This is a genomic window from Pedobacter sp. 10L46_2 (genome assembly GCF_056395165.1).
The window spans coordinates 1-40,626 of sequence record NZ_JBFTIZ010000101.1 but is presented as its reverse complement, the minus strand read 5'-3'; the positions used below and the strand labels follow the sequence as shown (position 1 = coordinate 40,626).

The following is a 40,626-nucleotide window of genomic DNA, read 5'->3' as shown; positions in this document are numbered from 1 at the left end:
CTTTTGTGTATTCTGAAAAAGCGGGTATGATATATTTTAACTGCCGGCAGTTGCCTGCAATTTTCAGTATTTTCTTGTATAAGAAGGTATTCCCAATTAAGATAGCTTTGATACCTGAATCATTAATGATATACTCTACCTCATGCTCGGATAGGGTAGGATATATAGATGTATTAATGGCTCCGATTTGTTGTATTCCCTGGTCATAGTAAACATACTCAGGAGAGTTCTCTATCATTAGACCCATTCTGTCACCTTTTTTTATCCCTTTGTTTAAAAAGAATGTTGAAACCGCATCCGCATTATCGAGCGTCTCTTTGAAAGATATTTCCTCCCACTCCGTAGTCTTTTTATCTATAAGGAAGGTCTCTTCTGGTTTATGAATGTTTTCAACTACATTTCGCAGTAAACTGGGAACTGTAGCCGACTCGTTGAATGATACCATATTATATGATTGGTTAGCTTGTTATAGCATAATAAAAAAGGGCGCTAAAAGCGCCCTCTACAAATATAGTGAAATGTATGTTAAACAGAAAAACTCTCTCCACAACCGCAGGAACGGCTGGCATTTGGGTTGTTGAAATTAAAGCCTTTTCCATTTAAACCATCAGAAAAATCAAGTTCAGTGCCTGCCAGGTATAAAAAAGATTTCATATCCAGAGCTATTTTAATTCCTCTGTCTTCAAAAAACTGATCTCCCTTTTGTTCTTCGTTATCAAAATCTAGGTTATAGGATAAACCTGAACAGCCACCACCTTTAACTGAAACGCGTAAGAAATAGCTGCTATCCATATGCGCATCTTGCATAAGGTGATCAATTTTGCTCTTTGCTTTATCTGTTATCGTGATCATGTCTTAATAGTATTAATTCTAATAATGGTATTCAAAATGTATACCAAATTACACTCATTTTAGTTAAACATTGTAGCTTATATGGCTACATCTGTAATATTTACCTAGTGATGAGATTTAGCCAATTCAAATGGCGCCATACCGTTTTTAACACGATAATCGTTAATTGCTGATTTAATAGCATCCTCTGCCAATACTGAACAGTGAATTTTTACCGGAGGTAAAGCCAGTTCTTCCACAATATCCATATTGTCAATAGTTAATGCTTCATCAACTGTTTTTCCTTTTAACCATTCGGTTGCAAGTGAAGACGATGCAATTGCAGACCCACATCCAAATGTTTTGAATTTAGCATCTGTAATTACGTTGTTTTCATCAACCTCAATTTGCAAACGCATTACGTCGCCGCACTCAGGTGCACCAACTAGGCCTGTGCCAACTGATTTACTATCTTTATCTAAAGTACCAACATTTCTAGGGTTGGTATAATGTTCCATTACTTTTTCTGAATATGCCATTTTATTTTACTTTAAATCTCTGTTAATAGAGATGATTTATATTTTTATTAATTAAGGGGCTATTATTAATGTTCAGCCCACTCAATTTTACTTAAGTCTATACCTTCTTTGAACATTTCCCAAAGTGGAGAAAGGTCTCTAAGGTGATTAACTGCTTTTTTAGTGTTTTCGATTGCGTAATCAATTTCTTCTTCAGTTGTAAAACGACCTAAACCGAAACGGATAGAAGAGTGTGCAAGATCATCAGATAGTCCAAGGCTCTTTAAAACGTATGAAGGTTCTAAAGAAGCTGAAGTACATGCTGAACCTGATGATACAGCAAGATCTTTCATTGCCATCATTAAGCCTTCCCCTTCAACATATTTAAATGAAATATTTGCAACATGCGGTAAACGGTGGTTTACATTTCCATTTACATAGCTTTCTTCGAGTTGAGTAAGCGCAGTTTCAAGTTTATCTCTTAAACCAGACAAGCGTTTTGCTTCACTATCCATCTCTAAACGGCAAAGTTCACAAGCTTTACCTAAGCCAACAATACCAGGTACGTTTAATGTTCCAGAACGCATACCGCGTTCGTGACCACCACCGTCCATTTGTGCTGTTACCTTAACTCTTGGGTTTTTGCGACGTACATAAAGCACACCTACACCTTTAGGACCGTACATTTTATGGGTGTAGCATCTGTCATGAATAAAGCACCGTGTTTATGAGCAATTGCCGATATTTCTTTGATTGGTTGAACAACACCTATCTCATTGTTTCCATACATAATGGTTACAAGAATAGTTTGATCGGTCATTGCTGCTTCAAGTTCCTGAAGATCGATAAGACCGTCTTCTTTAACTTTAAGATAAGTAACTCTTGCACCTGCTTTTTCCAGATGTTTACAAGTATCTAAAACAGCTTTGTGTTCTGTTGTTGCAGTAATGATATGATTACCTTTATCCTGATACATCTCGAAAACACCTTTTATACCCAGATTGTCTGCTTCTGTAGCACCCGAAGTAAAAATGATTTCTTTTTCTGTACAGCCAATTAATTTGGCTACTTGTTCACGAGAGTAATCAACAGCTTCTTCAGCAACCCATCCAAAGGCGTGATTACGGCTGGCAGCGTTACCAAACTTGTTTGTAAAATAAGGTAGCATTGCTTCTAAAACCCTAGGATCTAGAGGGGTAGTGGCATTATTATCTAAGTAAATAGGAAGTTCCATCGTTTTTGTTTATTCTTATTAATAGACAAAGATACGAAAAAAGATTACCAACAATTATAATTAATACCTATGACGGTATAGTTAAAACTTGCATTTTTACATTTGTTTAACGTATTAATTCATTTATGAAGAAGATTGAGCATATTGGCATCGCAGTAAAAGATCTTGATTTTTCCTGTGGTTTGTACGAAAGGCTATTGGGAACTTCTTGTTATAAGAAGGAAGAAGTAGCCTCCGAAAGTGTGAATACAGCCTTCTTTAAAACAGGAGAAAGTAAGATTGAGTTGCTTGCGGCTACTTCTGAAAATAGCCCAATTGCCAGATTTCTTGACAAGAAGGGAGAGGGGATACATCATATTGCATTTGAAGTAGATAACATTGTGTTGGAGATGGAAAGATTAAAATTAGAAGGCTTTGTATTGCTTAACGAGCAACCAAAGCCAGGAGCTGATAATAAACTGGTATGTTTTGTACATCCAAAGGGTATCAATGGGGTTTTGGTTGAATTATGTCAGGAAGTGAAATGATGGATGAGTTAACTTCCCTAAGTAATATTATTAATAAGGATTTTGATATTGATAACCTGGCCACTGAAGCTTTAATGCGAGAACGGCTGATTGAGGCATTTGCATACTTGTTGGATAATGATATCTCTAAAATGATGAATATTTCCACACTTATTTGTTTCTAAAAAATAAAATCACGATATTTGCATCCTTAAAAATAAGCGACACATAAGTATATAACAATATGAAAAAAGATCTGCATCCATCAAACTATAGATTTGTAGTATTTAAAGATATGTCTAACGAGTACTCTTTTTTAACAAAATCTTGTGTAGATACTAAAGAGACTGTTCAATGGGAAGATGGTAATGAATATCCTCTATATAAATTGGAGATTTCTCATACTTCTCACCCTTTTTATACTGGTAAGATGAAATTGGTTGATACTGCTGGTCGTATCGATAAATTCAAAACTCGTTACGCTAAGAAGTAATTATACCAAAATAAAAAATTATTTTAAAGTCCCGGTGCTGTTGCTTCGGGACTTTTTTTATTTTTGTCGCTTATGATAATCAATTTATTTGATGATAGTGCGTGGAAGTCTCTGCGACCGCTATCTTTCACACGGCCAGTTGCAGATCTCCGTATCGGGATTTTAACTATTGCCCAAAAATGGGAAAAGTACTTAAATGCCGAATCTGGATTTTTAACAATAGCTTACCTTGCAGTAAAATATCCTTTATTATCTGGTGCCGAATTATTTATCAATGGATCTATATGTCCGGATGAAGGCTTGTTAAATGCGATATCTAATCTGAAACATGGCGAGTGCTTAAAGAAACAAGATGTTGTCATTGCATATAAAATTAATACTGCCGATTTTGATACTCATACCCTGGATAAACTGCAAACTATAGCTTATTCTGATAATTTCATCAGGATTGCTGTTCCAGAGGATATTTTTAAGTACAATGATACTGAACTAAGAAAAGATTTTGCATTACTTACCAAAGGGAGGACTTCCGCAAAATTAAGTTCAACCAATACATTTATTGGCGATAATATTTTTGTAGAAGAGGGCGCCGAAGCGGAATGTTCATCCTTCAATAGTTTAAACGGACCTATTTATCTTGGAAAAAATGCCCAGGTGTGGGAAGGTTGCCATATAAGAGGTTCTTTTGCCTTATGTAATGATTCTCAAATTAAGATGGGCGCAAAAATTTATGGGCAAACCACTATTGGACCTTATAGCAGGGTAGGCGGAGAAATTAATAATGCTGTCATTTGGGGTTACTCATCAAAAGGCCATGAAGGATATTTAGGGAACGCAGTTATGGGGCAATGGTGTAATATTGGTGCCGACAGTAACAACTCTAACCTTAAAAATAACTATGCAGAGGTGAGGTTATGGGATTATGAAAAAGAAAGCTTTCGTGAAACAGGATTACAGTTTTGTGGTTTAATTATGGCCGACCATGCTAAATGCGGTATCAATACCATGTTTAATACAGGTACTGTGGCTGGTGTAAGCGCTAATATTTTTGGCCCAGGTTTTCCCAGGAATTTTATACCAGATTTTGCATGGGGCGGAGCTCAGGGGTTTGATGTATACAGCTTAAACAAAATGTTTGAAACCGCCACTAAGGTTTACGAGCGCAGGAATTTAGAATTTAACAAAATAGAACAAGACATTTTAACTCAGGTTTTTGAAGATACAAAGACCTATAGACATTTTTAATTAAAGATTATGAGAAAAAAAATAGTAGCCGGAAATTGGAAAATGAATTTGGATTATGCTGAAGGCATATCCTTGTTTTCAGAAATTGTTAATATGGTTAAAGATGAAAAAAAAGGTGACCAGTTAGCTGTTATCTGTGCTCCATATATTCATTTAAACAGCTTAGCCAAGCTTGGTGGCGACGTGGTAGGTATCGGTGCAGAAAACTGTCATGAAAAAGAAAGCGGTGCCTATACTGGCGAAATTTCAGCTAAAATGATAAAATCTGTAGGCTGTGGGTATGTAATCGTTGGCCATTCGGAGAGACGCCAGTATTTTGGCGAAAGTGACCAATTGTTAGCGCAAAAAACAGTCGCTGTATTACAAAATGATTTAACTCCTATTTTCTGTATTGGTGAAACGCTTGAAGAGAGAAATAACGGAAGCTATTTTGAAGTTTTAAAATCTCAATTAGAGAATGGAATCTTTGGCTTAAGTGCTGCTGATTTCTCTAAAGTTGTGATCGCATATGAGCCTGTATGGGCTATTGGAACTGGCTTAACTGCATCGTCTGATCAGGCTCAGGAAGTTCATGCTTTTATCCGTAAAGAAATTGCTGCTAAATATGATCAGGCAACTGCTGATAATACCAGCATACTTTATGGAGGTAGCTGTAATCCAAAAAATGCGGCAGAATTGTTTGCTCAAAATGATATTGATGGTGGTTTAATTGGTGGTGCTTCTTTAAAATCAAGAGATTTTGTAGACATCGTTAAAACTTTCAATTCTTAATGCAATATATACAGGTTACTTTCAGCTTCACTGAGGTTCAGGAATATCAAAAAGATTTATTGATTGACGAACTTGCAAACATAGGTTATAATACTTTTGAGGATACATCTGATGGGTTCGATGCTTTTGTAGGGCTTGACCATTATAATGAGCAGGCTTTAAAAGAAGTTATGGCTCAGTTCGAAGGTGAACTTAAGTATACCTATACATTAGCAGAGATCGCAGCAGAAAACTGGAATGAAGAATGGGAAAAGAATTTTGAACCATTAATTATTGATGATCAGTGTTATGTCAGGGCTACTTTTCATCAGCCACAACCTCAGTATAAATACGAGATAGTGATTGATCCGAAAATGGCTTTTGGTACTGGTCATCATCAAACTACAACCATGATGATGCAATATATCTTATCTACCGATGTTGAAGATCAGATCATATTGGACATGGGATGTGGAACTGGAATATTAGCCATTTTAGCTTCTAAAAGAGGAGCTAAAATGCTAACTGCAATAGATAACGATGATGTTTGCTATGAAAGTACACTGGAAAACTCAGCCCTAAATAACATCACAAATATTACAGCACTGTGTGGTGGGAAAGAAGTGATTCCTAACACCTCATTTGATGTTATTCTTGCAAACATAAACAGGAATATCCTTCTTGATCAGATTTCAAGATATGATGAAATACTAAAAGAAGGCGGAAGCATTTTCTTCAGCGGATTTTACGAATCTCCCGATCTTGAAATGATAACCGAAACTTGCAAAGAGTTTGGTATCAATTATGTTAGTCATAAAAAGATTGGTGAATGGGTAGCTGCCCACTTTAAAAAATAAAACAAATGCGTATACATTTTATCGCCATAGGTGGCAGTGCTATGCACAATCTTGCCATTGCTTTACATAAAAAAGGCTATCAGGTTACCGGCTCTGATGATGTCATCTTTGAACCTTCAAGCAGCAGGTTGGAAAAGCATGGGATTCTACCTAAATCTATGGGTTGGAGCGAAGATAATATTACAGAAGACCTGGACGCAGTTATTCTGGGTATGCATGCGCTTGTGGATAATCCTGAGTTATTAAAAGCGCAGAAATTAGGCTTAAAGATATATTCTTATCCGGAGTATATTTATGAGCAAACAAAAGATAAACTTCGTGCGGTAATCGGTGGAAGTCATGGTAAAACAACAATTACCTCCATGATATTACATGTTCTGAACCATTACAAAAGGGATTTTGACTATCTGGTTGGAGCACAATTGGCAGGATTTGATACCATGGTCAAGGTCACAGATTCAGCTCCTCTGATTGTTATTGAGGGAGACGAGTATTTGGCCTCACCAATTGATCGCCGGCCAAAGTTTCATCTATATAAAGCAAATATTGCGGTGATTAGCGGAATTGCGTGGGATCATATTAATGTATTTCCTACTTATCAGGATTATACCAGACAGTTTGAACTTTTTATAGATACAATTCAACCTGATGGGAAACTAATTTTCTGTAATAAAGACAATGACCTTAACACTATAGTCGAAAATTCAWATGCTCCGATTGAAAAGATTGGGTATGGAATTCCAGATCATGAAGTAAAAGATGGTATAACTTATCTGCTGCCTGACGAAACTGCATTAAAAGTATTTGGAGATCATAATTTAATGAATCTTAATGCGGCAAAATTAGTATGCAAGCAATTGGGTATCTCTGAGGACGAGTTTAACAAGGCAATAGCTTCCTTTACTGGTGCGGCAAAGAGATTAGAACTTTTAAATAGCTCGAATGAAACAAATGTATATAAAGACTTTGCTCATTCGCCGTCAAAGTTAAAAGCAACGATCGAAGCGGTGAAAACTCAGTTTGCTACACGAAAATTAATTGCCTGTATAGAGTTGCATACGTTTAGCAGTTTGAATAAAAATTTTCTTGCTCAATATGCAAACACTATGTGTAATGCAGATGTTGCAATTGTTTACATTGATGAAAAAACATTTGTGCATAAGAAAATGCAACCATTTACAAAAGAAGAGGTACAAATGGCGTTTAACGACGATAAACTGCAGTTTTTTAATGACTTTACTTTATTGGAAAGTTACTTGCGAAGCATAAATTTTTACCGTACTAACTTGTTATTAATGAGTTCTGGAAATTTTGGTGGACTAGATCTTACGAAATTGGCACGTGAGTTGAATACAGTATCCTAAAAAGAACAAACAACAAATAGTACACCTAAATTTTAAACATGAATATCATTGGTAAAAACATTAGACAGCTACGCCAAAAAAATGGCTGGAGTCAAGGTGAAGTAGCAAAGCGTCTAAATATTTCCATCCCTGCATTTTCAAAAATCGAAACTGGTATCACTGATATAAACATATCGAGATTAGCGCAAATAGCGAATCTGTTCGAGGTTTCTACTATGGATATTATTTCAAAAGAGGGTGAAAATCCTCAATCGCTTAATTTTGAAGAAATCAACAGCTTAAAAGATAAACTTTCTCAAAGAGAAGAAGAAATCATTAAGCTGCAAAAAAAGGTTATTGACCTTTACGAAGAAATTCGCGAGAAATAAATCCCTAAAAGAAAATTTTACGCATGGTCAGGTGTCGCTTTCCAAAAGTGGCACCTGTTGCTTGGTGAATTGATAGCATCTTATCATTAAAATCACCTACCCACGACAATTCCAGTTCATCATACTGATTAAGTGGTAAAACATATTCCTTTAGTTTTATAAAAAGTGCAGACTCTAACCCGTGTTTTTGATAGGACTTTTTTGTACCCATTACAATAGCCCGCATTCTGTTTACACCTAGCCAGCGCTTATAAACAAACTTTAACTTTTCAATTATTCCAAGCTTACCATTAAAGCCTTTAATCATCTGGTTGGCATCTGGTATAATAACTACAAAAGAAGCAGGCTCTCCGTTCACGTAGGCAAACCAAATTAGTTTTTCATCCATTATAGCTTCCATCATTTTGAAGCTTTCCTGTAGTGTCTCCTTTTTTATTGGCACAAAGTTTTCGAAGTCTTCCCAGCCGTCATTATAGATCTCCATAAGATCCTGAACATATTTTTCTGCATTCTTTTTAGAGAAATGTTCAAATGTATATCCGGGTTTGTTTGCAACCCAATTAGCAATTTTTGTGAAACGCTCTGGAAATGGATTTCTTACCGCAAGGTGATTGGTTATTTGCTCGTATTCAGTAGTGAATCCGTATTCCTTAAAGAAGTCATGATAGTAGGGGTGGTTATAATTCATGCCAAAAGAAGGTGGAGTAAAACCCTCAACCAGTAATCCCCAGAATGAATCGTTTTCACCAAAGTTTATTGGGCCATCCATAGCCTTCATGCCATTTTCCTCGAGCCACAATTTGGCTGTGTCAAATAGTTTAAAAGCTGCGGTTTGATCATTTATGCATTCAAAGAAACCCATGCCCCCGGTGGGTTGATCGTATTGAAAAGCTTTTTTCTCATTTATAAATGCAGCCACTCTTCCTATTGTTTGGCCTTTATTATCTTTTAACAACCATCTTTGGCACTTCCCGTGTTTAAAGAAAGGATTCTTATCAGGGTTAAATATTGTATTTATATCCTGGTCTAGCGGACAAATCCAGTTTTTATCATTTTGATAAATAAAACGGGCAACTTCCAAAAAATCTTTACTGGTTTGTTTATCAGATACAGGTACAATTGTCATGCTTGATGATTGGGATAAAATAAAAAGCATCCCAATGGGATGCTCATAAACTATTATATTTTTAGTTACTAGTAGTCGTCATCGTCGTCGTCCGAACCAAAACTATCAAAAGTATCCAGATCATCTAATGGCATATCAAAATCGTCATCATCATCGTCATACTTTTTCTTCGTAGTAATTTCGTCTTGCGAATCTTCCATCTCAGCTTCTGGATCCACTAATGGACTTTTCTTAATTGGTTTCTTTGGAGTTTTCATTACAAAAAATATAATTCCCTAAGGTTTTTATTTATGAGTTAAATTTACAGAAAATCTTTTTAAATCAAAAGAACGATGTTTTTTAAAGTTTTTCTGTATCTCAAAAGTAAGATAAATAGAAATTCCACAACGAATTTTTTTTAAAAAAAATTAAGGCAAAAAAAAATGGTAAAGCTATGAACTTTACCATTTTTTAACACACAAATGAAACCTGAATTGAGATATAGTTTTAGGTTAGGTAAAATATCTTTGATCAATTCTATAAGAACGCTTTTTACAAACTCTGTTTGTTTTAATATCTATAACAAGTTTAATGCAAATTTTAAGATGATTAATTTTTAATTAGTAAGTGGTATGAAAAATTGAGTAAACGGTATTTTACTACTTTAAGGGAATGGCAATTGACACGAATGTGCCCGAATTACCATTTTGTTTTATCTCCATTTGTATAGGATTTACTTCAACCCTATTTAAAAGATTAATACGTTCCCGTGTTAAATCCATGCCTTTACTTACGTGATGTCCCTTTTTATCTCTCAAAGAATTGTCTATACCTATACCATCATCAATAATTTGGATCAACAAATGTTCAGTCCCTATTAAATCTATATGTATGTCAATTTTACCACCCTCTTCCTTAGGCATTATTCCATGCCATATGGCATTTTCTATATATGGTTGAAGCAGCATAGAAGGGATTAAGGTTTCTTCTTTATCTATTGCCTTATTTAGCGTAATGGTATAATTCAATTTGCCTCCAAATCGCTTCTTTTCTAAACTGAGGTAAAGCTCCAGGTATTCAATTTCTTCTTCAAGCGTTATATAGCTTTTTGTACAAATTTCCAGATTCTTCCTGATCAGTCTGGCAAAACCAGTTAATATTTTGTTTGCCGAGGTGGTATCTTTTGTGTTTATATAATGTTGTAATGTGATTATAAGAAACCACGGCGTTTGCCAAAAATGACTTCTTAGAACGAAGTTGATCTTGGTTGGACTGCTCCAATCACTATTATTGGTTTTGGCACTTATTTCAAAAACGTAATCACCTGGTTCTAACGAAGAAAACTCAAGTCTCCTGTTTTTTGTCTCGGTCCAGTTGGCATCAGATTTTAAACGATAGCGGTAAACAATATTTCTATTTTGAAAATCAATGGCGCTATAATAAAATGAAATGTTATTGTCAGATGGGTCAAGCGTATGACTAGTCTCATTTAGCCCAAGCTTCATCTTATTATTAATTATAGATGATATAAATACTTTAGGGGGCTCATTTATGGTTTTAACCTTATTGATTGAAAAATAGACCAGGCCGCTGTTAGTTGCGAAATATGCATAACTGTTATCAATATACAATGAGTTAACATCATCTTTAAGCAAAGCATTGGTAAATTCAAAAGTTTCTACAAGCGTCTTTTGATTATTTAATGAAACCTTGTTAATGCCATTATTGGTAATTATCCATACATCATTACCCTTTATGAATAGCTTTTTACAAATATTATCTGCAAGTCCATCTCTTTGGGTAATTATCTTTATCACTTTTCTGTTTTTGATAAAAATAATTCCATATCCATCAGTAGCAAGTACTATAGTACCATCGCTCAATTCCTTTATGTCATTAATTCTTCGGGTTAAAAGGCTGCTCTTTTCATAATAACTGTATAATGAACCGCTAGAAAATTCTGATAATCGATAGGGCCAGGGCCAGACTTTTATCTTTTGCTACACTAAAACTCTTAATTACAAACATTGAGTTAGTAGCTTCCCTTAAATAATCTATTTTTTTATTGCCCTCATAAATATTTGCTATTCGGCCTAGTCCATATTCCGAAGCAAAGTATATGGTTTCATTTGCCGTATCTAAAGTAAGCTGCTTGATGATGTTATATTTCTTTTTATCCGGTATTGAAATTTTATTGACTGCAAGATTAACAGGATCAAGAATATTAATGTCGGCCTCATCTAATCCTAACCAAAAGTGATTTTTGTTGTCCTTAATAACGCTTTTTACAACGTTGCTGCTTAATCCGTTACTTTGATCTACTATATAAAGCCGTTCCTCACTTTTTGGGAGCATGTAAATCCCGTTGTTAGTGGTAAACCACATATTACCTTTAGAATCCTTTATTACCTGACTTGATGATATGTTACTCAGGTAAGTAATCATTTTTCCGGAACGACCAATAAAATATATTCCAGAGGCATTGCTAATCCACACATCTTTGTTGTCATCTAAATGGAAAAAGCCCGGATCATTGTTTAATAAAGATGGATCAATTTTTAATTGAAAATGTTGGACATTTCCATTTTGAATGTTAAGTCCATTTTTATCGAGAAAAGCCAGTGTCTTATCTGGCATATTTAATCCAGACTTATAATTGATCAGGAGTGTTTTGTGAGGAATTACGGTGAATTCTGAACCATTAAACGTTCTGACAGACCGATTGCTGAATATCCAAATCTTTCCTGATTTATCTTCGTGCACAAAACTATTGATAAATTGCCGGTTACCATTGGCCGAGATATATTTCATGATGGATTTACCATCCCAGGTCACCAAAACATTCTTGTTTGTGCCAAACCAAATTCTGCCCTTACTATCTTCAAAAAAAGAAACAATAACAGCATTGAATCTTAATAGCTTCAGTAGTTTGTTATTTGTTTCATTAAAGAACTTGCCATTAAAAAAATAGCTTAACTGCCCATTTAATGCCAGAAACCATATTTTTCCACTTCTATCTTCTTTAATCTGTAGAATTTGATTGTCAGGAAGACCGTCATCAACAGAGAAGGTTTCGAATACTTTTCCATCAAATCTACTTACCCCCGCATCAGTGGCTACCCAAATGTAACCCTTAGAATCCTGTAGGGTATAAAAGCAGCTATTACTTGGAAGCCCATCTTTAGTGCTAAAATGTTGAAGGTATGTGCTTTGAGAATAGCCATTCAAGCTAAGAATTAATAAAACAATTAGTATTGTACTGCTTATGGTCCAATTCTTTATCTTATTTATCACTGTCAAAATTGGTATATGATTTAACCTTTTCCATAAAATCACTCGCGCGTCTTCTGGAAACAGCAATTTTATCGCCATTTTTTAATATCAGCTCCAACCCATTTTTAGAATTGTACTCTCTTAAATAATTCAGGTTCACTATACTCGATTTATGAACCCTGATAAACTGATGAGCAGGAAGGATCTCTTCGTACTCCTTTAAGACTTTCGATACCGTGATTTTATCTTTGTTGGCCAGATGGAAAACAGAATAATTACTATCTGCTTCAATATGAACAATATCATCAATACTTACCAAGCTATATCCCTGCCCGTTAGGTAAGCTGATTTTACGGATTTCGTTTCTCTCTGATAGATTGACAGCTAAATTTTGCAACCCTTCATTACGATTATGCTCCGTTTTACTCAAGGCAATATATTTCGATGCTTTATTCACAGCCTCTTTTAGCTCATCAATATCTATAGGCTTAAGTAGATAGTCCAATGCATTTGCTTTAATCGCTTTTAATGCATACTGATCGTAAGCAGTAGTAAAAATAACATGCGTTTTAGTGGATTGTATTTGAGGGATTAAATCGAATCCATTTTCTCCCGGCATGGCAATGTCCAGAAAAATAAGATCAATGGCATTATGGGCCAGTAAGTTTCGGGCTTCCGAAACAGACTTTGCTATGCCAGATATATGGATATTCTCACAGTTTTCCTGCAATAAAAAATATAATGAGGAACGGGCAAACTCTTCATCGTCTACAATAATAGCATTCAGCACAGTAATAGATTTTATATATGGTGAATTTATTAAAAAAATGAACGATTGAAGAATATTTCTTTCAAACACCGAAAACCGAATTCATTTTTCTTTCGTAAGTGCACATATAAGCAGCAACTAAAGTCGTAATCAACTAAGGGCTTTTGGCCCTTATAGAACTAATAAATTATAGAAAACTCAAACTTAAAAAACTATGAAAAATTTACAAGAACAAGAAAAGCAAGAATTGCTCCCAGCGGAAAGGAGTGTTTTTACTGCGCCATTGCAACGCCGTTCTTTCCTGCAATTTGCAGGAGCTGGTGCAGCAACTATAGCATTAGTAGCCGCAGGATGTAAAAAAGACAGGAATGATCCTATGGTTCCTGGTGGAGTAACATTAAATTTTAAAGATGATTTCGGTGTATTGAATTACGCTTATGCTTTAGAACAATTAGAAGCAGCCTTTTATATTCAGGTAGCATCAAATCCGCCATCAGGTTTTTCTCCTGCTGAAAAGCAGTATTTTCAAGATATTCAATTTCATGAAATTGCACACAGAGAGTTTTTTAAGAAAGCTTTAGGCACAGCAGCAATAGGAAGTTTAGAAGTTGACTTTTCAAGCATAAATTTCACAGATAGAACCAGCGTTTTAGGCGCAGCTATGGCTTTTGAAGATTTAGGTGTTGGTGCTTATAATGGTGCAGGTGTACGTTTAACAACAGACGCTTATTTGGTTGCCGCAGGAAAGATTGTTTCTGTTGAAGCACGTCACGCAGCATATGTTCGCGATCTGATTTCAAACGGAACTTTTGCTTCTAGTCCACAAGTAGATGCTAACGGTTTGGATAAAGCCTTAACGCCCGATGTAGTTCTTGCAGCTGCAGGAAAGTACATCAAAACTAAAATTACTGTAACTAACCTATAACCTAAAACTTTAGAAAACATGAATATCGTAAATATATTAGAAGAAATAGAAAAAGTAGATGGTGAGATCTATGAGAGATTAAACCCGAGAAGATCTGCAATGAAGGATTTTTATAACATGGGTAAGAAAGTGGCTTTGGCAGCAATGCCTTTGGCGTTAGGATCTATGTTTACAAAAGCTTACGGACAAAGTACACCAACTGCGGTTGTTGATGTTTTAAATTTTGCGTTGACACTGGAATACTTGGAGTATCATTTTTATAACCATTCGCTTTTGGCCGCACCAGGATTGCTAACGGCAGGTACGCCTGCACATGGGGCCATCACTACTATCCGTGATCACGAATTGGCTCACGTAAATTTGCTTAAAGGTGCGTTGGGAAGTGCTGCAAGACCAGCCTTGGCTTATTCTGATTTTGATTTTACAGCAAAGGGTACTTTTCCAACAGTTTACTCAGATTATAAAACATTTTTAGCAGTTGCCCAGGCATTTGAAGATACTGGAGTAAGGGCTTATAAAGGACAGGCCACAGTTTTAAAAGGAATGCCGGTGCTAACAACAGCATTACAAATCCATTCTGTTGAAGCACGTCATGCTTCTCATATCCGTCAGATGCGTGCCGCTCCAGCTGGCGGTGGTGTTCCCATTAAACCATGGATCAGTCTTGGTGCAGGCGGTGGTGCAAATGATTCTGGTGTTCCTCAGGTAGATCCTGTTTATAAAGGTGAAGATCTTGAAACTCAGGCAGGTGTAACCATTACTGGTATTGCCACTGGAGTTACTAAAGCCGCTGCAGTTGAGTCATTTGATGAGCCTCTGGCTAAAGCCGATGTTTTAACAATTGCAGGCTTATTCATTAAATAGTTTAAACCACACTTATTTTATATACAAGAGTTGTTTAAGTTTAAGATAGGGAAGGGGGCGAAAGTCCTCTTCCTTTTTTAATTATATAAGGAGCCTTAGTAGTTAATCACCTGTTCTTCCAAATGTTCTGGCAAATCACGGTAATTATATTGCTGACCGCGTAATTGGGGTTCAAAGCCAGCTTCTCTAATCGCATCTTGTATTCCCTTTGCAGTAAAACGATGTGGAGCTCCCGCTGCCGAAACCACGTTTTCTTCAATCATAATCGAACCAAAATCATTTGCGCCGGCATGTAAACATAGTTCAGCAACACTTTTTCCAACGGTCAACCAAGATGCCTGTATGTTTTTAACATTAGGCAACATAATTCTGCTTAATGCCAGCATTCTTATATACTCATCACCAGAAACATTATTGCTAATACCTCTTAAGCGTTTTAATAAAGTACCATCATCTTGAAATGGCCATGGAATAAATGCCAAAAATCCTTTGGCATCTGCAGGTTTCTCGCTTTGTACTTCTCTAATCCAGACTAAATGTTCAAAGCGTTCTTCAATGGTTTCCACATGCCCGAACATCATAGTCGCAGAAGTAGTGATGTCAAGTTGATGAGCTGCACGCATAACATCCAGCCATTCTTGTCCACCGCACTTCCCTTTTGAAATTAATCTTCTAACACGATCATTTAATATTTCTGCACCAGCACCAGGTAAGGAATCCATGCCAGCTTCTTTAAGTGCTTTTAAAACTTCGGTATGAGAAATGCCCTCCAATTTTGCAACGTGTGCAATTTCCGGCGGACCCAAAGCATGAAGTTTTAGATCAGGATATAGTTCCTTTAATTGTTTAAACAGATCTGCATAAAATTTTAAACCCAAATCCGGATGATGTCCACCTTGCAATAACAACTGATCTCCACCTAACCTGAAGGTTTCTTCAATCTTTACTTTATAGGTTTCTATATCCGTTATATAGCTTTCATCGTGTCCAGGTCTTCTAAAAAAATTACAGAATTTGCAGTTTGCAATACACACATTAGTAGTATTCACATTTCTGTCTATCTGCCAGGTAACCTTGCCACTTGGTACTTGTTTCTTTCTCAATTCATTGGCAACATAAGCCAGCTCAGCTGTAGCTGCATTATTGTATAAGAAAACACCCTCTTCTTTCGTTAAAAAGTCGAATTGTAAGGCCCTTTGTAGTAATTCGGCAGTATTCATAGTACAAACTTAGATAAAATTGATGCTTATATTTTCAATACTGTGCAATATTTTTATCAGTGTGCAAATGCTAACGCAGTTTTATCTAAGTTTGCCGGAATTATTTTTAATCTATGGTAGACTTTAATCGTTTCACATTACCCAACGGACTTCGAGTGCTTGTGCACGAAGATGATACAACGCCAATGGCGGTATTAAATATCCTTTACGATGTTGGTGCTCGCGATGAGGAGCAAGACAGGACCGGGTTTGCTCACTTATTTGAACACCTGATGTTTGGTGGTTCTGTAAATATTCCCAGTTATGATGAGCCTTTGCAAAGAGTAGGCGGAGAGAATAATGCCTTTACCAGTAACGACATTACTAACTATTACATTACCCTTCCGGCTGTAAATCTGGAAACTGCCTTTTGGTTAGAAAGTGATAGGATGCTAAGCCTTGCCTTTTCAGAAAAAAGTTTGGAAACACAGCGTAACGTAGTTTGCGAAGAGTTTAAACAACGTTATCTGAATCAGCCATATGGCGATGTTTGGTTAAAGTTAAGACCACTGGCTTATAAAAAACACCCTTACCAATGGGCAACTATAGGTCAGGACCTAAAGCAGATTGAAGATGCAAAAATGGAAGATGTTAAAGCATTTTTCAAAAAACACTATAACCCCCAAAATGCCATAATGGTTGTTGGTGGTAATGTTAAAACTGAAGATGTTAAGGCACTTGCCGAGAAATGGTTTGCACCTATTCCTGCCGGAGATAAATATAACAGAAACCTTCCTCAGGAACCATTACAAACCGAGGAACGCAAGGAAACAGTTAAGGCTGATGTTCCATTGAATGCCATTTACATGGCTTTTAAAATGCCTGCCCGACAAGATTCTGAGTATCAAAGTTTCGATCTGATGTCTGATATTCTTTCACAAGGACAGTCGTCAAGATTGTACAATAGTTTATTAAAAGAGCAACAATTATTTAGTGATATACATGCTTATGTTACCAGCAGTATAGATGAAGGTCTATTTGTAGTTGAAGGAAAGCTTGTTCAAGGTGTAACCGTTGAAGCTGCAGAGGCTTCGATATGGGCTGAACTAACAAAACTAACACAGCATGAAGTTACAGACGAAGAAATCACCAAGGTGAAGAATAAATCTGAATCTATTATGGTCTTTGCTGAAATGAGTCTTTTAGATAAAGCCATGAATCTTGCCTATTATGAATTGCTGGGTGATGCCAATGGACTCAATACCGAAATAGATAAGTACTTAGCTGTTACCCCTCAGGGCATTCTTCAAGCCGCTAAAAATACCTTTGTAAAAGAGCAATGTTCAACTTTATATTATTTAAACGCCAAAGATGCTTAATCGTACACTAGCCCCGGAATCATTACAGGTTAATGAGATCAAATTTTTAGAGCCTTTAGCCCAACATCTTGACAATGGCATACCTGTTTTTACCATTAATGCAGGTAAACAGGAGCTGGTAAGGATAGAGTTTATATTCGAAAATGTAAACTGGGATGCATCAAAGCCATTACAAGCCGTAGGAGTTAGTCATTTGATCAACAATGGTACTGCTAAGTTGAGCGCTAAGGAAATTGCTGATAAAGTAGATTATTATGGTGCATTTTTACAAACTGAATATGGAGCGGATCAGTCTAGCGTAAAACTATATACGCTTAACAAACACCTGCAATCAGTACTGCCTATTTTAAGATCAATCTTAAATGAAAGTATTTTCCCTGAGCAGGAACTGGCTATTTTTGTTCAGAATCAAAAACAATCCCTACAGGTAAATCTTCAAAAAAATGATTTTCTTGCCAGAAGACAATTTGCAAATTCAATTTTTGGCAATACACCTTATGGATCAAATATCGATGCTGAGGATTACGATACCCTAAAAAGGGAAGACCTGATCAACTATTTTAAAGCTGCTTTTAAACCAGAGAATTGTACCGTAATAGCTGCCGGAAAGTTCGAAGAAAACGAATTTGCGATACTAAATAACGTTTTTGGAAACCAGTGGGAAAATACTGAATTCTCTGTAATCAATAAATTTACATTTGAAACAAGCCCTGCAGGCGAACTTTTAATTGAAAGGCCAGAAGCCATCCAATCTGCGATCAGAATGGGAGCTTTAAGTATTAGCAGAAATCACCATGATTTTCCTGGATTTCAGGTGCTAAACTGTTTACTTGGAGGTTATTTTGGATCACGACTAATGGCCAATATCCGCGAAGATAAAGGCTATACTTACGGAATAGGCTCGGCAGTTGTTTCTCTAAGAGATGCCGGATATTTCTTTATTGCAACCGAAGTAGGAGCAGAGGTATGCAATAATGCCCTTCTTGAGATAGAAAAAGAAATTAACTTGTTGAAAACCGAATTGATTGCTGATCAGGAGTTAGACCTAGTACGTAATTATATGCTCGGTTCTATGCTTGGTAGTTTAGAAAATGCATTTTCTCATGCAGATAAATTTAAGAATGTTTATTTCTCAGGACTTGATCATAACTATTACGAAAACTACATCACAACAGTAAAAACAATTACCTCACAAGAATTGAAAGATCTGGCTGGTAAATACTTAAACACAGACACCTTTACCAAGGTAATTGTAGGTAAGAAATAAAAATAGGGCTGTATCAATGATACAGCCTTATTCAATTTTGGCAAGAATACCTTTTTGCTTATCTGCCTGATAGATTTTTTTAGAAAATGCTACATAGTCATTGTATTTCTCTGGCGGATATTTTTTGTTGTTAATCGTTTTTGTCCGGCTATAAATAAGACTGTTATCTTTTTGTACCACTTTGGCTGTGTACTTGCCAAACTCCGATTCAATCACAACATCTTTAGGCATAAACTCTACTTTGTAACCTTTAGGAATATTATAAATAATCTCATCTTCATCAGAGTAGCCATATTTTACATTGAAATAAGTCTTCCGGTTTTCAATAGGAGTAACCGCACTCTCTTGCCGATTCGTCATATTTAAAGTAAGGAATAACTTATCGCCTCCTTTAGTTAAGATCTGTGAGGCTTTTAGATCTACTTTTTCATTCAGAACAGCAGCCTCTTTATTTGGCTGATTAAAGCTAAATGAGCTGATCTGCATGTTCGGTATACTAAGAGAGTTCATTAAGCTTTTCCTTTGCTCAGTCGGCTCAATCAATGTCATTCTCAGATTTTCTTCATACTGCGCAAAGCCATATTGGGTTTCAAGGCTAATATTTGCAGAACCCTCCTCATCAAAATTCACCTTTGTTATGCGTTTCTGATAGTTGTTGGCCGGGCTATAATAAGGTGTTTGAGCTAATTTACCTCCAGCTTCTGTCACCAGCAAAACTGTTCTGTCTGAATTGTCGTTTCCTATATAACCCATTGGTACAAACTGGCTTGTGCATTCCAGCCATGTGGTATCTTTTTCCAGAGGTACACAAAGTATCATGTGATTTGCCTGGCTTAGACTTGCAAATTTTTTATTCAGTGACGGCATATCATTCCCGATAACAACGAGGTTAGATTTTATACCTGCTTCTTGTAATAGAGCTTTCATGTAGTTAGACAAAGCTTTACAGTCACCATAGTTTACGGCCGCAACCTTTTCAGCTGCAATAGGCTTGTAGCCACCAATACCCAATTGCACACCAACATATCTGGTATTCGATTGCAAATAGTTGTATAATAGTTTTATTTTGTCTTTCGGCGTTGCAGCGCCTTTAATTAGGTTTTGAACTTTTAATTTTACAGATTCAGGCAACGCCTGTGCTCCATTATTTAAGCCAGAAAGCCATGTCCCCAGGTTATCCCAGTTTTCAATGTTCGCCTTAGAGTTATCATATTCAAACTGATTTGGTGCCAAAGTTACCCACGGGCTTACATCAGCTATGCCAGCGCTCATCGGCTCATACTCAAGTGCTTTCACATTCTCACAGCTCCATTTGTATTGTATTTTGTCTTTTACCTTTAAAGAATCAGTTTTAAGTCCGGTACTTTTAAGGTATTTGAAAGTCATGGTTTCAGGAATTCTGAAAGTGTATTCCGATTTTTCTACTGCTGTCCCCCAGGAACTCACCGGTTTCCAGGACGGGTAAAAACGTATTCCACTATACTCAGTGCTATAACTGTATTCTATAGTATAAGGATAGTTGTTATATAAGAAATCCAGAAATTTAACTCTGCTGTCTTCATAAAGAGAGCCGCTCGAGACTGCACTTCTGTCCTTAAAATCGCTGCTCTTATACTCCTTAACTTTGCTACCCTTACTATCGTATAGTGTGGCTTTTAAATTGTAAACATTAGAGAATTTATCGTAGAATTCGTACATGTTCGATGCGCCTTCTGCACTCTTATTTAATAAGGTTACAGCAATTTTATAGTCGTAAACGGCATTCCCTGGGTTCTTTATATCATAAGTTTGATTCTCGTATCTAATCACCAATGAAGCATCCTTAAGTAAATCAGGGGGGATTTTATTTACATCATATATACCTTGTGACTTAGTTTCTTTAATAAGAAACAAGCCAATCACAAAAAGTATTACTATTCTCATCTCTAGCTCTTTTTAAGTACAATTTGTTCAGACTGCTTTCTTACAATATTTTTAAACAGTTCCTTAATGTAATGGTATTCTTCGGGGGTATAAAGTGATTTTTTAAGCACTATTTTGCTGCTAATCACCATTTTTCCGGGTTCACCGGCAAACAGAAAAGTAAATGATGCAGATTCTTCAGGTAGTATAATTTTTTCATTTTTTGGTGTTTTGTCTACCTGGTATTCCTTAGGGTAATCAATAGTAATTCTAACCACTTCTTCAGTCGGGTGGCCAAAATCTACCGGGAAGTTTCTCTCCTCTAACTTGAATGGATTCTCTTTAGTCCTTTCGTAAAGGAGCGGAGTGAAATAAATTAAGTTTCCAGCCTCTTCTACATTGTCTTCAATATTGACGTCCATACTTTCAATAAGAGATTCATTAAGGTTCGTAAGGTTCTCTATCTTATAGTTTTTTATACCTAAACCGGGTTTCCCATTTTTATAACTTTTAAGAAAGTCATCCTCATTTGAAGCAGATTGATAGCTGTTTCTTCTACTAAAGGCCTCATAATTTGTAGTGGATAAATACATTTTACCACTAATCTTATTCTCTCCGTCAAGAGTTAAAAGGTAATTAATATTCTTTCTGCTAATTGTGGGGTCCTCGAGCGAGATCCATTCAGCAGTCTCATCAGCTAAATTTACTTTTAATCCTTCATGGGACAGATTATCAAAAGCAATCATATCTGGCATATGATTTTTATCAGTAGCATCTAAAAGGATGGTTTTTTCGCCAATTTGAACTCCAACAATTACATTGTTAAATTTTGTGATCATTGGAAAACCAGGATGGGCACCATTAGATCTTGTACTCAATAAAATAGGAAAAGCATTAACTTTTGCTTCTGATAATAAAGTAAGTAAACACAGGTTTACATCAGCAGAGTTCCCACTTTTCTTTTCAAATACGGTTTTAGGATTTGTTTCTGAAGTAGAGAAGTCGTCATCATGATTAAATTTGATGTTATTTTTTACATAGTTAAAAACTAGTTGAACTATAGTATCCTGATTGGTGTTTATTTTAATTATATCTTTCAATAATGTTTTGCTGTAACTCCTTTTATTTATAAACAAGCCAAAGTTTTCGTCTTCTTTTAGCCCCTTCACAATTTTTGGCCATGTCGAAGTAACGTCACGGTAAACCTCACCAGGTACAGTTACCGAACTTAATTCAAATCCAACTTTACTAACATAATCTTCCATTGTTGTAATGAAATTTTCTGTTTTTAAACCTGGAACATTTTCAACCTGATAATGTAATTTTAATGAAGTTGTATTTAAAGTGCCAGATGCTGAAATGAAGGATTCGTTAACCCTTTCCTCTTTTGGATTGATAAATAGAAACCCGCCAGCAGTAATTTTATATTTAAAATATTCTGGAATTTTGATCTCATATGCTGAATATAGCATTGGAATTTCCTTCTGGAAACGCCATGATCTCAGGGTAAATATAAAGTCCGATTTAATCTTATATTTAAATTCCACTATAGATCCTTCTTTAACATTAGGTAATGCAAACTTTTTTAGGGTATAGTTCTTATCTTGCTTCTCAGAAAACTTCGATTCTTTGCTTAATTTGCTGGTAACAATTTTACCTGCTTCAAGGTTATAGGTAGCACCATCCGTGTACTCCAAATTTTGCTCGCTACCATTTTGCTTATACAATTGAATTTCAAGATTTGCATAATCGTAACCGGTTTTGTTAATGATCTTGTATCGGGTATGACGTTCAAAAACATAAATGAAATTGCCCGTTTTTGCACTAAATTCAAACCAACCTCTTCCGACATCAAATAATGCTACCGCAGAGGCTGCCGAATCTGCGCCATTAACCTTAGTATCAAATTCATTAAGGTCAACTTTACCATACTTAAAGGTTCTTGGTTTTACTTCTTTTTCCTGGGAGTAAGCACATAGGTTTGCTACTAAAAGCAATCCGAATAGAACAGATTTTATCGCATTCATGAGAGTGTAATTTGTTTAACAATAATAAGGTATATCCCAATAACAAAGAGAATATTTTTTTTTCATAATTAATCTCTTTGTAGAATATATTTACATTATGAACCACAAGCTAATATACCTATCTGTTTTTCTACTGTTAAGTCAGCTAAGTTTCGCCCAGGATAAAGCAAAATATAAGGTCTGGAATCCTTCAAATGATACTATAAATGTTTTGGAAGGTCAGGGCTGGACAAAAAATCTAAAAGATTATTATGATCGCTTACCGTCAAAAGCCGAAGGAATAGTACGCCCAGAGGTATGGAAGTTATCAAAGAACAATGCTGGTGTAAACCTGCGTTTCCGCACAAATTCGAATGAAATCATCGTAAAGTATGCTGTCAAAGGCAATCTGCAGCTTTCGCACATGCCGGCCACAGGCGTAAGTGGTGTTGATCTATATGCAAAGGACAGAGATGGCAGGTGGCTTTGGAGTGCTGGCGCTTTCTCTTTTGGCGATACCATTACTTATCGCTTTAATAACTTAGAACAGGTTAATAACCCAGATCGGGAATACACACTTTACCTACCACTGTACAACGCTGTGAAATGGTTGGAAATCTATGTGCCTAATGAAAAATCGTTTACGCCCGTGCCCCTGCATCAGTTACTTACAGAAATTGATGCTAAATTATATGTGTTAGATTGTTTACCTAATCTTATCTCTATATCGAAAGAAGATCTTACATCAAGAATTGAAGCCTCTGTACTTCAATTGCAAGCAAAGAGACCAGGAGTTCCCATTCTGTTAACAGAGCACGATGGTTATACAGATGAGCTGATAAGCCCTAAAAGGAAAACTGATTATGATAATCCAAATATTACCTTAAACGAGGCATTTAAACAATTAAAGACAAAAGGAATAAAAAACATCTACCTGCTTTCAAAGAATGAGATAGGCCACGACATCGAGAGTACTGTTGATGGCGTTCATCCTAATGATATTGGAATGATGAACTATGCAAATGCATACGAGAAGATCATCAAAAAGATATTAAACCAGCCAGAGGGAAATATCAGTACAACCAAACCGACTACACAATATCGCGAGCTTCCTGGATATGATTGGGAAAAGAGACATAATCAGGTACTAAATCATAATAAAACCAATCCGCCCAAGTTGATTTTTATAGGCAATTCCATCACCCATTTCTGGTCTGGTGAACCCTTGGCACATGTTGCAAGAGGGACCGAATCATGGAATAAATATTTTAAAGATAGGAACCCTCTAAACATGGGCTTTGGCTGGGATAGGATAGAGAATGTTCTTTGGCGTGTTTATCACGGAGAACTGGATGGATTTTCAGCTAAGCAAATTGTATTGATGATTGGTACAAACAATTTGCAGTTTAATACTGATGATGAGATAGCCGAAGGGTTAACGGTTCTTATAACAGCGATAAAAGTGAGACAACCGGGGGCAAAAATTCTTGTGCTCGGTTTGCTTCCACGCAGAGAAATGGAAGCCAGGGTTGCTAAATTAAATCTGTTGTACGCTAAAATAGCACTGAACTTAAAAGTTCAATATGCTGATGCTGGAAGTCTTTTGCTTAATACAAAGAAAAAAGTAAATGAAGCACTTTTTACCGATGGATTACATCCTAACGCACAGGGCTACGAAAAACTGGGAGCTTTTATTAATAAACAGATTACCAATAATTAAGCGAAATAATATTACGCCTGTAAAATGAAATTTACGCAACCGTTTGTGTGAAAAAAACTTTTCACGCCTGCCCATAAGCTGTGTATATTGGTGGTATAAACTAATTTGACTTCTGGTCGAACAACCATTCTTAACCATATAAAACACAAGATGAAACCAAACCGTAGAAAATTTTTACAACAACTGGCAATAGGTTCCGGAGCTGTAGCTATCGGCCTTCCTACATTTGCCAATGAAAATGCGCCAAGCGATCATGAGCTGGCAGCAGCATTAAATCAGGGTAATAGCAGTCAGAGATTCAATATGAGTGGATATGCCGCTCCAAAAATTGATAAAGTAAGGGTTGGGATTATAGGTCTCGGAATGAGAGGGCCGGGTGCGGTTTCCAGATTGTCACATATAGAAGGAGTAGAGATCAAAGCACTTTGCGACAAATTACCTGCAAGAGCCTCAGCTGCACAAAAATACCTTACTGATAAAGGTCTTACTAAAGCAAAAGAATACTCTGGCGAAGATGGCTGGAAAGAAATGATTGAAAAAGAGGATCTTGATTTGGTTTATATCTGTACACCCTGGCATTACCATACTCCAATGGCTGTGTATGCTATGGAACATGGAAAACACGCGGCAACTGAGGTTCCGGCAGCACTTACTCTTGAAGATTGCTGGAAACTGGTAGAAACATCAGAGAAAACGCGCAAGYATTGTATGATGCTGGAGAACTGCTGTTATGATTTCTTCGAAATGTTAACATTAAACATGGCCCGCAATGGTATGTTTGGTGAATTAATTCATGCTGAAGGTGCATATATCCATAACCTGCTGGGGTTAAACTTCGATAAAAATGGTTATGCAGACATGTGGAGGTTAAAAGAAAACATCAATTTTAACGGTAACATTTATCCAACTCATGGTTTAGGCCCAATTGCACAATGTTTAAATATTAACAGGGGTGATAAAATGGATTATTTGGTGTCCATGTCGACCAATGATTTCCATATGGCTCATGAGGCTGAAGAAAGAGCCAAAAAAGATGATTTTTACAAACAATTTGTAGGTAAAAACTATCGTGGCAATATGAATACTACAACCATCAGAACAGCTAAGGGAAAAACAATGATGTTACAACATGATGTAACCTCACCAAGAATCTATTCCAGAATTCACCTGCTTAGCGGAACTAAAGGATTTGCCAGTAAATGGCCGGAACCTGAACGTATCTCGTTTGGCGAAGAATGGGTAACTGAAGATGGATTAAAGAAATTGTATGATACTTACAGCCCTCCAATTATTAAACATGTTGGAGAAATCGGTAAAAAGATTGGTGGCCATGGTGGTATGGACTTTATCATGGACTGGCGTTTAATTGATTGCCTGCGCAATGGATTACCTCTTGACCAAAACGTTTACGATGCTGCATCATGGAGCTGCATAGTACCATTAAGTAAAAAATCAGTATCTAAAAAATCGGGAAGTGTTGATGTGCCTGATTTTACCAGAGGAGCATGGACTAGCAATGCTCCTGTAAACCTAACACTAGATGGTGGTGGTAACACTACTGTTAGAAGTGTTAAATAGTAGCCGTCTCAAATAAAAAGGAGGGTGTAACTAAAAATCATGTGATACACCCTCCTTTTTATAGAACAAAATCTTACAAATTACTCTCAATAGCACCAACTTTTTCCCTGTAAAGGTCAATTGGGCCATCAAGCAATACCGCTACTACTGTAAGATCCTTATCAAGTCGGTCTTTTGGAAGTGGGATGTAAACAATTCCAGGTACAGAACTCCAATAGAGTTTGTTGTAGATCTCTGGTTCAATCATAGTTCCCTCTCCAACAATTCTAATCCGGCTCACCTTATTTTTAATTCCTTTTAATGCAATTGGCCCCGTAGGTTTCCCTTCCACAAAAAGATACACCGTCTGCTTGTCGGCAGATAAAGCACTTGCCCCCTGGTAATGTCCCTCAGGCAGTCCTTTTCCTGTCTTGTATAAGCTCTCCGCGTTTTTGGTGACCCATTTGTACAGTTCAGGATTTAACCCCTTTTTGCCTGCCTCGAAGTCTAAACCATCGGTCGGCAAATCTGTATCCTTAAACGGGTTTACTCCATTATGCAATGAACTCGCAATATTGTTAATCTGCGTTTTATAGTCCGCTCTTTTATTGGTAAGGTCATTGAAACTTAACGAAATCAAAGATTGATCATTTACTTCAACAGGATTATCAAATTTTAAAGCGATTACTGTTACATCCTGATCAGCTGCGGATGTAGGGATCTTGATCGAAATGTTCTCACCATTGGTCACAAAAGTTGCCTTCAAATCAGAGCCTACAATCTTAGCAGAGCGAACAGCCGATCTGATTCCGCTTAACAACAATCCGCCATTGTCCGGAACCCAATCGGCATATAAATAAAGCGTTTTTTTATCTGCAGAAAGTGCGGTTTTCCCATTAAAATGGCCTGCTGGTAAGCCAGCATGAGTCCCATAAATTGCTTCAGCATGCTTTTTGGTCCACCTGCCTAAGCCTTTCAAAATATTTCCCTGCTCTGTTGCAATAGTGCCATCGGCTTTTGGCCCAATGTCAAGCAATAAATTACCACCCATGCTAATACAATCAACCAACGTGCGAACAATCATATTTGGTGATTTATATTTAAAATCATAAGGCTGATAACCCCACGAATCATTCATTGTGTAGCACAGTTCCCAATATTCGCTATTTGGCCTAAGAACCGGGATACCCTGTTCAGGGGTTTCATAGTCGCCATGATGATTCAAACGAGAATTGATTATAATATTTGGATTATACTTTTTAAGGTCTGCCGAAATCTTTCCGGCCTGCCATTCCTCAGCAGAGTGCTCCCAATCGCCATCAAACCAGAGTAAATCAGGCTTAAAGTTCACAGAGAGTTCATTCATTTGCGTATGTAAGTACTTTTGGAATTTATTCCAGCGCTTAGGTTCTTCACTAAGTTTGTACCTTTTTCTGTCTCTGGTAAAACCGTCGTAATCAGGATGGCTCCAGTCTGGTAAGGAAAAGTAAATACCTGTTTTCAAGCCAGACTTTTTAACTGCTTTTATAAAGGGAGTAATTACATCTTTCTTAGCGGCACTTTGCTTTAAGGTGGTTGTCGCATCAATCGCTTTAGTATTCCAAAGGGATACACCATCATGGTGTTTAGTGGTTATCACAGTATATTTTGCACCACTTTCCTTGATTAGTTTAACCCATTCTTCCGGACGATAATTGGCTGCCGTAAAACCATCCAACTGCTTCATATAGTTATCATGATTGATGTAGTTGTTAAAAAACGACCATGATTCGGAGATGCCATTTACAGAATAAATACCCCAGTGTATAAAAATTCCAAGTTTTGCATTAGCAAACCACTCCATTTTTTGTTTTTTGTCGTCAATATCCTTAGCACCTGGTTGCTGGGCATTTACTTTGCCACATAGCATTATTACAAATAGCAAAGGGGTTATTCTTTTTTTCATTAAAAGGACTGTTTTTATGATTAATTATTTTTGTAAATATGATTTCTGATGTCCAACCCTTATCTCACTTATAAACTGAGTATAAGTTTTCCTTGTTCTCGATTTAAAGTATCTGCAAAATGAATTAGGGCTAATGTTGGCCACGGCAGCCATTTCCTCCATCTGAATCTTTCTTTTAAAATTAGCAAGAGAGTAATTGTAAATGGCATTAATCCTGTCATTCTCAGTCTCTTCAAAATCATGACGGAAACCGATAGACGACAATAAGCTGCTTTGTGAGTAGTTTTCTATAGCCAGCAGGGCTTCTACAAGTAAAATAATTCGTTTAGGCCCTTCAGATAATAAAATAGACTCTATAAGTTCTCCAATTAATCTTTTGCTTTTATCCTGAACCTGTACGCCCCTCTGGGCACGTTCCAACAACAATTTAAGGGATTTGTTTTCAGGAAGATTTAAAAATGAATTACCCCAAAAATTCTCACAAAAGTGTACTACAACTACATCTGCATTGCTTTTTTCGTCATTAAAGTAATTATCGTCAAATCTCCAGTAGTGAGGTAGGTGAGCGCCAACAAGTACTACATCACCAGATCTGAAACGTTTAATACTATCGCCAATAAATTGAGTTCCGTTGCCTTTTTTAAAATAGATCAGTTCAACTTCGGCATGATAGTGCCAGCGGTTGTTAATGTAAGGCACCTTGTCTCTTCTCGCGCTAAATGAATTTACAGAGTTGTTAGCTACTTTAAGCAGTTGAGGTTTCATCTTAGTCTAATTTAGTTGTCAGATGTAAGTCACTTAACCTAACTTATACTTAAAAGAATAAGGTCAAGATCCGGTTCATTTGATTTGGTTAGGTAATAATTTCTAAATGTATAAAAATCTTTTAAAATTACATGTATTGATGATTAAATGATGCTAATTTGTAAAAATCGCTGAATATTTGATGTTTTTACCCTTTGAATAAAACTACGCAAACGTTTGATAATGGCTTTAAACCGCGTTAATTATTAAGCAATACACCGCTTTTTTAATTGCATAAATATTAATAAAGAAAAATAAAACAGGACGTTTTTTCGTTTGTTATAATAGGCTAGCTAATTAAAACGGGAATGACTGAATTATCTGAGAAAAAAGAGCGTAAATCACAAAATATACTAATCATTGAAAATGATGATGATTTAGTAGAGTTATTAGAAGAGTTATTTAGTTACGAAGGCTATCAGGTACGTTGTTATAAAGATACTAATGATATTTTTTCATTGATGGAGGATTTTAAACCAGATATTGTATTAGTGGATTATTTACTCCCTGGAATTAACGGAGGGGAATTATGTGCCCAATTGAAAAGAGATCCGTCTACCAAACATATTCCTGTAGTTATATTTTCTGCGTATTCGCAAGTATTGCTATCACTTGGTAGTTACGGCTGTAACGCATTTATCTCTAAGCCTTTTGAGCTAAGCTCATTGTTAAATCAAATTAATAAATGTTTAGAAAATCCTTCAAAAATATTTACTGAAAAAGAGTTTGATAAAAAAACTTCCGCATCAGCGGGTGTTAATGAATAGGTAATCTTAGTTAAGTTGCCAAGAGAGTTTCAGTCATGAATGCAATTGGTTACATCAGGGTATCACCATATCTGGAGTCTGTAATAGCTCAGGAAACTGCAATTAAGACTTTTTGCGATCAGAAAGGATTAAACCTATTAATCGTTTTTAAAGATACCGGTGAGTACAATGAAGATATGGAGCGCGAAAGCTGGCTCGCCCTGGAAGAATACGTAAGATATAACCGCAGTGGAGTTGATTTTTTGCTGTTCTTACTGCCGGCAAAAATAACACGATTCAATAAAATGATAGATCAGATTCAAGATCATTTTAAACGGGAATACGGAGTAACGCTGGTGGCTGTGTTATAAATCACCTAAATGTTTGCTAATTGCCGAACCTAACTCATCAACCTGTTTATGGGTAAGTGAGCCCCATATTTGTTCCCATTTTTCATCTTTTCTAATCTGGGCCTCTTTATCATTCAGAGTGCATACATAATACGGTATTCCATCGGTGGTCTCAGTTTGCTTAACTTCTACCTTAATCTTTTTTTGTTCGTTGTCATGAAGCATAACAGTGAACTTTATGTCTTCGGATGCTTCCATAATTTTGTAATTTAGTTTTGTAATTTATACAACAACCAGTACGAACTAAAGTTTGGTTTTTGTAGTCTTCCTCACTTAGTTCGCACATTCCACACATATTATTCACAAAAAGGCACCTGCTTGTGGGTTTGGTGCGAAGAATGTGTAAAGAAATTTTTAAGTTGTTTATATTTGGTGAATACTAATGTTCATTTTTAGATAATGATAAAAGGAATCACGAAATTGTTTTTGTTGGGAAGCTGTGCTTTGATCGTTTTGATGCCCTCAATTGTTAACGCACAATCAAAAAAAAGTAGTGCTTCAAAGCCTAATATCATATTTATCTTAACCGATGACCTTGGATACGGCGATTTAGGTGTGTTTTTTCAAAATCAGAGAAAGGAGAAGGCAGATCAAAAACTTCCTTATCAATTTACTCCAAACCTCGACAAAATGGCTGCCAGTGGTGCGCAATTAACTAATCAGTATTGCAACGCACCGGTATGCGCCCCTTCCAGGGCATCTCTTTTAACAGGGCTTAATCAAGGCAATGCAAAGGTAAGAGACAATCAATTTGATAAGCAGATTGAAAATAACCATACTATTGCTACGGTACTGAAAATAGCGGGTTATGCTACATCAGTTATAGGAAAATGGGGTTTGCAAGGCGAAACTAAAGATGAACCTAATTGGCCGGCACATCCTCAAAAAAGGGGGTTTGATGATTTTTTTGGCTATATGCGCCATGCCGATGGACATGAGCATTATCCTTTTGAAGGAATTTACAGAGGTAAAAAGGAAGTATGGGACAATTATAAAAACGTAGCTGCGGATTTAGCCAAATGTTACACTACCGACTTATGGACTGCCCGTGCCAAGAAATGGATCATAGATCATGAAAGTGCCAAAGGACCCGAAAAACCTTTCTTCATGTTTCTTGCCTATGATTCTCCACACGCTGTGTTGGAATTACCTACTCAAGCTTATCCCGAAGGTAAAGGACTAAAAGGCGGCATACAGTGGCTTGGCAATCCTGGTAACATGATAAATACAGCATCTGGTAAAGTTGATTCTTTTGTACATCCGGATTATAAAAATTCTACATATGATAATGGAAAGGTAAAAAATGCGCCATGGCCTGATACCTTTAAGCGATATGCTACAGCCACCAGAAGAATTGATGATGCAGTAGGCGACATTTTGCAGCTTTTAGAGGACTTAAAAATTTCGGAAAATACGATTGTCGTTTTTACATCTGATAACGGACCATCTATTGAATCTTATCTTCCTGCAGGTTACCCACCTAATAACCCGGAGTTTTTTGGAGGGTTCGGACCTTTTGATGGAATAAAAAGAGATGTATGGGAGGGTGGATTAAGAATGCCAACTCTGGTAACCTGGGCTCAGCATATTCCTGCTGGTAAAGTTGTGGTATCGCCAAGTATGCTGTCAGACTGGATGCCTACCTTTGCTGATGTTGCAGGTATAAGTGCTCCGGCCAGAACAAATGGAGTTTCATTGGTTCCATCTCTAACAGGAAAAGGCATCCAGGCCGAAAGTTTAATTTATTCAGAATATTCTGAAGGGGGTAAAACGCCTGATTTTAAAGCTTTTGAGGCCAGCAGGAGGGGCCGGAAACGTGGGCAAATGCAAATGATCCGTCTTGGGGATTTTGTAGGTGTGCGTTATGATATCAAATCTGCAGATGATGATTTTGAAATATACGATATAGTAAGCGACCCTAAGGAAACTACTAACCTTGCTTCAATACCGTCCTGCAACGAATTACAGGTTCAAATGAAAGCCAAATCATTACAGGCTCGAAAGGCAGATCTTGAAGCTCCACGGCCGTATGATAGGGCCGAAATTCCGGCTGTTGAGATTTTAGATAAAACATATCCCGGACTTTCGTGGAAATTCTTTAAAGGAAATTTTCCATACGTAGTTTCAGAAACGGGTCTTACTGAAGTTTCAAATGGTATTAGCAAACATTTAGGAGAAGAAGTGCCAAAAGCAAGACCTGGAATGACACTATATGAAGGTTTTATAAAGGTGCAATCTGATGGAGAATACAGCTTTTCACTTCAGGCAAGTGGGAAAGCTTATATGAGAATTCATGAAGCAGAACTAATTGACGCGGATTTTGGTTATCAGTCAGTGAGCCAGGAAACAGAGCGTGTTTATCTCAAAGCCGGCTATCATCCGGTTAAGATTTATTATTTAAGAGAAGCAGGTAAAGAGCGTATACTTTCTTTAAAAATGAGATACAAAGATGGTGATTGGAAACCACTAAAAGGAACTGATTTTTACGCTATTAGATAATTTGTTAACCGGATTTTCTGACTTCGCAATAATATTCTAATTAAGATGAGAAAAAAGTATGTTTAAACTTTCATTTATTCAAAAAGATAATTACATTTGGGCTTACCCTTTCGGGGGTATGTTTTTCATAGGTAGATGTAGGGTCGAAAATTAATTTTCGGCCCTTTTTTGTTATCTAAGGTTCCGTATCTTTATCTGCGCTATGAGGAAGAAGAAAATTATTGTTGCAATTACTGGTGCCAGCGGATCAATTTATGCTAAATTACTGTTAGATAGTTTGTTGAAATTGTCTGATCAGATTGAAAAAGTAGGAGTAGTAATGTCAGACAATGCCAAAGAAGTTTGGCGTTTTGAACTTCAGAATCAGGATTACGACCGTTACCCCTTTACTTTTTACCCAAAAATGGATTTTAATGCTCCATTTGCGTCAGGATCGGCTAAGTTTGATACAATGATCATCATTCCATGCTCAATGGGTACTCTGGGCAGAATTGCACATGGGATTTCTAACGATTTAATTTCCAGGGCTGCAGATGTTGTATTGAAGGAACGCAGGAAATTAATAGCCGTAGTAAGAGATACGCCTTTTAGCCTTATTCATATTAATAACATGAAAGCTGTAACGGAAGCAGGAGGGATTATATGCCCTGCCAGCCCATCTTTTTATTCCTTACCCAAAACTATTGAAGAGGTTGCACAAACAGTAGTAAGTCGTGTAATAGATCTTGCAGGACTAGAGCAAGATAGTTATCGCTGGAATGAATCATAATTTCATTTAAAACCTTATCTTTGCAGGCTTATTGGGATATCTAAAAATTTACAATCGTCATGCTGAATTTATTTCAGCATCCCGAATTTGATATTCTAAACATGCTTAAACGGGATGCTGAAATAAATTCGGCACGACGCGTGCATAATTATAGCGATAACACTGAATGAAGAAGGTTGCATTTTATACACTGGGTTGTAAGTTGAATTTCTCTGAAACTTCAACAATTGGCAGGTTATTTACCGATGCCGGATATGCTGTTGTAGACTTTACAGATGGAGCGGATGTGTATGTAATAAACACCTGTTCTGTAACAGAGCATGCTGATAAAAAGTGCCGTAAAGTAGTTAAAGAGGCTTTAAAGTACGCACCCAACGCGTATGTAACCATAGTAGGATGTTATGCTCAGTTAAAACCTGTTGAGATTGCCGAAATAGAAGGCGTTGATATGGTGCTTGGTGCAGCAGAGAAATTCCGGATAGTTGAATACATCTCTGATCTTACCAAACAGCCTAAGGCCGTTATTCATCAGCAAAACATCGAAAAAGTTAATCATAATTTTATTGCAGCCTATTCAATAGGTGATAGAACACGTACTTTCTTAAAGGTGCAAGATGGATGTGATTATCCATGTACTTATTGTACAATACCATTGGCGCGTGGGGGCAGCAGAAGCGATACCATCGAAAATGTAGTAAACCGCGCTAAACAAATAGCCGAAAGCGGCGTTAAAGAAATTGTACTTACGGGGGTAAATCTTGGCGATTTCGGAATAAGAAACGGAGAAAGAGAAGATAAATTCTTTGACCTGGTAAAAGCACTGGATGAGGTTGAGGGTATAGAAAGGATAAGAATTTCTTCTATCGAACCGAATTTGTTAAGCAATGAAATCATTGAATTTGTTGCTACTTCCAAAAGATTTGTACCTCATTTTCATATCCCTCTGCAGTCTGGATCTAATAAAATATTAGGTTTAATGCGCAGACGTTACCAACGGGAACTTTATACCGAACGAGTTGCTAAAATTAAAGCTTTAATACCTAATTGCTGTATTGGAGTTGATGTAATCGTTGGATTTCCTGGTGAAACTCATGAAGATTTTCTGGATACTTATCAATTCTTAAACGAGCTTGATATTTCTTACCTGCACGTATTTACCTATTCAGAACGCGAGCAAACAGCAGCGGCTGAAATGAAAGGCGTTGTTGCCGGAAGTGCCCGTGCGGATAGAAGCAAAATGCTTCATATTTTGTCTGATAAAAAGAGAAGGGCCTTTTATCAATCTCAGATTGGTTCAATTGGCGAAGTGCTTTTTGAAGACGACCAAAAGAATGGTTTTATGCATGGTTTTACCAAGAACTATGTAAAAGTTAAAGCTAAATATGACCCGGTAATGGTAAATGAAATCAAAACCGTAAAACTTATTGAGCTTACCGCCGATGGTGAGGTAGAAGTTGCCGAAACAGAAGAAGTTTTAGCGCATTAATACTATATTCGCATAAAACTTTTTTATACGTATGTTTCCTACTGTATCTCATTTTTTAGAATATCTTTTTGGTATACAAGTCCCATTGCCGTTTAACACCTTTGGTGTTTTTGTCGCTTTAGCTTTTATTGCTGGTTACTGGGCTTTTACTCATGAGTTTAAACGTAAGGAAGCACTTGGTATTCTTCATCCAATCAAAAAAACGATGACTATTGGTAAGCCTGCTACTACAACTGAGCTGGCTTATAATGGTGTATTCGGGTTCCTGATCGGGTATAAATTAGTTTATGCACTCTTAAACTATCAGCTGTTTGTAAGCGATGCCCAAACAGTACTTCTTTCATTAAAAGGTAATATACTTGGAGGCTTGTTTTTTGCTGGTTTGTTTGCTTACTGGGATTATAAAGAGAAAAATGCGCATAAATTACCCAAACCAAAAACTGTTGAAGTAACGCAGCACCCATATGAATTAATGGGTACTCTTATCGTTTGGGCCGCTATCTGGGGCTTTCTTGGAGCAAAGATATTCGATAACCTGGAACATTGGGACTCATTTGTAAAAGATCCTATCGGCAGCTTATTGTCATTTAGTGGTTTAACGTTTTACGGTGGACTAATCTGTGGCGGTGCTGCTGTTTTATATATCGCAAGGAAAAATAATATTAAAGTATTGCACATGCTTGATATTGGCGGACCAGGTATGATGCTTGCGTACAGTGTGGGCAGAATTGGTTGCCATATGTCTGGTGATGGCGACTGGGGAATCGCTAATCTAAACGCTAAGCCAATTTCATGGCTTCCGGATTGGTTATGGGCTTATACCTATCCAAATAACGTTGCTAACGAAGGAAATCCTATTGCGGGTTGCGTTGGCAGGTTCTGTAACGAATTACCTCAGCCGGTATACCCAACACCTATATATGAGGTAATCGTATGCTTTATACTGTTCCTGATCTTATGGAAGATCCGTGACCGTATTAAATCTCCGGGAATGATGTTTGGTATATACTTAATGCTAAACGGTCTGGAACGCTTCTTTATTGAATTGATCAGAGTAAATACTAAATATAATGTTGCCGGTATACATTTTACGCAGGCAGAGCTAATTTCAAGTATTCTGTTTTTGTCTGGCTTAGGTCTTGTTTTATATTCATACAAGAACAAAGAAAAGTTGGCTAACTATTAAAATTTTTTTCTGAGTTGAATTACGAATTAATATGTTCTAAGGTAATTGCTGTTACCCGCTTAACAGGCAATTTTATAAGAAAAGAGTCGATGAACTTCGATGCAGGTGCTGTCGAGTTCAAAGGCCTAAACGATATGGTTTCCTATGTAGATAAGAATGCTGAAAAGTTATTGGTTAGAAATTTAGCCAAGCTAATTCCTGAAGCAGGTTTTACTACTGAAGAAGAAACCATAAATAGCAAAGGTGCTGTTTACAATTGGATCATAGATCCATTAGATGGCACTACCAACTTTATTCATGGTGTTCCCACTTATTCTATAAGCATAGCGCTTTATGAAGAGGATAAACCCGTTGTTGGTGTAGTTTATGAGATAAACCGCGGAGAGATGTTTTATTCTTATAAAGGTGGCGATGCTTATTTAAACAACAAAGTGATTAAGGTTTCTTCCAGACCAGGTTTATCAGATTGTTTACTGGCTACAGGATTTCCATATTATCAGTTCGAGAAACAGGCACAATACATGCAGCTACTTTCAGAAATGATGCAGAAAACGCATGGCTTACGGCGCATAGGTTCGGCTGCGGTTGATTTAGCTTATGTAGCATGTGGCAGGTTCGATGCTTTCTTTGAGTATAACCTGAATGCCTGGGATGTTGCTGCCGGTGCTTTTCTGGTACAACAGGCAGGTGGAAATATATTAAACTTTGCCGGAGGCGATGAATTTCTAGAAACCAGAGAAATTCTGGCAACAAATGGCTTGATTGATGGTGAAATCTTAGAAGCTATTAAACGGAGTTTTAAAAGTTAATAGAATTAGTCGTGTTATCGCCACCATGTCATCCTGAAGTAAATTCAGGATGACAAAGATTATAAGAACAACATAAAACAAAAGAGCCTGTTTCAACATTGAAACAGGCTCTTTCTTTATATTTAAATCGGCTTACAAAGCTTCAGACACTACTTCTTTCACTTCAGGAACCATGCGTTGCAATAAATTCTGAATTCCTGATTTCAAGGTAATGGTAGAAGAAGGGCAACCGCTGCATGAACCTCTAAGCTCAACAGTTACAACACCCTCATCAAATGATTTGTAGCTAATTGCACCACCATCTTGTTCAACTGCCGGGCGAACATAATCATGTAGAATTTGCTGAATTTTAATCTCAAGATCTGTTCCTTCAAAAGTAGGTGTCTCATCAGATGTTTCTTCTTTTATTTTATATTCAGATTCAACAGCTCCTTTAACAAATTCTTTAAGAATTGGTTCGATATCCGGCCATTCAACACCCTCTGTTTTTGTAATCGTAACAAAGTTACTTGCAAAAAAAACACCATTAACAAAGTTGAACTTAAACAGTTCCTTTGCAAAAGGAGAGTGCTCAGCACTTTCTTTAGTTGCGAAATCTTCACTGCCATTGATCAATAATTTATTGACCATGAATTTCATTGTAGCAGGGTTTGGAGTTTGTTCAGTATATACGTTAATAGTCATTGTCTTCTTTTTTTCTACAAAAATAAATAATTCGTTGGTGCAATTTAAGGTATCGATGTCTGTTTTAGGTCATTATATCTAAAATACGCCCGTGTAGTTAAAAGGAGTGATGTTCTTTAATTCCTGTTTAATCTGATCATTCACATTTAAACCATCAATAAAGTTCGCCATGGTATCAGCAGTAATCTTCTGATTGGTACGGGTAAGATCTTTAAGTGCTTCGTATGGGTTAGGATAAGCCTCTCTTCTAAGTACAGTCTGAATTGCTTCAGCAACCACAGCCCAGTTGTTTTCAAGGTCGGCATTAATAGCTTCATTATTCAGCAATAATTTATTTAAACCTTTTAACGTAGATGCAATAGCTATTGTAGTGTGAGCAAGAGGCACGCCTACATTTCTAAGTACCGTAGAATCTGTAAGGTCCCTTTGTAAGCGTGAAATTGGTAATTTAGCCGCAAAAAATTCGAATAACGCATTTGCTATACCAGCATTACCCTCTGCATTTTCAAAATCAATAGGGTTTACTTTATGAGGCATTGCAGAAGAACCAACTTCACCTTCTTTAATCTTTTGTTTAAAGTAGTTTTTAGAAATGTACGCCCAAATGTCTCTATCAAGATCAATAATGATGTTGTTTATTCTTTTTAAAGCATCACATTGTGCAGCAAATTGATCATAATGCTCAATTTGAGTAGTATACTGAGCGCGCGAAAGGCCTAATATCTCATTTACAAAATTATTAGAGAAATCTACCCAGTTTACACCAGGATAAGCAATATGGTGTGCATTAAAATTACCTGTTGCACCGCCAAATTTTGCGCTGTTAGGGATGTTTTTTAAGTTATTTAACTGAATCTCTAAACGTTCAGCAAATACCATAAACTCTTTACCAAGTTTAGTAGGAGATGCAGGCTGTCCATGCGTATGTGCAAGTAAGGGCACATCTTTCCATTCAGTAGCCAGACTTTTTATTTTAGCAATCAACTCAGCTATTTGAGGATAGTAAACTTCATTTAAAGCTAGTTTAATAGTATAAGGTATAGCTGTGTTGTTGATATCCTGAGATGTTAATCCGAAATGGATAAACTCTTTATAAGCTTCGAGACCCAATTGATCAAATTGCTTTTTTATAAAATATTCAACCGCTTTAACATCATGATTGGTGATCTTTTCTGTGTCTTTAATTTCCTGAGCATGGTTATCATCAAACTGCTCATGAATTAAACGTAGTTTACCGTAAATAGATTTATCGAATTCTTTTAAACCAGGTAAGCCTGTTTCACAAAGTGCAATAAAGTATTCAATTTCTACAAATACTCTGTATTTTATTAATGCTGACTCTGAAAAATATTTAGAAAGGCTTTGAGTAGTGTTTCTATAACGTCCATCAACTGGAGAAATAGCTTGAAGAGGAGATAAATTCATGAATTTGACTTATTTTTACAAGCGCAAATGTAGCATTTATTAGCCTTTTAATGAAGTAAGGTTGCTGAAAAGCAAAACTTTGGATAACAAAAAAGGCCTTGGAGATTCCAAAGCCTTTTTTATTTTGTTAAAAATGACTAGTGTTTAGTTGAGTCAACAGTAGTAGTTACAGTAGTATCTTTTACAGTTGAATCAGTTACGTTAGTATCAACTTGAGTAACAACAGTAGATGAATCAGTTACAGTAGTATCTGTAGATTCACCTGTTTTCTCAGAGTTACAAGCTGCTACTGATAAAGAGATTGCTAAAGCTAAAAAGCCAAATTTAAATGCGTTTTTCATTCTAATTCTATTTTAAATAATTAATTAATTTTACAGATTAATACAGGAAAGTTTAAAAGGTAACCCACCTAATTGAAAAAAAAATAAAAAATATTTTAATGTGGGTTACTGGGTTACTCTTTATAGTATTGCCGTATTAAGGAAGAAATAAAAAAAGTAATTTTTTTTGTTATCATTGGGTTACCATTCACGTTTAAATGTATTAATTGGTGAGTAATAAGTTAAGCAGTTCAGTTCCAACAGATAGAGAGGTAGTTTTAGGGGTCTTAAATAACTCAGAAGAAGCGCTAAATAAATTGTATACGGGGTATTTTCCGATGATTTTACAGTTTATATTAAATAATAACGGTGATGAAGATGATGCAAAAGATGTGTATCAGGAAGGCATAATTGTTTTATATAATAAAATTAAAAGCGGAGATTTCGAGTTAAGCAGTAAACTAAAGACCTATATATACTCAGTCTGCAGACGTATTTGGTTAAAGAAGTTAGCACAGCAAAGCAAGAAAACCAATAACATCTCTGACTTTGAGGATGTGATAGCGATAGAAGAGGATGTTGAACAGCATGAAGAGAAGGATAGGCAATTTGATAAGATGCAAGAAGCACTCCTCCATTTAGGTGAACCCTGCAAGACCATTATTCAGGATTTTTATATTAACAACCTTTCCATGCAGGAAATTTGTGAAAAGTTTGGGTATACCAATACCGATAACGCAAAAACACAAAAATATAAGTGCTTACAAAGGTTAAAGAAATTATTTTTTCAATCGTGATATGAGGAACGAAATAGAGTTAGAGGGCAYAATTGAAGATTACCTTAACGGTAAACTTACTGAGGCAGAAGCTACCGCTTTTGAGCAACTACGCTTAAATGATCCRACTGTTGATCATAAGGTTGTTGCGCACAAGGTTTTTCTGGATTCGTTAAAGGATTATGCCTCAAATCTTGATTTGAAAAACAAGATGGATCATGCACATGATCAGATCGATGTTGATGCTTTAAGCAGAAAGCTTGGACCTCATCCTTCGTTTATTGTTAATATGTGGCGTAAAAATAAATCAGCAATTGCTGTGGCCGCCTCTTTTATATTATTAACAATTGTTACCATTTATTCTATACAACAAACTACAGAGCAAACCGGTAGCTATAAACAAATGAGTGCTGAGCTTAGTAAGCTTAAAAGTTCTACCAATAACCTGATCAGAGATGTAAAATCAAGCCAGAATTCAAAGGTGCCTGTTAAGCCCGTGAAATTTGGCGGTACCGGTTTTGCAATTTCTTCTAACGGATATATCTTAACTAGCTATCACGTAGTCGAAAAATCTGATACGGTGTACGTTCAGAACAACAAAGGTGATCTTTATAAAGTTGATATTACCTATAAAG

Annotated in this window: 39 protein-coding genes and 2 pseudogenes; 23 read left to right on the top strand and 18 right to left on the bottom strand. The window is 36.5% G+C overall.

Annotation, left to right across the window (positions count from 1 at the left end; genetic code table 11):
- The 4 genes and pseudogenes from AC1DDX_RS13050 to AC1DDX_RS13035 form a co-directional block, all read right to left on the bottom strand.
- Positions 1-445 (bottom strand): AMP-binding protein (locus AC1DDX_RS13050; RefSeq protein WP_477622128.1); only part of this gene is annotated, 445 nt, incomplete at its 3' end.
- An 80-nt stretch (positions 446-525) separates the two neighbouring features.
- Complete coding sequence (locus tag AC1DDX_RS13045) at positions 526-852, bottom strand: HesB/IscA family protein (protein WP_068892349.1); 327 nt, start codon at positions 850-852, stop codon at positions 526-528.
- Positions 853-956: 104 nt separating this feature from the next.
- Positions 957-1,370 (bottom strand): Fe-S cluster assembly scaffold IscU, encoded by a 414-nt coding sequence (iscU, locus tag AC1DDX_RS13040; RefSeq protein WP_048906625.1) that lies wholly within the window; start codon positions 1,368-1,370, stop codon positions 957-959.
- A 65-nt stretch (positions 1,371-1,435) separates the two neighbouring features.
- Positions 1,436-2,583, bottom strand: a pseudogene (locus AC1DDX_RS13035) (aminotransferase class V-fold PLP-dependent enzyme).
- Between the two features lie 125 nt (positions 2,584-2,708).
- Here AC1DDX_RS13035 and mce point away from each other — a divergent pair.
- From mce to AC1DDX_RS12995, 8 genes are all read left to right on the top strand, one after another.
- Positions 2,709-3,110 carry a methylmalonyl-CoA epimerase gene (gene mce / locus AC1DDX_RS13030; protein WP_288879029.1) on the top strand — a complete coding sequence of 134 codons (402 nt, stop codon included), beginning with the start codon at positions 2,709-2,711 and terminating at the stop codon, positions 3,108-3,110.
- The gene (locus tag AC1DDX_RS13025; RefSeq protein WP_477622127.1) at positions 3,092-3,274 is read left to right on the top strand and encodes a hypothetical protein; all 183 of its coding nucleotides are present in this window, start codon (positions 3,092-3,094) and stop codon (positions 3,272-3,274) included. Before mce ends, AC1DDX_RS13025 begins: the two co-directional genes overlap by 19 nt.
- Positions 3,275-3,333: 59 nt before the next feature.
- Positions 3,334-3,582 carry a type B 50S ribosomal protein L31 gene (locus tag AC1DDX_RS13020; RefSeq protein ID WP_048906621.1) on the top strand — a complete coding sequence of 83 codons (249 nt, stop codon included), beginning with the start codon at positions 3,334-3,336 and terminating at the stop codon, positions 3,580-3,582.
- Positions 3,583-3,654: 72 nt separating this feature from the next.
- Positions 3,655-4,827, top strand: a complete 1,173-nt coding sequence (locus tag AC1DDX_RS13015) for a GlmU family protein (RefSeq protein WP_172659850.1) — start codon at positions 3,655-3,657, stop codon at positions 4,825-4,827.
- Between the two features lie 9 nt (positions 4,828-4,836).
- Positions 4,837-5,598 carry a triose-phosphate isomerase gene (gene tpiA, locus AC1DDX_RS13010; RefSeq protein WP_172659851.1) on the top strand — a complete coding sequence of 254 codons (762 nt, stop codon included), beginning with the start codon at positions 4,837-4,839 and terminating at the stop codon, positions 5,596-5,598.
- Entirely contained in the window at positions 5,598-6,434 is an 837-nt protein-coding gene (gene prmA, locus AC1DDX_RS13005) for a 50S ribosomal protein L11 methyltransferase (RefSeq protein ID WP_172659852.1), read from the top strand. The genes tpiA and prmA overlap by 1 nt, the downstream gene beginning before the upstream one ends.
- A 5-nt stretch (positions 6,435-6,439) precedes the next feature.
- Positions 6,440-7,798 (top strand): UDP-N-acetylmuramate--L-alanine ligase, encoded by a 1,359-nt coding sequence (locus AC1DDX_RS13000; RefSeq protein ID WP_477622126.1) that lies wholly within the window; start codon positions 6,440-6,442, stop codon positions 7,796-7,798.
- A 38-nt stretch (positions 7,799-7,836) separates the two neighbouring features.
- The gene (locus AC1DDX_RS12995) at positions 7,837-8,166 is read left to right on the top strand and encodes a helix-turn-helix domain-containing protein (protein WP_048906616.1); all 330 of its coding nucleotides are present in this window, start codon (positions 7,837-7,839) and stop codon (positions 8,164-8,166) included.
- A gap of 4 nt (positions 8,167-8,170) precedes the next feature.
- Here the strand turns inward: AC1DDX_RS12995 and AC1DDX_RS12990 are convergent, their stop codons facing one another.
- From AC1DDX_RS12990 to AC1DDX_RS12970, 5 genes are all read right to left on the bottom strand, one after another.
- Positions 8,171-9,292, bottom strand: coding sequence for a GNAT family N-acetyltransferase (locus AC1DDX_RS12990; protein WP_288879033.1), 1,122 nt, complete (start codon positions 9,290-9,292; stop codon positions 8,171-8,173).
- Between the two features lie 68 nt (positions 9,293-9,360).
- Positions 9,361-9,492: a hypothetical protein gene (locus AC1DDX_RS12985; protein ID WP_255327457.1), complete on the bottom strand. Its 132-nt coding sequence runs from the start codon at positions 9,490-9,492 to the stop codon at positions 9,361-9,363.
- A 438-nt stretch (positions 9,493-9,930) separates the two neighbouring features.
- Positions 9,931-11,154 carry a triple tyrosine motif-containing protein gene (locus AC1DDX_RS12980; RefSeq protein ID WP_477622125.1) on the bottom strand — a complete coding sequence of 408 codons (1,224 nt, stop codon included), beginning with the start codon at positions 11,152-11,154 and terminating at the stop codon, positions 9,931-9,933.
- A gap of 67 nt (positions 11,155-11,221) precedes the next feature.
- On the bottom strand, positions 11,222-12,565 hold the full coding sequence (locus AC1DDX_RS12975; protein ID WP_477622124.1) for a ligand-binding sensor domain-containing protein: 1,344 nt from the start codon (positions 12,563-12,565) through the stop codon (positions 11,222-11,224).
- On the bottom strand, positions 12,555-13,334 hold the full coding sequence (locus tag AC1DDX_RS12970) for a LytR/AlgR family response regulator transcription factor (RefSeq protein ID WP_288879034.1): 780 nt from the start codon (positions 13,332-13,334) through the stop codon (positions 12,555-12,557). Before AC1DDX_RS12970 ends, AC1DDX_RS12975 begins: the two co-directional genes overlap by 11 nt.
- Before the next feature lie 193 nt (positions 13,335-13,527).
- On the opposite strand from AC1DDX_RS12970, the gene AC1DDX_RS12965 reads away from it, so the two are divergent.
- Both AC1DDX_RS12965 and AC1DDX_RS12960 read left to right on the top strand, forming a co-directional pair.
- Positions 13,528-14,238 (top strand): ferritin-like domain-containing protein, encoded by a 711-nt coding sequence (locus AC1DDX_RS12965; RefSeq protein WP_288879035.1) that lies wholly within the window; start codon positions 13,528-13,530, stop codon positions 14,236-14,238.
- An 18-nt stretch (positions 14,239-14,256) separates the two neighbouring features.
- Positions 14,257-15,102, top strand: coding sequence for a ferritin-like domain-containing protein (locus tag AC1DDX_RS12960; protein ID WP_337716590.1), 846 nt, complete (start codon positions 14,257-14,259; stop codon positions 15,100-15,102).
- 95 nt (positions 15,103-15,197) lie between these two features.
- Here the strand turns inward: AC1DDX_RS12960 and mqnC are convergent, their stop codons facing one another.
- The gene (gene mqnC, locus AC1DDX_RS12955; RefSeq protein WP_068889664.1) at positions 15,198-16,322 is read right to left on the bottom strand and encodes a cyclic dehypoxanthinyl futalosine synthase; all 1,125 of its coding nucleotides are present in this window, start codon (positions 16,320-16,322) and stop codon (positions 15,198-15,200) included.
- Positions 16,323-16,435: 113 nt separating this feature from the next.
- Here mqnC and AC1DDX_RS12950 point away from each other — a divergent pair, with 113 nt between their 5' ends.
- Together AC1DDX_RS12950 and AC1DDX_RS12945 are read left to right on the top strand one after the other, a co-directional pair.
- Positions 16,436-17,680: a M16 family metallopeptidase gene (locus AC1DDX_RS12950; protein ID WP_172659859.1), complete on the top strand. Its 1,245-nt coding sequence runs from the start codon at positions 16,436-16,438 to the stop codon at positions 17,678-17,680.
- Positions 17,673-18,947 (top strand): M16 family metallopeptidase, encoded by a 1,275-nt coding sequence (locus tag AC1DDX_RS12945; RefSeq protein WP_337716592.1) that lies wholly within the window; start codon positions 17,673-17,675, stop codon positions 18,945-18,947. The genes AC1DDX_RS12950 and AC1DDX_RS12945 overlap by 8 nt, the downstream gene beginning before the upstream one ends.
- 27 nt (positions 18,948-18,974) lie before the next feature.
- On the opposite strand, the gene AC1DDX_RS12940 is transcribed toward AC1DDX_RS12945, so the two are convergent.
- Together AC1DDX_RS12940 and AC1DDX_RS12935 are read right to left on the bottom strand one after the other, a co-directional pair.
- Positions 18,975-20,870, bottom strand: coding sequence for a DUF3857 domain-containing protein (locus AC1DDX_RS12940; RefSeq protein ID WP_288879038.1), 1,896 nt, complete (start codon positions 20,868-20,870; stop codon positions 18,975-18,977).
- A gap of 2 nt (positions 20,871-20,872) precedes the next feature.
- A complete protein-coding gene (locus AC1DDX_RS12935; RefSeq protein ID WP_172659862.1) occupies positions 20,873-22,876 on the bottom strand; it encodes a DUF3857 domain-containing protein in 2,004 nt (667 codons plus the stop codon).
- Positions 22,877-22,973: 97 nt separating this feature from the next.
- Between AC1DDX_RS12935 and AC1DDX_RS12930 the strand changes: the two genes are divergently transcribed.
- Entirely contained in the window at positions 22,974-24,575 is a 1,602-nt protein-coding gene (locus tag AC1DDX_RS12930) for an SGNH/GDSL hydrolase N-terminal domain-containing protein (RefSeq protein WP_477622123.1), read from the top strand.
- A gap of 150 nt (positions 24,576-24,725) precedes the next feature.
- Positions 24,726-26,153, top strand: a complete 1,428-nt coding sequence (locus AC1DDX_RS12925; protein ID WP_477622122.1) for a Gfo/Idh/MocA family protein — start codon at positions 24,726-24,728, stop codon at positions 26,151-26,153.
- Positions 26,154-26,226: 73 nt separating this feature from the next.
- Here AC1DDX_RS12925 and AC1DDX_RS12920 read toward each other — a convergent pair whose 3' ends face one another.
- Together AC1DDX_RS12920 and AC1DDX_RS12915 are read right to left on the bottom strand one after the other, a co-directional pair.
- Entirely contained in the window at positions 26,227-28,077 is a 1,851-nt protein-coding gene (locus AC1DDX_RS12920; protein WP_288879040.1) for an alpha-L-fucosidase, read from the bottom strand.
- Between the two features lie 24 nt (positions 28,078-28,101).
- On the bottom strand, positions 28,102-28,842 hold the full coding sequence (locus tag AC1DDX_RS12915; RefSeq protein WP_477622121.1) for an AraC family transcriptional regulator: 741 nt from the start codon (positions 28,840-28,842) through the stop codon (positions 28,102-28,104).
- Between the two features lie 347 nt (positions 28,843-29,189).
- On the opposite strand from AC1DDX_RS12915, the gene AC1DDX_RS12910 reads away from it, so the two are divergent.
- Both AC1DDX_RS12910 and AC1DDX_RS12905 read left to right on the top strand, forming a co-directional pair.
- The gene (locus tag AC1DDX_RS12910; protein ID WP_172659867.1) at positions 29,190-29,648 is read left to right on the top strand and encodes a response regulator; all 459 of its coding nucleotides are present in this window, start codon (positions 29,190-29,192) and stop codon (positions 29,646-29,648) included.
- Positions 29,649-29,683: 35 nt separating this feature from the next.
- A complete protein-coding gene (locus AC1DDX_RS12905; RefSeq protein WP_172659868.1) occupies positions 29,684-29,998 on the top strand; it encodes a recombinase family protein in 315 nt (104 codons plus the stop codon).
- On the opposite strand, the gene AC1DDX_RS12900 is transcribed toward AC1DDX_RS12905, so the two are convergent.
- Positions 29,993-30,235 carry a hypothetical protein gene (locus AC1DDX_RS12900; RefSeq protein WP_288879041.1) on the bottom strand — a complete coding sequence of 81 codons (243 nt, stop codon included), beginning with the start codon at positions 30,233-30,235 and terminating at the stop codon, positions 29,993-29,995. The genes AC1DDX_RS12905 and AC1DDX_RS12900 overlap by 6 nt on opposite strands.
- Positions 30,236-30,436: 201 nt before the next feature.
- Between AC1DDX_RS12900 and AC1DDX_RS12895 the strand changes: the two genes are divergently transcribed.
- The 5 genes from AC1DDX_RS12895 (at position 30,437) to AC1DDX_RS12875 (ending at position 36,786) form a co-directional block, all read left to right on the top strand.
- Entirely contained in the window at positions 30,437-32,536 is a 2,100-nt protein-coding gene (locus AC1DDX_RS12895) for a sulfatase-like hydrolase/transferase (RefSeq protein WP_337716594.1), read from the top strand.
- Positions 32,537-32,738: 202 nt separating this feature from the next.
- Positions 32,739-33,305, top strand: a complete 567-nt coding sequence (locus tag AC1DDX_RS12890; protein WP_172659870.1) for a UbiX family flavin prenyltransferase — start codon at positions 32,739-32,741, stop codon at positions 33,303-33,305.
- Positions 33,306-33,471: 166 nt separating this feature from the next.
- Positions 33,472-34,791, top strand: coding sequence for a tRNA (N(6)-L-threonylcarbamoyladenosine(37)-C(2))-methylthiotransferase MtaB (mtaB, locus tag AC1DDX_RS12885; RefSeq protein WP_172659871.1), 1,320 nt, complete (start codon positions 33,472-33,474; stop codon positions 34,789-34,791).
- A gap of 31 nt (positions 34,792-34,822) precedes the next feature.
- Positions 34,823-35,977: a prolipoprotein diacylglyceryl transferase gene (locus AC1DDX_RS12880; RefSeq protein WP_337716595.1), complete on the top strand. Its 1,155-nt coding sequence runs from the start codon at positions 34,823-34,825 to the stop codon at positions 35,975-35,977.
- 14 nt (positions 35,978-35,991) lie between these two features.
- Positions 35,992-36,786 carry an inositol monophosphatase family protein gene (locus AC1DDX_RS12875; RefSeq protein WP_288879044.1) on the top strand — a complete coding sequence of 265 codons (795 nt, stop codon included), beginning with the start codon at positions 35,992-35,994 and terminating at the stop codon, positions 36,784-36,786.
- 132 nt (positions 36,787-36,918) lie between these two features.
- Here the strand turns inward: AC1DDX_RS12875 and AC1DDX_RS12870 are convergent, their stop codons facing one another.
- The 3 genes from AC1DDX_RS12870 to AC1DDX_RS12860 form a co-directional block, all read right to left on the bottom strand.
- Positions 36,919-37,470, bottom strand: a complete 552-nt coding sequence (locus AC1DDX_RS12870; RefSeq protein ID WP_048906593.1) for a NifU family protein — start codon at positions 37,468-37,470, stop codon at positions 36,919-36,921.
- A gap of 78 nt (positions 37,471-37,548) precedes the next feature.
- Complete coding sequence (gene purB, locus AC1DDX_RS12865; protein WP_172659874.1) at positions 37,549-38,895, bottom strand: adenylosuccinate lyase; 1,347 nt, start codon at positions 38,893-38,895, stop codon at positions 37,549-37,551.
- A 137-nt stretch (positions 38,896-39,032) separates the two neighbouring features.
- The gene (locus tag AC1DDX_RS12860; RefSeq protein ID WP_048906591.1) at positions 39,033-39,236 is read right to left on the bottom strand and encodes a hypothetical protein; all 204 of its coding nucleotides are present in this window, start codon (positions 39,234-39,236) and stop codon (positions 39,033-39,035) included.
- A 209-nt stretch (positions 39,237-39,445) separates the two neighbouring features.
- Here AC1DDX_RS12860 and AC1DDX_RS12855 point away from each other — a divergent pair, with 209 nt between their 5' ends.
- Together AC1DDX_RS12855 and AC1DDX_RS12850 are read left to right on the top strand one after the other, a co-directional pair.
- Positions 39,446-40,012, top strand: coding sequence for an RNA polymerase sigma factor (locus AC1DDX_RS12855; RefSeq protein ID WP_048906590.1), 567 nt, complete (start codon positions 39,446-39,448; stop codon positions 40,010-40,012).
- Position 40,013: 1 nt separating this feature from the next.
- Positions 40,014-40,626, top strand: a pseudogene (locus tag AC1DDX_RS12850) (serine protease); the annotation flags it as partial.

Coding starts and splice junctions, on each gene's coding strand:
- AC1DDX_RS13045 (WP_068892349.1), bottom strand. CDS start 852: ATGATCACGATAACAGATAAAGCAAAGAGCAAAATTGATCACCTTATG.
- iscU (WP_048906625.1), bottom strand. CDS start 1,370: ATGGCATATTCAGAAAAAGTAATGGAACATTATACCAACCCTAGAAAT.
- mce (WP_288879029.1), top strand. CDS start 2,709: ATGAAGAAGATTGAGCATATTGGCATCGCAGTAAAAGATCTTGATTTT.
- AC1DDX_RS13025 (WP_477622127.1), top strand. CDS start 3,092: ATGTCAGGAAGTGAAATGATGGATGAGTTAACTTCCCTAAGTAATATT.
- AC1DDX_RS13020 (WP_048906621.1), top strand. CDS start 3,334: ATGAAAAAAGATCTGCATCCATCAAACTATAGATTTGTAGTATTTAAA.
- AC1DDX_RS13015 (WP_172659850.1), top strand. CDS start 3,655: ATGATAATCAATTTATTTGATGATAGTGCGTGGAAGTCTCTGCGACCG.
- tpiA (WP_172659851.1), top strand. CDS start 4,837: ATGAGAAAAAAAATAGTAGCCGGAAATTGGAAAATGAATTTGGATTAT.
- prmA (WP_172659852.1), top strand. CDS start 5,598: ATGCAATATATACAGGTTACTTTCAGCTTCACTGAGGTTCAGGAATAT.
- AC1DDX_RS12995 (WP_048906616.1), top strand. CDS start 7,837: ATGAATATCATTGGTAAAAACATTAGACAGCTACGCCAAAAAAATGGC.
- AC1DDX_RS12990 (WP_288879033.1), bottom strand. CDS start 9,292: ATGACAATTGTACCTGTATCTGATAAACAAACCAGTAAAGATTTTTTG.
- AC1DDX_RS12985 (WP_255327457.1), bottom strand. CDS start 9,492: ATGGAAGATTCGCAAGACGAAATTACTACGAAGAAAAAGTATGACGAT.
- AC1DDX_RS12965 (WP_288879035.1), top strand. CDS start 13,528: ATGAAAAATTTACAAGAACAAGAAAAGCAAGAATTGCTCCCAGCGGAA.
- AC1DDX_RS12960 (WP_337716590.1), top strand. CDS start 14,257: ATGAATATCGTAAATATATTAGAAGAAATAGAAAAAGTAGATGGTGAG.
- mqnC (WP_068889664.1), bottom strand. CDS start 16,322: ATGAATACTGCCGAATTACTACAAAGGGCCTTACAATTCGACTTTTTA.
- AC1DDX_RS12950 (WP_172659859.1), top strand. CDS start 16,436: ATGGTAGACTTTAATCGTTTCACATTACCCAACGGACTTCGAGTGCTT.
- AC1DDX_RS12945 (WP_337716592.1), top strand. CDS start 17,673: ATGCTTAATCGTACACTAGCCCCGGAATCATTACAGGTTAATGAGATC.
- AC1DDX_RS12940 (WP_288879038.1), bottom strand. CDS start 20,870: ATGAGAATAGTAATACTTTTTGTGATTGGCTTGTTTCTTATTAAAGAA.
- AC1DDX_RS12935 (WP_172659862.1), bottom strand. CDS start 22,876: ATGAATGCGATAAAATCTGTTCTATTCGGATTGCTTTTAGTAGCAAAC.
- AC1DDX_RS12930 (WP_477622123.1), top strand. CDS start 22,974: ATGAACCACAAGCTAATATACCTATCTGTTTTTCTACTGTTAAGTCAG.
- AC1DDX_RS12920 (WP_288879040.1), bottom strand. CDS start 28,077: ATGAAAAAAAGAATAACCCCTTTGCTATTTGTAATAATGCTATGTGGC.
- AC1DDX_RS12915 (WP_477622121.1), bottom strand. CDS start 28,842: ATGAAACCTCAACTGCTTAAAGTAGCTAACAACTCTGTAAATTCATTT.
- AC1DDX_RS12910 (WP_172659867.1), top strand. CDS start 29,190: ATGACTGAATTATCTGAGAAAAAAGAGCGTAAATCACAAAATATACTA.
- AC1DDX_RS12905 (WP_172659868.1), top strand. CDS start 29,684: ATGAATGCAATTGGTTACATCAGGGTATCACCATATCTGGAGTCTGTA.
- AC1DDX_RS12900 (WP_288879041.1), bottom strand. CDS start 30,235: ATGGAAGCATCCGAAGACATAAAGTTCACTGTTATGCTTCATGACAAC.
- AC1DDX_RS12895 (WP_337716594.1), top strand. CDS start 30,437: ATGATAAAAGGAATCACGAAATTGTTTTTGTTGGGAAGCTGTGCTTTG.
- AC1DDX_RS12890 (WP_172659870.1), top strand. CDS start 32,739: ATGAGGAAGAAGAAAATTATTGTTGCAATTACTGGTGCCAGCGGATCA.
- mtaB (WP_172659871.1), top strand. CDS start 33,472: ATGAAGAAGGTTGCATTTTATACACTGGGTTGTAAGTTGAATTTCTCT.
- AC1DDX_RS12880 (WP_337716595.1), top strand. CDS start 34,823: ATGTTTCCTACTGTATCTCATTTTTTAGAATATCTTTTTGGTATACAA.
- AC1DDX_RS12870 (WP_048906593.1), bottom strand. CDS start 37,470: ATGACTATTAACGTATATACTGAACAAACTCCAAACCCTGCTACAATG.
- purB (WP_172659874.1), bottom strand. CDS start 38,895: ATGAATTTATCTCCTCTTCAAGCTATTTCTCCAGTTGATGGACGTTAT.
- AC1DDX_RS12860 (WP_048906591.1), bottom strand. CDS start 39,236: ATGAAAAACGCATTTAAATTTGGCTTTTTAGCTTTAGCAATCTCTTTA.